Source organism: Vibrio sp. 16 (assembly GCF_963681195.1).
Classification (GTDB): domain Bacteria; phylum Pseudomonadota; class Gammaproteobacteria; order Enterobacterales; family Vibrionaceae; genus Vibrio; species Vibrio sinaloensis_D.
The window spans coordinates 2,650,556-2,708,226 of record NZ_OY808997.1 but is presented as its reverse complement, the minus strand read 5'-3'; the positions used below and the strand labels follow the sequence as shown (position 1 = coordinate 2,708,226).

Annotated in this window: 53 protein-coding genes (2 of these 53 running past the window's edge); 16 read left to right on the top strand and 37 right to left on the bottom strand. The window is 42.3% G+C overall.

Going from position 1 to position 57,671, the window contains the following annotated elements:
* The 3 genes from U9J37_RS12440 to U9J37_RS12430 form a co-directional block, all read right to left on the bottom strand.
* Nucleotides 1-515, bottom strand: partial view of a DUF1481 domain-containing protein gene (locus U9J37_RS12440; protein ID WP_005471172.1) — the 5' portion only. The gene continues 181 nt to the left of window position 1, outside the view; the window shows 515 of its 696 coding nt (coding positions 1-515); the start codon lies at nt 513-515; its stop codon lies beyond the left edge, outside the window.
* A gap of 82 nt (nt 516-597) precedes the next feature.
* Nucleotides 598-870, bottom strand: a complete 273-nt coding sequence (gene hupA, locus U9J37_RS12435) for a nucleoid-associated protein HU-alpha (RefSeq protein WP_005470906.1) — start codon at nt 868-870, stop codon at nt 598-600.
* 229 nt (nt 871-1,099) lie between these two features.
* Nucleotides 1,100-1,243: a hypothetical protein gene (locus tag U9J37_RS12430; RefSeq protein ID WP_005471052.1), complete on the bottom strand. Its 144-nt coding sequence runs from the start codon at nt 1,241-1,243 to the stop codon at nt 1,100-1,102.
* Between the two features lie 23 nt (nt 1,244-1,266).
* On the opposite strand from U9J37_RS12430, the gene U9J37_RS12425 reads away from it, so the two are divergent.
* Entirely contained in the window at nt 1,267-2,364 is a 1,098-nt protein-coding gene (locus tag U9J37_RS12425) for a CNNM domain-containing protein (protein ID WP_005471128.1), read from the top strand.
* 70 nt (nt 2,365-2,434) lie between these two features.
* On the opposite strand, the gene U9J37_RS12420 is transcribed toward U9J37_RS12425, so the two are convergent.
* Nucleotides 2,435-3,022, bottom strand: a complete 588-nt coding sequence (locus U9J37_RS12420) for a YjaG family protein (RefSeq protein WP_005471016.1) — start codon at nt 3,020-3,022, stop codon at nt 2,435-2,437.
* Between the two features lie 72 nt (nt 3,023-3,094).
* Between U9J37_RS12420 and U9J37_RS12415 the strand changes: the two genes are divergently transcribed.
* Both U9J37_RS12415 and U9J37_RS12410 read left to right on the top strand, forming a co-directional pair.
* Nucleotides 3,095-4,021: a D-2-hydroxyacid dehydrogenase gene (locus tag U9J37_RS12415; RefSeq protein ID WP_005470897.1), complete on the top strand. Its 927-nt coding sequence runs from the start codon at nt 3,095-3,097 to the stop codon at nt 4,019-4,021.
* A gap of 10 nt (nt 4,022-4,031) precedes the next feature.
* Nucleotides 4,032-4,616, top strand: coding sequence for a uracil-DNA glycosylase family protein (locus U9J37_RS12410; RefSeq protein WP_043886760.1), 585 nt, complete (start codon nt 4,032-4,034; stop codon nt 4,614-4,616).
* Between the two features lie 37 nt (nt 4,617-4,653).
* On the opposite strand, the gene U9J37_RS12405 is transcribed toward U9J37_RS12410, so the two are convergent.
* From U9J37_RS12405 to U9J37_RS12390, 4 genes are all read right to left on the bottom strand, one after another.
* Nucleotides 4,654-5,820 carry a nucleotide sugar dehydrogenase gene (locus U9J37_RS12405; RefSeq protein ID WP_005471107.1) on the bottom strand — a complete coding sequence of 389 codons (1,167 nt, stop codon included), beginning with the start codon at nt 5,818-5,820 and terminating at the stop codon, nt 4,654-4,656.
* Nucleotides 5,821-6,081: 261 nt separating this feature from the next.
* Complete coding sequence (groL, locus tag U9J37_RS12400) at nt 6,082-7,728, bottom strand: chaperonin GroEL (RefSeq protein ID WP_005471093.1); 1,647 nt, start codon at nt 7,726-7,728, stop codon at nt 6,082-6,084.
* Between the two features lie 75 nt (nt 7,729-7,803).
* Complete coding sequence (locus U9J37_RS12395; RefSeq protein ID WP_005471099.1) at nt 7,804-8,094, bottom strand: co-chaperone GroES; 291 nt, start codon at nt 8,092-8,094, stop codon at nt 7,804-7,806.
* Between the two features lie 249 nt (nt 8,095-8,343).
* Nucleotides 8,344-8,676 (bottom strand): DUF3135 domain-containing protein, encoded by a 333-nt coding sequence (locus U9J37_RS12390; protein WP_005471095.1) that lies wholly within the window; start codon nt 8,674-8,676, stop codon nt 8,344-8,346.
* A 398-nt stretch (nt 8,677-9,074) separates the two neighbouring features.
* Between U9J37_RS12390 and U9J37_RS12385 the strand changes: the two genes are divergently transcribed.
* The 8 genes from U9J37_RS12385 (at nt 9,075) to U9J37_RS12350 (ending at nt 18,696) form a co-directional block, all read left to right on the top strand.
* Nucleotides 9,075-10,208 carry a polysaccharide export protein gene (locus tag U9J37_RS12385; protein ID WP_005471162.1) on the top strand — a complete coding sequence of 378 codons (1,134 nt, stop codon included), beginning with the start codon at nt 9,075-9,077 and terminating at the stop codon, nt 10,206-10,208.
* 59 nt (nt 10,209-10,267) lie between these two features.
* On the top strand, nt 10,268-10,708 hold the full coding sequence (locus tag U9J37_RS12380; protein ID WP_005471015.1) for an arsenate reductase/protein-tyrosine-phosphatase family protein: 441 nt from the start codon (nt 10,268-10,270) through the stop codon (nt 10,706-10,708).
* Nucleotides 10,709-10,745: 37 nt separating this feature from the next.
* Entirely contained in the window at nt 10,746-12,908 is a 2,163-nt protein-coding gene (locus U9J37_RS12375; RefSeq protein ID WP_005471116.1) for a polysaccharide biosynthesis tyrosine autokinase, read from the top strand.
* A gap of 154 nt (nt 12,909-13,062) precedes the next feature.
* Nucleotides 13,063-13,323, top strand: coding sequence for a hypothetical protein (locus U9J37_RS12370; RefSeq protein WP_005471058.1), 261 nt, complete (start codon nt 13,063-13,065; stop codon nt 13,321-13,323).
* A 91-nt stretch (nt 13,324-13,414) separates the two neighbouring features.
* Complete coding sequence (locus U9J37_RS12365; protein WP_043886761.1) at nt 13,415-14,083, top strand: YjbF family lipoprotein; 669 nt, start codon at nt 13,415-13,417, stop codon at nt 14,081-14,083.
* Nucleotides 14,080-14,853 carry a capsule biosynthesis GfcC family protein gene (locus U9J37_RS12360; protein ID WP_157607811.1) on the top strand — a complete coding sequence of 258 codons (774 nt, stop codon included), beginning with the start codon at nt 14,080-14,082 and terminating at the stop codon, nt 14,851-14,853. Before U9J37_RS12365 ends, U9J37_RS12360 begins: the two co-directional genes overlap by 4 nt.
* Entirely contained in the window at nt 14,850-17,048 is a 2,199-nt protein-coding gene (locus U9J37_RS12355) for a YjbH domain-containing protein (protein ID WP_005471170.1), read from the top strand. Before U9J37_RS12360 ends, U9J37_RS12355 begins: the two co-directional genes overlap by 4 nt.
* Before the next feature lie 169 nt (nt 17,049-17,217).
* Nucleotides 17,218-18,696 carry a hypothetical protein gene (locus U9J37_RS12350; protein ID WP_005471159.1) on the top strand — a complete coding sequence of 493 codons (1,479 nt, stop codon included), beginning with the start codon at nt 17,218-17,220 and terminating at the stop codon, nt 18,694-18,696.
* A gap of 64 nt (nt 18,697-18,760) precedes the next feature.
* Here U9J37_RS12350 and pssA read toward each other — a convergent pair whose 3' ends face one another.
* Together pssA and U9J37_RS12340 are read right to left on the bottom strand one after the other, a co-directional pair.
* The gene (pssA, locus tag U9J37_RS12345; protein ID WP_005471100.1) at nt 18,761-20,101 is read right to left on the bottom strand and encodes a CDP-diacylglycerol--serine O-phosphatidyltransferase; all 1,341 of its coding nucleotides are present in this window, start codon (nt 20,099-20,101) and stop codon (nt 18,761-18,763) included.
* A gap of 176 nt (nt 20,102-20,277) precedes the next feature.
* On the bottom strand, nt 20,278-20,706 hold the full coding sequence (locus U9J37_RS12340; RefSeq protein WP_005470870.1) for a GNAT family N-acetyltransferase: 429 nt from the start codon (nt 20,704-20,706) through the stop codon (nt 20,278-20,280).
* Nucleotides 20,707-20,765: 59 nt separating this feature from the next.
* Between U9J37_RS12340 and murB the strand changes: the two genes are divergently transcribed.
* Both murB and birA read left to right on the top strand, forming a co-directional pair.
* Complete coding sequence (murB, locus tag U9J37_RS12335) at nt 20,766-21,806, top strand: UDP-N-acetylmuramate dehydrogenase (protein WP_005471029.1); 1,041 nt, start codon at nt 20,766-20,768, stop codon at nt 21,804-21,806.
* A 1-nt stretch (nt 21,807) separates the two neighbouring features.
* Complete coding sequence (gene birA / locus U9J37_RS12330; protein ID WP_005470978.1) at nt 21,808-22,770, top strand: bifunctional biotin--[acetyl-CoA-carboxylase] ligase/biotin operon repressor BirA; 963 nt, start codon at nt 21,808-21,810, stop codon at nt 22,768-22,770.
* A gap of 38 nt (nt 22,771-22,808) precedes the next feature.
* Here birA and U9J37_RS12325 read toward each other — a convergent pair whose 3' ends face one another.
* The 22 genes from U9J37_RS12325 to wecB form a co-directional block, all read right to left on the bottom strand.
* Nucleotides 22,809-24,770 carry a polysaccharide biosynthesis protein gene (locus tag U9J37_RS12325; protein WP_005471113.1) on the bottom strand — a complete coding sequence of 654 codons (1,962 nt, stop codon included), beginning with the start codon at nt 24,768-24,770 and terminating at the stop codon, nt 22,809-22,811.
* A gap of 45 nt (nt 24,771-24,815) precedes the next feature.
* Entirely contained in the window at nt 24,816-25,376 is a 561-nt protein-coding gene (locus tag U9J37_RS12320; RefSeq protein ID WP_005470899.1) for a sugar transferase, read from the bottom strand.
* The gene (locus U9J37_RS12315) at nt 25,373-26,335 is read right to left on the bottom strand and encodes a UDP-glucose 4-epimerase family protein (RefSeq protein ID WP_005470925.1); all 963 of its coding nucleotides are present in this window, start codon (nt 26,333-26,335) and stop codon (nt 25,373-25,375) included. Before U9J37_RS12315 ends, U9J37_RS12320 begins: the two co-directional genes overlap by 4 nt.
* On the bottom strand, nt 26,332-27,501 hold the full coding sequence (locus tag U9J37_RS12310) for a glycosyltransferase family 4 protein (RefSeq protein WP_005471031.1): 1,170 nt from the start codon (nt 27,499-27,501) through the stop codon (nt 26,332-26,334). The genes U9J37_RS12315 and U9J37_RS12310 overlap by 4 nt, the downstream gene beginning before the upstream one ends.
* Nucleotides 27,498-29,138: a heparinase II/III family protein gene (locus U9J37_RS12305; RefSeq protein ID WP_005470942.1), complete on the bottom strand. Its 1,641-nt coding sequence runs from the start codon at nt 29,136-29,138 to the stop codon at nt 27,498-27,500. Before U9J37_RS12305 ends, U9J37_RS12310 begins: the two co-directional genes overlap by 4 nt.
* Nucleotides 29,125-30,333, bottom strand: coding sequence for a hypothetical protein (locus U9J37_RS12300; RefSeq protein WP_043886762.1), 1,209 nt, complete (start codon nt 30,331-30,333; stop codon nt 29,125-29,127). The genes U9J37_RS12305 and U9J37_RS12300 overlap by 14 nt, the downstream gene beginning before the upstream one ends.
* A 43-nt stretch (nt 30,334-30,376) precedes the next feature.
* Entirely contained in the window at nt 30,377-32,086 is a 1,710-nt protein-coding gene (locus U9J37_RS12295) for a hypothetical protein (protein ID WP_005471023.1), read from the bottom strand.
* Nucleotides 32,083-33,354, bottom strand: a complete 1,272-nt coding sequence (locus U9J37_RS12290; protein WP_005470949.1) for an oligosaccharide flippase family protein — start codon at nt 33,352-33,354, stop codon at nt 32,083-32,085. The genes U9J37_RS12295 and U9J37_RS12290 overlap by 4 nt, the downstream gene beginning before the upstream one ends.
* Nucleotides 33,351-34,010, bottom strand: a complete 660-nt coding sequence (locus tag U9J37_RS12285; RefSeq protein ID WP_005470871.1) for a hypothetical protein — start codon at nt 34,008-34,010, stop codon at nt 33,351-33,353. Before U9J37_RS12285 ends, U9J37_RS12290 begins: the two co-directional genes overlap by 4 nt.
* Nucleotides 34,011-34,393: 383 nt before the next feature.
* On the bottom strand, nt 34,394-35,344 hold the full coding sequence (locus U9J37_RS12280; protein ID WP_322413825.1) for a Gfo/Idh/MocA family oxidoreductase: 951 nt from the start codon (nt 35,342-35,344) through the stop codon (nt 34,394-34,396).
* A 9-nt stretch (nt 35,345-35,353) separates the two neighbouring features.
* A complete protein-coding gene (locus U9J37_RS12275) occupies nt 35,354-36,334 on the bottom strand; it encodes a Gfo/Idh/MocA family oxidoreductase (RefSeq protein WP_005470992.1) in 981 nt (326 codons plus the stop codon).
* Nucleotides 36,335-36,375: 41 nt separating this feature from the next.
* Nucleotides 36,376-37,149, bottom strand: a complete 774-nt coding sequence (locus U9J37_RS12270) for an oxidoreductase (RefSeq protein ID WP_005471158.1) — start codon at nt 37,147-37,149, stop codon at nt 36,376-36,378.
* A complete protein-coding gene (locus U9J37_RS12265; RefSeq protein ID WP_043886767.1) occupies nt 37,150-37,839 on the bottom strand; it encodes an acylneuraminate cytidylyltransferase family protein in 690 nt (229 codons plus the stop codon). It lies immediately after the preceding gene.
* A gap of 24 nt (nt 37,840-37,863) precedes the next feature.
* Complete coding sequence (locus U9J37_RS12260) at nt 37,864-38,826, bottom strand: Gfo/Idh/MocA family protein (protein ID WP_005471014.1); 963 nt, start codon at nt 38,824-38,826, stop codon at nt 37,864-37,866.
* A 3-nt stretch (nt 38,827-38,829) separates the two neighbouring features.
* Nucleotides 38,830-39,891, bottom strand: a complete 1,062-nt coding sequence (locus tag U9J37_RS12255) for a nucleotidyltransferase family protein (protein WP_043886768.1) — start codon at nt 39,889-39,891, stop codon at nt 38,830-38,832.
* On the bottom strand, nt 39,881-40,516 hold the full coding sequence (locus U9J37_RS12250; RefSeq protein ID WP_005471125.1) for an acetyltransferase: 636 nt from the start codon (nt 40,514-40,516) through the stop codon (nt 39,881-39,883). The genes U9J37_RS12255 and U9J37_RS12250 overlap by 11 nt, the downstream gene beginning before the upstream one ends.
* Nucleotides 40,517-40,538: 22 nt before the next feature.
* Complete coding sequence (gene neuB, locus U9J37_RS12245) at nt 40,539-41,612, bottom strand: N-acetylneuraminate synthase (RefSeq protein ID WP_005471080.1); 1,074 nt, start codon at nt 41,610-41,612, stop codon at nt 40,539-40,541.
* 7 nt (nt 41,613-41,619) lie between these two features.
* Nucleotides 41,620-42,813: a UDP-N-acetylglucosamine 2-epimerase gene (gene neuC / locus U9J37_RS12240; RefSeq protein ID WP_005470934.1), complete on the bottom strand. Its 1,194-nt coding sequence runs from the start codon at nt 42,811-42,813 to the stop codon at nt 41,620-41,622.
* Nucleotides 42,814-42,830: 17 nt separating this feature from the next.
* Nucleotides 42,831-43,982: a LegC family aminotransferase gene (locus tag U9J37_RS12235; RefSeq protein WP_005470932.1), complete on the bottom strand. Its 1,152-nt coding sequence runs from the start codon at nt 43,980-43,982 to the stop codon at nt 42,831-42,833.
* Between the two features lie 12 nt (nt 43,983-43,994).
* Nucleotides 43,995-45,185, bottom strand: coding sequence for a UDP-N-acetylglucosamine 4,6-dehydratase (locus tag U9J37_RS12230; RefSeq protein ID WP_005471061.1), 1,191 nt, complete (start codon nt 45,183-45,185; stop codon nt 43,995-43,997).
* A complete protein-coding gene (gene wecC, locus U9J37_RS12225) occupies nt 45,185-46,450 on the bottom strand; it encodes a UDP-N-acetyl-D-mannosamine dehydrogenase (RefSeq protein ID WP_043886769.1) in 1,266 nt (421 codons plus the stop codon). The genes U9J37_RS12230 and wecC (U9J37_RS12225) overlap by 1 nt, the downstream gene beginning before the upstream one ends.
* 19 nt (nt 46,451-46,469) lie before the next feature.
* Nucleotides 46,470-47,594 (bottom strand): non-hydrolyzing UDP-N-acetylglucosamine 2-epimerase, encoded by a 1,125-nt coding sequence (gene wecB / locus U9J37_RS12220; RefSeq protein ID WP_005470979.1) that lies wholly within the window; start codon nt 47,592-47,594, stop codon nt 46,470-46,472.
* 439 nt (nt 47,595-48,033) lie between these two features.
* Between wecB and U9J37_RS12215 the strand changes: the two genes are divergently transcribed.
* The 3 genes from U9J37_RS12215 to U9J37_RS12205 all read left to right on the top strand — a co-directional run bounded on the left by U9J37_RS12215 (nt 48,034) and on the right by U9J37_RS12205 (nt 51,686).
* Nucleotides 48,034-49,266, top strand: a complete 1,233-nt coding sequence (locus U9J37_RS12215; RefSeq protein WP_043886770.1) for an exopolysaccharide biosynthesis polyprenyl glycosylphosphotransferase — start codon at nt 48,034-48,036, stop codon at nt 49,264-49,266.
* A 77-nt stretch (nt 49,267-49,343) separates the two neighbouring features.
* On the top strand, nt 49,344-50,603 hold the full coding sequence (gene wecC, locus U9J37_RS12210) for a UDP-N-acetyl-D-mannosamine dehydrogenase (RefSeq protein ID WP_005471089.1): 1,260 nt from the start codon (nt 49,344-49,346) through the stop codon (nt 50,601-50,603).
* A gap of 9 nt (nt 50,604-50,612) precedes the next feature.
* Complete coding sequence (locus tag U9J37_RS12205) at nt 50,613-51,686, top strand: glycosyltransferase (RefSeq protein ID WP_005471161.1); 1,074 nt, start codon at nt 50,613-50,615, stop codon at nt 51,684-51,686.
* Between the two features lie 25 nt (nt 51,687-51,711).
* On the opposite strand, the gene U9J37_RS12200 is transcribed toward U9J37_RS12205, so the two are convergent.
* The 5 genes in view from U9J37_RS12200 to U9J37_RS12180 are tightly spaced (at most 35 nt apart) and all read right to left on the bottom strand, a layout consistent with a single transcriptional unit that may run on beyond the window.
* Complete coding sequence (locus tag U9J37_RS12200; protein ID WP_005471111.1) at nt 51,712-53,001, bottom strand: capsular polysaccharide export protein, LipB/KpsS family; 1,290 nt, start codon at nt 52,999-53,001, stop codon at nt 51,712-51,714.
* Nucleotides 52,998-54,068, bottom strand: coding sequence for a glycosyltransferase family 4 protein (locus U9J37_RS12195; protein WP_157607815.1), 1,071 nt, complete (start codon nt 54,066-54,068; stop codon nt 52,998-53,000). Before U9J37_RS12195 ends, U9J37_RS12200 begins: the two co-directional genes overlap by 4 nt.
* Nucleotide 54,069: 1 nt before the next feature.
* Nucleotides 54,070-54,759, bottom strand: coding sequence for a class I SAM-dependent methyltransferase (locus U9J37_RS12190; protein ID WP_043886771.1), 690 nt, complete (start codon nt 54,757-54,759; stop codon nt 54,070-54,072).
* Nucleotides 54,760-54,794: 35 nt separating this feature from the next.
* Nucleotides 54,795-56,537, bottom strand: a complete 1,743-nt coding sequence (locus tag U9J37_RS12185; protein WP_005470990.1) for an asparagine synthase-related protein — start codon at nt 56,535-56,537, stop codon at nt 54,795-54,797.
* A 5-nt stretch (nt 56,538-56,542) separates the two neighbouring features.
* Nucleotides 56,543-57,671, bottom strand: partial view of an MOP flippase family protein gene (locus tag U9J37_RS12180; RefSeq protein WP_232280807.1) — the 3' portion only. The gene runs 314 nt beyond the window's last position; 1,129 of the gene's 1,443 nt are visible here — the last part of the coding sequence; its start codon lies off the right edge, out of view — the gene reads right to left on this strand; it ends in the stop codon at nt 56,543-56,545.

Genomic DNA, 57,671 nt, shown 5'->3' with positions numbered 1-57,671 from the left:
TAGTTATTCTCTGAACAGGTTTCAAAAGTACTGCCATCCCAATACCCTTGGATAAGCTCAAGGCCATCTTTTTCCTGCTGCTTACTAATGGTTGCGATATCAAGCGCTTCTTGTTTCAGCCATGCCAACTTATCACGACTGACGGGCAATACTCGTCCATCTAATCGATACTGCTGATAAACCGCCTCACCATTTTTGTTAAAACGCACATGAATTCGGTACGACACCAACTCTTGGTCATCGTTACGTTGCTCACCTTCACGCACCAGTTCGCGCAACTGCACTTCTGACCAACGGTAACTGGTTTTATACCAGCCATAATCGCCTGCCGTAACATAGTCTGCTGCAGTAAATGGATTAGAAAGCCGCTCTGTGTACCAATATAGGCTAGTGGCGTCGCCCATAGAGCGCCCACCGGTATATTCAGAGAACTGTTCAAGGTTTGCCGTTGACGGACCGGATGAACAACCAGTCACAAGAACGCCAACCAGTGATGACAATAAAATTTTCTTCATAATAAAAATATACGCCAAGATAGAGGCTACCTTGGCGTATTTTAAACAATTCCAGCAAAAAACTCTGGAGTCGTTGTATTAATTATTTTACGGCGTCTTTCAGCGCTTTACCTGATACAAACGCAGGAACGTTTGCTGCAGCGATTTGGATCTCTTCACCAGTCTTTGGGTTACGACCAGTACGAGCTGCACGGTGGTTAACTTTGAATGTACCAAAACCAATTAGTTGAACTTGGTCACCCTCTTTAAGTGCATCAGTCACACCATCAAGAGTTGCTTCAAGAGCAGCTTTAGCTTGCGCTTTAGATAGGTCTGCTTTCTCTGCGATAAAGTCGATTAATTGGGTCTTGTTCATTAGGTTTCCCTTCTCATATGTTATCGAATTCAACTCACTCTAAAGCATAAATGCCCCATCTGGCAAAGGTTTGTAAGCAATCTTTCGCTCTCATGACGTACTTTTAACCATAATCTGAGTATTAACTCACAATTTGTTACCAGCCAGAGCGAATTGATCCCTTGTTTTTAACCATTTTCGACCTTATTTATAGCTTACTCAAAGCCTGAGAAGCTTGATTTTACAGGCATTAGAGCGGATAAAAACCAATCAGACCAGGCTTGTAAAGCGTGAAAATCCCGTTGGCTTGAATACCAATTTCGGTCGTGATACTGGCACCGTTTTCGGGTATAACAAGAATACCAAGCCCGACTCGCTGAGAAGTGTCGGTCATACATTAATCTTCATAGGAAAGTTATGTTTCTGCTAGCTCTATACGTCTCTGTTGCCATTGGCGTATCGTTTGTTTGCTCTGTGTTAGAGGCGGTGCTTCTAAGTATTTCACCTAGCTATATTGCTCAATTGCGCCAGCAAGGGCACCCTGCGGCAGACGCTTTAACCAAGCTCAAAACCGACATCGACCGACCACTGGCCTCAATCTTAACCCTGAATACTATTGCTCATACCATTGGTGCAGCGATTGCTGGTGCACAGGCAGCAGCTGTATTTGGTAGCCAGTGGTTAGGGGTTTTCTCTGCGGTCCTGACGTTTGCTGTCTTACTCCTGTCTGAAATCGTGCCAAAAACGATAGGTGCAACGTACTGGCGTCAACTCGCGCCTACAGCCGCGACCACATTGCGTTGGATGGTATGGGCGCTGACTCCCTTTGTCTGGTTTTCCGAACAAATCACCAAACGCTTGGCTAGCGGTCATGAAGCGCCAAAAATGCGCGACGAGCTGTCTGCGATGGCAATTCTAGCCAAGGAGAGCGGTGAGTTTGCAGAGGGTGAAACCAAAATCCTAAACAATCTATTGGGCATCCAAGATGTCCCTGTGACACAAGTAATGACACCTCGCCCTGTCGTTTTCCGAGTTGACGCAGAGATGAGTATCAACCAATTCTTGAGCGAGTATCGCGATACACCATTCTCACGACCTTTGGTTTACAGTCAGTCAACAGACAACATCATTGGCTTTGTACACCGTTTGGAACTGTTCAAGCTACAACAAAGCGGCTGTGGTGAAAAACAACTTGGTTCGGTGATGCGTCCAGTGCATGTGCTACTGAATACGATTGTGCTACCGAAAGCGTTCGAACAGATGATGGCGAACCGTTTGCAGTTGGCGATGATTGTCGATGAATATGGTACGGTTCAAGGTATATTGACCCTAGAAGATATTTTCGAACACTTAGTCGGAGAAGAAATTGTCGACGAAGCCGATCGCACCACAGATATGCAAGAGCTGGCTTTTGAGCGTTGGGAAAAGTGGAAAGAGCGCCACGGGGTAATCGAGAATCGTGACGACGATGATGACGAGTCGGACGACCAAAACTCGAAGAAAGAAGACTACTAAAACAAACAAAAGGGTTGATGTCATGCATCAACCCTTTTGCTATCAAACATTAACAGAGCAAGAGAGCCCCCTACACCGCAATACCGATATTACTCACGCCTTCATCTTTAAGCTCAGCGCGCAGGTCTTTGATCAACTCAATATCACGCTCTTGCGCATCCTTCAACGGACGAAAGATGGCCCACTGCACGTCCCACTCAGCACAAACAGCTTCATTATCTTTTTGATTCTCGTTGGTAATTTCTTCGCCCGTTTGAGCTTCTTCTAGCTGTGCTACCGTCATCACCGATTGTTGACTGAGTTTTTGCATGTTTTCATACAAGTAATCGCGATCCAGCAAGCCATGAATAAGTGTCGACAAACCTACACACGCATCAATGGCCGGGTAAACACCGTAAAAATCAAAATCCTCAGAGCTAGGAATGATCTCTTCTAACTTTTCAAGCTGGCGCTCAAAATTCACTTTAGCGGTCTTCACCGTCAGTTGCTCCCAGATGCTATCTAGGATATCGCGGTAAATTCTTGCTTCAGCAAACTCTGTCGTTTGGCAAAACATGGCATAGTTTGGATACATGCGTTCACATAGACACGCCATAAAGGTAATCTGTTTCCAGGGTTCAAACTTCTCAAGGCGAAGTTGAAGAGGATTCTGTAGCATAACGACTCTTAGGGTCTGTTGAAATAAACAGCGAAAGTGTACTTGATAACCAGCAGGGAAAAAAGCAAGCCGATGAACAATTTCACTTATAAAGTGTATCTTCTGACCGAAGATGACTCGAAGTACCAAGCGTTACTCGAACAAGCCAATTTGCCAGACTTAGAGATCAGCACTTCTCGCGAAGAGGCGAATATACTATTGGCCTCTCCTCCACTCGCCTCATCGCAGATTGAACAGTTTCCCAATGTTGAGTGGATTCAATCCATATTCGCTGGCGTTGATGCACTGCTTCCGTCTTTAGATGAGTTTAGTGGTGAATTAACCAATGTGAAAGGCATCTTCGGCCAGCAAATATCGGAATACGTACTCGGCTATCTTATCCAGCATCAGCGTCACTTTAAGCACTACGCCGAGCAACAAGAGGCATCGACTTGGCACCCTTTGCCTTATCAATCATTGAATCATTTAAAAATGGTGGTTCTTGGCACAGGCTCGATTGGCAGCTATTTAGCCACTACCGCAAAAGCGTTCGGTATACATGTCTCAGGGGTAAATCGCAGCGGAATTCCCGCCAAAAACAGTCCATTTGATACCACCTACCATATCCAAGAATTGGCTACGGCGTTCAAAAACGCCGATGTCATTGTTAACACCCTGCCAAACACGTCAGAAACCCATCATATTTTCAATCGAGAAAGTCTGAGCTACTGCAGTCAAGCCTTGCTGTTTAATGTTGGGCGAGGGAGTGCAGTTGACGAATCAGCACTATCGGACGCATTAGATAACCAATGGCTTGCTCACGCTTACTTAGATGTGTTCGATACTGAGCCCCTACCTAATGAGCACCCTTTCTGGGCTCGCCGCGACATCACCATTACTCCGCACATTGCCGCCTTAAGTTTTCCTGAGCAGGTCGTTGATATCTTTGCTGAGAACTTCCAAAGATGGCGAGATGGGTTTGCGCTACTAAACCAAGTAAATATCGACAAAGGTTATTAAGCGGCCCAGCATGAGCAAACTAGAACAACTTTTATATCAAGTTAGACAATGCGATATCTGCGAGCCTCACTTAGAGCATGGCTGTAACCCCGTCGTCCAAGCAAGCCCATCAGCAAAGCTGCTAATTATAGGTCAGGCTCCAGGTCTGAAAGTGCATCAAACCTCCATTCCCTGGAATGACCCCAGCGGTGATAGACTAAGGGAGTGGTTACAGTTGGACAAAGCCCAGTTTTACGACGAGAAACAAATTGCGATTATGCCGATGGGGCTTTGCTACCCAGGGAAAGGAAAAAGCGGCGACCTCCCCCCAAGAAAAGAGTGCGCTCCAACTTGGCATAGTGCAGTCCTCGAGCAGTTACCAAACGTAGGCATGACGCTACTCATCGGGCAATATGCGCAAAATTACTATCTGAGAGACAAACCCAAAACGTTGACAGAAATTGTTAAAGACTGGCACCGATGGGCACCTCATTACCTGCCTTTACCTCATCCGTCACCGAGAAACACGCTGTGGCTAAAAAGAAACCCGTGGTTTGAGGAGGAAGTAGTTCCGTATATAAGGCAATATGTTCATCAGCATCTCAAAAACAAATAAAGCTCCATTTGGAGCTTTATTTGTTAAGGAGTTTTGTCTAGTCAGAACCAAATAAATCGCGGGTGTATACTTTGTCTGCCACGTCGGCCAACTCTTCAGCCATGCGATTGGAAACAATAACATCCGACTGCGCTTTAAACGCTTTCAAGTCGCGAATGACCTTGGAGTGGAAAAACTCGTCTTCTTCCAGCACAGGTTCATAAACCACAACGGTAGTCCCTTTCGCTTTCAGTCGCTTCATAATGCCTTGGATGGATGAGGCTCTGAAGTTATCTGACCCAGCTTTCATAATTAAGCGATAGATACCCACCACTTCAGGGTTGCGTTTAAGAATAGCGTCTGCGACAAAGTCTTTGCGCGTTCGGTTTGCTTCAACGATCGCACCAATAATGTTGTTTGGAACTTCTTGGTAATTCGCAAGTAGCTGCTTAGTGTCTTTCGGTAAGCAGTAGCCACCATAGCCAAATGAAGGATTATTATAGTGATTGCCAATACGCGGGTCTAAACCAACGCCTTCAATGATTTGACGGCTATCCAAGCCATGCGCTTCAGCGTAGGAGTCCAGTTCATTAAAGTAAGCAACTCGCATAGCAAGATAAGTATTGGAGAACAATTTAACTGCTTCAGCTTCAGTTGAGTTAGTCAGCAGAACTTCAATATCCTGCTTCTGTGCCCCTTCAACCAACAGATCGGCAAACTTTTGTGCGCGCTCACTTTGCTCGCCTACGATAATACGTGATGGATGTAAGTTGTCGTAAAGCGCCTTGCCTTCGCGAAGAAATTCCGGAGAGAAAATCAGATTGTCGCAGCCTAATTCTTGTTTAATACGTTCGGTATAACCAACTGGAACGGTTGACTTAATGATCATCACTGCATCAGGGTTGATTAACATGACATCTTTTATCACAGATTCCACTGACGAAGTATTGAAGTAGTTTGTCACCGGATCGTAATCAGTCGGTGTCGCAATCACCACAAAACGAGCATCTTGATAGGCGAGTTGCTTATCCGTGGTCGCAACAAAGTTTAGCGACCGATTGGTAAGAAAGTCCTCTATCTCTGCATCTACAATTGGTGACACTTTGTTATTCAATAACTCAATTTTCTTCTCTACAACATCTAGCGCCACAACGTGGTGGTTTTGTGCTAGTAACATCGCGTTAGAAAGACCAACGTAACCTGTACCTGCTACTGCAATTTTCACTGCTAACCTCTTCTTATATTTGGAGATGTCCAGTTATCTCTAACGATTAGAGCCGTCGGACATTCGTTCCAAAAATGATCCCTGATGAATATGAGGGATAGTGACGATATGTGCATATTACATCAAGCAAGCACGAAAGTAACTTTCGCACTTATTAGAAGTGAGACACTTATTTCACCCGAAGAAAAATTTCCTCTAGAAAAAACAAAAACGAAGACCGAAGTCTCCGTTTTCAATTTCACTATAAATAGCGAGGGGTGATTACATCATACCGCCCATGCCACCCATACCGCCCATACCGCCCATATCAGGCATTGCAGGCGCATCTTTAGCTGGTAGGTCAGTAACCATAGCTTCAGTTGTGATCATTAGACCCGCTACTGATGCTGCAAATTGAAGAGCGCTGCGAGTTACTTTAGTTGGATCTAGGATACCCATCTCGATCATGTCACCGTATTCGCCAGTTGCCGCATTGTAACCGTAGTTACCTTCGCCTGCGCGAACGTTGTTAGCAACAACAGACTCTTCATCACCTGCGTTCTTAGTGATTTGGCGGATTGGCGCTTCCATTGCACGCAGCGCTACACGGATACCAACGTTTTGCTCTTCGTTGTCACCTTCAAGGTTAGCCACTTTAGATGCTGCGCGAATCAGTGCTACACCACCACCAGCAACTACACCTTCTTCAACCGCTGCGCGAGTTGCATGAAGTGCGTCTTCTACGCGGTCTTTTTTCTCTTTCATTTCAACTTCAGTTGCTGCACCAACTTTGATTACTGCAACACCGCCAGCTAGCTTAGCTACACGCTCTTGTAGTTTCTCTTTGTCGTAATCTGACGTTGCTTCTTCGATTTGCTGACGGATTTGAGCCACACGACCTTGAATCATTGCTTCTTCACCCGCGCCATCGATGATGGTTGAGTTTTCTTTGGTGATAGTCACGCGCTTCGCTTGCCCTAGGTCTTCTAGAACAACCTTCTCTAGCTCAAGACCGACTTCTTCAGAAATCACTGTACCGCCAGTTAGAATAGCGATGTCTTGTAGCATTGCTTTGCGGCGATCACCAAAACCAGGCGCTTTAACAGCGGCAACTTTCACGATGCCACGCATGTTGTTTACTACTAGAGTCGCTAGCGCTTCGCCTTCGACATCTTCAGCAATGATTAGAAGTGGGCGAGATGCTTTGGCTACTGCTTCTAACGTTGGCAAAAGCTCACGGATGTTCGACACTTTCTTATCGATTAGTAGAATGAACGGGCTTTCTAGATCAACAGAACCTGCTTCTTGGTTGTTGATGAAGTAAGGAGATAGGTAACCGCGATCAAACTGCATACCTTCTACTACGTCTAGCTCATCTTGTAGAGCCTGACCTTCCTCAACAGTAATAACGCCATCACGACCTACTTTTTCCATCGCTTCAGCGATAATGTTACCGACTGTTGCGTCAGAGTTCGCAGAGATAGTACCCACCTGTGCGATCGCTTTAGTATCTGCACATGGAACTGATAGCGCTTTTAGCTCTTCAACCGCAGCAACTACTGCTTTGTCGATGCCGCGCTTTAGATCCATTGGGTTCATGCCCGCAGCAACTGCTTTTAGACCTTCGTTAACGATAGCTTGCGCTAAAACGGTTGCCGTTGTTGTGCCGTCACCCGCCGCGTCATTTGCTTGAGACGCGACTTCTTTGACCATTTGCGCGCCCATGTTTTGGAACTTGTCTTCAAGCTCGATTTCACGCGCGACAGACACACCATCTTTAGTGATCGTTGGTGCGCCAAATGATTTGTCTAGAACTACGTTACGGCCTTTAGGACCTAGCGTTACTTTTACTGCGTCCGCTAGAACGTTTACACCTTCTAGCATTTTAATACGTGCGTCGTTACCAAATTTAACGTCTTTAGCAGCCATCTTTAGTTTCCTTTTCTAAATTCTTAGTTTTGATTAGCAGTTGAATCTGAGCAAAAAATTACTCAATGATTGCTATTACTCAACGATCGCCATGATGTCGTTTTCAGACATTACCAGCACTTCTTTACCGTCGATTTTTTCAGTCTTAGTGCCGTAGCCCTCAGCGAAGATAACCATGTCGCCAACTTTAACGTCCAATGGCAGCACTGTGCCGTTTTCTAGAATGCGGCCTTTGCCTACAGCTAGAACTACGCCGCGAGTTGATTTCTCTGCAGCTGAACCAGTCAAAACAATGCCGCCTGCTGATTTAGATTCAACTTCTTGGCGTTCTACGATAACTCGGTCGTGTAATGGACGAATGTTCATCGGTCGTCTCTCCTGAAATGTCTATGTTTGATTTGATAAGCGGCTTTGAAAGCCTTGTGGTAACTATATGTGGGACGGTTTTAATAAACCCAAGGGCACAGGAGAGATTTTTTGTGATCAAGCTCAGATAAGAAAGAAGTAGGAAAGGAGAAAAGGAAGGTAAAACTAGCGCAGCAATTAATAAAATTAAGGCGTAGCTGACATAGCTTAACGCCCGTTCTTATCCATCAATTGCAAAGCGAATTAGGCTTATCGCCAAGAATCAAATGGAATGACTTCAGCGTCTGATTTAGGTTCATCGTAGCCGTCTTGCTCAATCACATCTTGGAACTTGATCATTTGGGAGACAAGCTCTCTCATGAGAAGAACGTTGGCCTGATTTGGATTTTTGCAATGGTTCACAACCCTATCGATATGGCTTTGCTGTGCCCAAAGCCGATCCTGCATTGCGTCGGACGCAGACAGAATCAGCTCTTCACACATATCCTGCTTAAATTGGCGAAACGCTTCTGGGTTTTGCTGCGCCAGCTCAACTAACTCATCAAACGGGGGGAGAGTTTGGTTTACTAGTGGTGAGCTCATACTGCCTCCTTAGTGTTGATTCTTCTATCAACAAGATACAATAATAATAGTCGATAACAGGCAATCGCCTAGTCACTTCACCGTTCGTCTTAATAATGAGACAAAAGTTCAAAGAGAAGGGGCTGCTCTCACCAAAGTAGACCTTCATACTGATAGTTCTCTATGCGTGCCCACTCAAATCCGGAACCTTTCTCCCACTATTTATGCGTTCATAATTGCAGCAGCGCTGATTGTATGGATAATTAGGTGATTAACCGTATGCATAGTACAATCGCCGCAAACACTTCTAGACAACAATTGTTTACAGAATATTGAAGTTTGGCATGTGCTTTTTATTTAAACTCTTCTATTACGACATGAAGGTTGTAATACATAATTAATTTAATGACTTAGCAAACATGGAATTTAAAAAAAAGCTTTTGCTTGCGATGGTAATCCCAGCGTTATTGGCAGGATGTACAACTCCAGGCTCACATCTCTCGACAGACAATAAAAACATCGTCGAAACAGAAACAAATCAAGAATCCACGGTTTCTGAACAAGTTAACCTCTATCCACTTACAGCTCAGACCATTAGCACGCTGCCTAGAGAGCGCAGCTTTGTATCCCAAGCCAACCCTGAATTAGATCAAATGATCGCCAACTACGAGTATCGAGTTGGCCCTGGCGATATCTTGAATGTTACCGTGTGGGATCACCCAGAACTTACGATTCCTGCCGGCTCATATCGCAGTGCTTCTGAGTCAGGTAACTGGGTTCATGCTGATGGCACAATTTTCTACCCGTACATAGGCACTGTAGAAGTTAAAGGCAAAACCGTTCGTGAAATAAGAACTGATATTGCAGAACGTTTGGCCAAGTATCTGGAGAGCCCACAAGTTGATGTAAGTGTAGCCTCATTTCGCTCGCAAAAAACTTACATTACTGGCGCAATATCTCAGCCAGGCCAGCAAGCGATTACTAACATTCCCCTTACGCTATTGGATGCTATCAATCACGCTGGTGGACTCGCAGAAGATGCCGATTGGCGCAATGTCACGCTTACGCGTAATGGGGTAGAAGAATCTCTTTCACTTTATGCTCTCATGCAGCGTGGTGACCTAAAACAAAATCGCCTATTGCAATCTGGCGACATCATCCACGTACCTCGTGACGACAATCAAAAAGTGTTTGTTATGGGTGAAGTGAATGACCCTAAACTGCTGAAAATGGATCGCGCCGGCATGAGCCTCACTGAGGCGCTCAGCAATGTGGGTGGTATTAATGAGCTATCAGCGGATGCAACAGGCGTATTTGTAATTCGCACAGCAGGTGACAAATCCGAACACCTTGCTGATATTTTCCAACTGAATATCAAAGATGCGTCCGCACTAGTGATTGGTACAGAGTTTGATCTTAAGCCTTATGACATTGTCTATGTCACTGCAGCCCCTATCACTCGTTGGAATCGTGTGGTCAGACAGCTCATGCCAACCATTACTGGCTTTAATGAGTTAACCGAAGGTGCACTACGTATCAAGACTTGGCCGTAATATCCAGTTGAATTAAATGGAGCTCCCGGCAAGCTAAACTCTTGCTGGGAAATGAAGATATGTTTAATAAAATTCTCGTCGTCTGTGTAGGCAACATTTGTCGCTCTCCAACTGGTGAGCGAGTTTTACAAAAGTTACTTCCTGAAAAACACATTGCTTCTGCCGGTATCGCCGCCGAAAAGAGTGGGCTTGTCGGCAAGTCTGCTGACAATATGGCAACGGAGCTTGCCGCAGAAAATGATGTTGACTTAACTGGGCACCAAGCTCAACAACTTACCTCTTCGCTGTGCGCGCAATACGACCTAATTTTGGTTATGGAAAAAGGGCATATGGAAGCCTTGACCTCAATAGCACCAGAAGCTCGTGGAAAAACCATGCTATTCGGCCAATGGATTGGGCAACAGGACATACCCGACCCTTTCCGTCAAAGTCGAGAAGCCTTTGAACACGCTTACCAACTTATTGAAAAATCTGCAGAGGCATGGGCTAAAAAGCTCTAACTCCACGTTGCCAGGAATTAAAGAACCTTAATACATTATGACAACACAACAATCTCGACAAACAACCGATAATTCCTCTGATGAAATCGATCTAGGGAAATTGCTTGGAATTTTATTGGACGCGAAGTGGCTAATTATCGTTGTGACAGCCATTTTTGCCGTTGCTGGGGTAGCCATTGCTCTGCTTTCAACTCCAATTTACAAAGCGGATGCTTTGATTCAGATAGAGCAAAAGAGCTCTGGTGGTATTTCCGCTATGGTCGGCGATATGGGGGAACTCTTTTCACAAGAATCTTCCGCTACTACCGAAATTGAAATTATTAAATCTCGCATGATCCTGGGGGATACAGTTGACAAGTTTAATCTTACGACCGTTGCCTCACCATCATACTTACCGCTTGTGGGTAAAGGCATTGCTCGTCTAAGTGGAGATCTCAATCGGATCACCATTAGCCGCTATGAACTACCTGACTACGCACTGGGGATGGAGCACAAACTCATCGTTCTTGATGCAGAGAAAAAACAGTATCAACTGGTGCGTGAAGATGAGCGCGTGGTTCTTGAAGGTACAACAGGTAAACTCGCACAAAACGAAGACTACACTCTGTTTGTTACGGATCTTCAATCAAGCACTGGATTTGAATTTAGCATTGGCAAACGCTCTCGTTTAGAAGCGATTGAATGGTTAAAGCGCAATCTTTCTATTAGCGAGCGCGGTAAGCAAACGGGTATTTTAAACCTTAGCTTTGAAGGTGAAGACCGCACACTAATCAGCGACATTCTGAACCATATTAGCCAAACCTATTTCTTACAAAATGTTGAGCGTAACTCTGCTGAAGCAGAAAAAAGCTTAACGTTTTTAAAACAACATTTGCCAGAAATAAAAACGAACTTAACCTCTTCAGAAGATACCCTTAATCAATATCGTCAAGAGAATGAGTCGGTAGATTTAGGTCTTGAAGCGCAATCGACACTGAAAGTAATGGTGGAACTTGAAGCGCAGTTAAATGAGTTGACCTTTAAAGAAAGCGATATTAGCCAGCGCTTTACTAAAGATCACCCAGCGTACCGTTCACTGCTAGACAAACGTCAAACACTACTTAATGAAAAAGAGCGCCTCAATCAACAAGTACAAAAACTACCTAAGACTCAGCGCGAAATTCTTCGTATGACGCGTGATGTGGAAGTCAACCAACAGATTTACATCCAACTTCTTAACAAGGTTCAAGAGCTAAGCATTATCAAGGCGGGAACTGTGGGTAACGTGCGTATCCTCGATACAGCTCAAACTTACATGGCACCAGTTAAACCTAAGAAGCCATTGATTGCAGTACTTGCTACTCTATTGGGCGGTATGTTGAGCGTTGCCTTTGTGTTGGTAAAAGCTGTGTTTCATCGTGGTGTCGAGAATCCAGATGAAATTGAACAGATTGGCCTATCGGTGTATGCAAGTGTGCCACGTTCAGAGATGCAAGAGAGCCTCTTTAGTAAGGTGAAGAAGAAACACCGAGACGGTCAAATGGCACTGCTCGCCGAAGCTAACCCGGCAGATCTTTCTGTAGAAGCCCTGCGTGGTCTACGTACTAGCTTGCACTTTGCCATGATGGAAGCAGACAATAATGTGTTGATGATTTCCGGTCCCGCACCTGGTATTGGTAAGTCTTTTGTTTCAACTAACTTTGCCGCAGTCGCTGCTAAAACCGGTCAACGCGTATTATTGATTGATGCGGATATGCGTAAAGGCTACCTACAGAAACCTTTTGGTTTAAAGTGGGACAATGGTTTGTCGGATCTACTAAGCGGAAAAATCGATACAGCACAATCAATAAAGGCTACTTCGATAGAAAATCTGGATATCATTGCTCGCGGGCAAGTTCCGCCGAACCCGTCTGAGCTGCTAATGCATCGACGTTTCAAAGAGCTATTAGATTGGGCGAGCAGTGAGTATGACCTAGTTATTGTCGATACCCCACCAGTACTAGCGGTCACTGACCCAAGTATTGTTGGCGCACTTGCTGGCACTACATTAATGGTGGCGCGATTTGGCCAAAATACAGTCAAAGAGATCGATGTTGCACGAGACCGATTTGAAAAAGCGGGTATCGAAGTGAAAGGCGTGATCTTGAATGCTGTCGAGAAGAAGGCGTCTAGCTCTTATGGCTACGGTTACTATAACTATGCTTATAAGAGTGACAACTAAACTGTGATTCGATAGCTTTCAGTTGCTCAAGTGATATGTAAAACAAGTTGTTAATTATTTTACACTTTACGGAATGTCGCATAGAATAAGCAACGGAGTGATTAAAATTCCTCCAACATCGATGTTAAAACTGTAAATTTACAAGGATAATTTTATGAAGAATATTGCTCTAGCAATGTTAGTTGCACTTGGCATGTCTGCTGGTGCCTTCGCAAATACAGGCGCTGAAGCTGGTGCTGCGGGTGCAGGCGGTGCTGGTGGCGGTGCTGCAGGCGGTGCAGCTGCAGCTGGTGCTGCGGGCGGTGCTGCGGCAACAACAGCAGCGGTAACAGTAGCTGCTGCTGTTGGTGTTGGCGTTGTTGCTATTGCTTCATCAGACAACGATGGTACTGATGGTACTGACGGCACTAACTAATCTGTAGTGCAAATCTCCAAACACCCTTAGCTACACTAAGGGTGTTTTTTTAGTTTTTTGTAATCACCTCTGTCATTGTCAGGACGAACAAATGACTCACCTTCGTAGTGCTCTCCTAATCCTATTTGTTTTTTTGTTGTCAGGTTGCTCCCAACGGTTTCAAGATGTTAATTCGACACTTGATGAAGCTTTGTTTGGCTTTGACGATTTCACCCATAATCAAGAACATGTCGAAGATCTGCCTTATGCCAGTATGTACGTGCGCATTAATCAAGGGCCGCAGCTATTTATGGTGCTTGCCTACGCAGAAACAAACCCTGTGACGGGTAATACCCAGCTAAAATGGTTTTCTAGCGACAAAGCAATGATCACCACAGAGAACGGCCGTATTGTCAAAACCAATCGCCTTCCTGGTGCCAATCTCGTTGGACTCTCTTCTTCTACCCAACTTGCTGTACCGACAAGCGACACAATAGCTTGGCAAGCAGAATATGATTGGCAACCGAATTACCATTTTGCTCAGCGTGCTCAAGTAGCAAGCTACCCTGTTGGTACAGGGGTGACGAAGTCCCTATTGTGGGAAAAACAGACCCGTCATATTAAAGAAGTTGTCACCTTCAATCACAGCCAACAAGTGATGGAAAACAATTACTGGATTGATGAGCGAGGTAGCGTAGTAAAAAGCCATCAACAGTTAATTCCTCACCTTTTAGAAGTTGAGTTTGAAGTATTAAAGCCTTACGTTGAGTCATTACTATGAATCGATTATTGAACAAGTGTGTCAAATCTATACTGGGTAGAGTGTTGCTTGGCTGTCTACTTATTCCGGCTCCAGTTTATGCCACAGAGCTAAGCATATCACTCCCTGGTGATCAGCTAGCCCTAGAGTACCCTCACCCCGTTCGTATTGAGCAAGTGTTTACTGATGTCATTGCTCTGCAAGGGGCAACACAACCGACTGTTTACCCTCTTGCCAATCAATTATTTAATCTAGACAAACAATTTCAAGCCGATATAGAGAAACAAGATGTGCTTGAGAAACTGCAAGCTCTAGTCGATGGTCAGGTTATTTCAGAGGAAGTCGCAGGTGTATTCAAACAACAGATTCAAAGTTGGACTGTCGCTTATCGAGAAAAAATTGATCTCGACTTTGACCAAATACGGACTGATGCTGCCGACAACCCGATGCTTCAAGGCAATTACGAGTTGATTACTCCTAAGCGCACTCGGACGCTCTCATTTGAAGGTGCTTTGTATACACCGCAAGACGTAGAGTTTGACGAGTCATTCCCGCTCTCTGGTTACCTTAGCCGACTAAATCTACTCAAAAGCGCTCATCCAAGTTATGCGTGGGTTATTTACCCTGATGGGAACGTTGTGCGTCGCGGATATGCTTATTGGAACAGTCAAAACACATCACTCACTCCAGGAAGTGTTATTTTTATTGGTTTCAATTCTAGCAACAAAGAAGTACAGCAACTGGAGCAGCAAATTGTTCAGCTAATCACAATGAGAAGAAGTGCAAAATGAAAAACAACAAATCCACTTTAATCCTCTCCACGCTGACTCTTCTTTCTGTACCGACCTTTGCAAGTGATGCGACTTGGAAAGTCTCGCAAACTGACTTCGGCGGCACAGGCCTTATGCAAACGCCAACCGCCCGGATGGCAGCTGAAGGCGAATTCAATATGGGGGCGAGCTTCAATGACGATTACTATTACTATACCGTATCCCTACAATTAATGAGCTGGTTGGAAACCACCATCCGCTACACTCGCATTCCAGATACATTGTACAACCCGAATCCAGACTATAGCGGCGATAACATTAATACTGATAAAGGTATTGATTTTAAAATTCGCTTGCTTGAAGAAAGCTATTGGCTTCCTGAAACCTCTATCGGGGTTCGCGACTTCGGCGGTACAGGGTTGTTTGATGGTGAGTTTATCGCCGCTACAAAGCGCTTTAACAACTTAGATTTTACTTTGGGCATAGGTTGGGGATATTTAGGCCAAAGCGGCACTTTAAGCAATCCATTTTGTAAGGCCAGTGAGAAGTATTGCACTAGGCCAACGGAAACAAAAGGCACAGGAGGCAGTGTAGACTTTGAAAGGTGGTTCAAGGGTCCAGCCTCTTTATTTGGTGGAGTTGAGTATCAAACCCCTTTTGAGCCCTTGCGCCTAAAAGTTGAGTATGAAGGTAACGATTACAGCCAAGACTACCCTGTAAGAGTTGGAGCCAAATCGATGACTCAGCATACTCCTTGGAACTTTGGGGTGAACTACCGCTTAACCGATTGGGCAGATGCGAAACTCAGCTATCAACGTGGGGATACTCTGACGCTAGGCTTTAACATCGACACCAACTTCAATGAAATGAAGGCTATTTGGCGTGATGAGCCAAAACCACAGGCTCAACTCAGACCAACAGAAGCTGACACTGATTGGCAGATCGTTGCTAAGCAAATCGAGCGCAACGCAGGGTACAAGCAAAACACTCTAACGAAAGAGGGCGATACGCTTACCGTAAAAGGTGAACAGAGAAAATACCGTGACAGAAACGAAGCGTTGGATCGCGCCGCATCCATTTTGTCCAACAGCAGCGATGATTCAATCAAGACATTTAAAGTCATCGAAACCCAAGATGGAATGGCTCTAACAGAAACAACCATCGATCGTAGGCAGTACCTCGAAGCAGCCAATCATATGGCAATCGATGCAAACGTTGAAGATAGCTTTTCAACGTCTGAACCTACTAAGGAAGCCGTAACAAATACACTCGCTTCAACCAAACAACGATGGGATTACGGCATCGATCCTGTGCTCAAACAAAGCATTGGTGCACCTGAAGATTTTTACTTGTACAGCATCGGCCTTAACGCGAAGTCTAACTTTTGGCTTACGGATAATCTCGAGTTAGCTGGCTCTGTTTATTTCAACTTAACCGACAACTACGACAAGTTTAACTACGTTGAGTACTCACCGCACGTGCGCAACTATGCTACGCCTCGTGTGCGTACTATGTTCCGAGCCTATGTGCACGACAACCCAATCCGTTTGAACAGATTGCAACTCACTTGGTTTGAGCAACCAACCAAGTCGATTTACACCCAAATGTATGGCGGCTACTTGGAATCGATGTTTGCTGGAGTTGGTGGTGAAGTACTCTATCGACCACTTAACGCCAATTGGGCAATCGGTGTGGATGCCAACTTAGTAAGCCAGCGAGATCCTGATTCCTGGTTTGGTACTTTTAGCGAAGACTACTTCTTTTACGATGAAGCCGCATGTAACGACCCTATCCCGCAATGCCAAGCCTATGTATTGAGCCAAGGTACAACTGGTCACGTGACTGGCTACTATATGCCGCAGTGGCAATTCTTAGACAGCACCTTGTTGAAAGTTAGTGCGGGCAAATTCCTTGGTGGCGATATGGGAGCTCGCATCGACTTTTCGAAACAGTTTAAGTCAGGAGTTATTGTTGGTGCGTACGCCACCTTTACCGATTTAACAGCAGAAGAATATGGTGAAGGCAGTTACAACAAAGGCTTCTACATCTCAATTCCGATGGACATCATGACCATCAAGCCGAGCACGAGTCGAGCACAAATTGCATGGGAACCGATCACTCGTGACGGTGGCCAAATGCTTCGCAAGCAGTACTACTTATTTGATAAGACTGATGCGAGATCGCAATGGGGCCAAAGACCTAGTAGCGTTGAATAACGATATTGTGAGCTAGTTTAAGGGCTGATGTGAGAACATCAGCCCTTTTTAGCTCTAGAGGCTAAGTGAAGTGTGATGAAGTTCTACAATGCCCAAAGACTGAGCGTTAAAGGCACATTTATTGCTAGAAAGTTAGCAGACTAGAATGACTTAGGATAAAAAATTGACGATGAAAGCAGCAAAGAGTGCTCTATTACTGACCTTACCTGCCCTAATGGTAGGCTGTGGTGGCGGAAGCGGTGGAAGCAGTGGTGGCGGTTCAACACCTTCTACACCTAAGTACACCATTGACTTCGTAGCGTTAAAATCTGTCACTTTCGGAACAGAAGGAAATTGCGCTATATATGGAACGAATAGTGGCAATACTAAGTCGTACATAGCTCAAAAAGCACAGGGAGCAAACATCAAGCTTCACGTCCACTCGTCAAATGGCACTTGGAAAAGCTCTTATCAGCCCACAAGTGGAACGATAAACATCAACCAAAGCTTGGTGCAAGACGGAGACTACATCAGCATCGTGTCGACTTCTCGAGGTGGTATATATGACATACTAACCATCGAAAAAGACTTTATCCCAACCCGCTTTACCGTCAATACCTTTAACGACTGGGATAGCCGAGTCTCATGCAATACAGAAATTAAACCATCCACAACAGATTACAATGGTTATATTGATGATGAGGGAGATGGCAATGGCTTCTTCGTCTTCCGATCTACAACTGACGATCAAGAAAGCACTTCGCCGAACAATATTGTTTACAATAGTGTAACCAATAAAGAAGTATTAGCGGCTCGACTTTGTCGCTCAACGAGTGGTTGCAGTGATAAAGATTTGATGCAGTACCGTTTTATCGCAGCTTCAGCGACACAAGACAGTAACAACCCTGTCGATTTAGTAAATGTAACAAATCATACCACCCCTTGGTATACACTAGATGGTACAGATACAACCCTGAATTCTGCGAAACTCAACATATACCGTCAAAACACCGGGGCGATTCTGTGGCAATCACTCCCTCTCACCGATGGTACCTATAGCTATGCGGCTGAACTGACCGAAGACTACTATGTGCATGTTAAGGCGACGCACAAAACGTGGAATACAGAGTACACCAAACACATCGAAAATCCTGACAACGGTATCAATGAGTTAAACAGCCTCACAGATCTTAATATGCCGACACCAACCTCCTCTCTTAGTTTAGTTTCAAGCTGTGGGCTATCTGTAACCTCGTTTTGTTTAAATGGCTATGATAGTGCCGCTCCAACGACAATGGATTTGCAGCGCTCGACACTATATGCCGTAGAGAATAATGGGAATAAGATTCATCAAACGATTTACGGGAAACCAAACTTAAATCAACCATTGATGGCCTTTGAAGATAGTAACATCGACGCTGTTTGGGCGAATGCCGCTCTTAATAAAAAGGAAGTATCTCTCTTTGAAACTAGCGACGATCAAGACGTTGAACTAACGTTTATCTCATCGAATTTCAATGCCGAGGCTGTCGAAAACAATGGTTATCAAACCACATCAGATGTGGACACGATTTCTATCATCCGGAGTCAGCAAGAAAACAGTCAGCGTCAAGCTGCATTGACTCACCAGGACAACATGGTATTTAGCCAAGCATTCATTGCACCTTAAACAAAAAGGGCAGCGCTAACACGCTGCCCTTACTTTATCTACTAAGTCTTATAGTGTTCTTTCACTAAAGAATCTGCTTTAACACTCGATCTGCTTTTACACGCGTAATCTTACGCATCAGCTTTTGCACGGGTTCTGGGTAATTCTCAAACTTCTCCAACTGCTTATACGTGCAAATCAAATGCGTATGTTGAAGAATATTCACCACTTCTTGCTCAAACTGTTCCGTTAAATGATGGTAGTTATCTTGAATCAGAATCGCGTTTTCTAGATCTAGCTTCCACGCACGCGGGTTCAGGTTATTACCGGTAATCAGCATATATCGCTTATCAACCCAGATGCCTTTCAAGTGGTAGCTGTTTTCATCATGCTTCCAAAGATGGATAGAGAGTTTGCGGCTCGCAATATTGGCCTCGTTCGCTTTTGCAAACTGACGCAAGTTACGCTCGTACAAGTACGGCAAACCACCGATGGTTTTAAACTCTTGGTCAGGGGCAATATAAAAGTCATTAGCGGTTTTATCACCGACGACAATCGTCACCTTCACGCCGCGCTTAATCGCTTTTTTGACTTCTTTGGCGACACTGCGCGGAAAGTTAAAGTATGGCGTACAAATGAAGATCTCATCCTTTGCCAAGGCGAGCAATTGGTTAATGCCTTGATTGAGTTTATTGCGCTTTTTCCCCACTCCCACGATAGGAGTCACTGCAACCTGATCAGCAGACACCGACTCAGGTGTAAATTGGTAGCTCGCCTTCGCCAAAGAACCACGAAGCTGACGAATTTGCGCTTTGATCTCTTTCGTCTCTGGCTTGGTGGGACAAGCAAGATCATTAACCGCAGGGTGGGCGATCATCTCTTTCTGCACTAAATCGACCATGCTGTCAGCCAGCGCTTTATTACCTAGCACGTGGTAACGGTCGAAGCGGTAACGTTCTTTGTAGTTTAAGTAAATGTTATTTAAGCTAGCGCCGCTGTAGATAACTTGGTCATCGATGATAAACCCTTTTAGATGAAGCACGCCAAACACTTCTCTACCACGAACAGGGACACCATAAACAGGCACTTTGTGCGGGTACTTATCAGCGAATGCTTTGTACATAGAGGCATTGGTTTCACCAGGCGCCGCGCCAATCAATCCACGCTGAGCTCGATGCCAGTCAACACACACCGCAATATCCAAGCCTGGATTGCGCTGTTTCGCTTCATAAAGCTCCGTTAAGATTTCTCGGCCAGCTTCGTCATCCTCAAGATAGAGCGCGACAAGGTAGATTCGCTTACTTGCCTTTTGAATCGCCTCAATAAGACGAGTTCTAAAGTCTCTCGCCGCGTAGAGCGTCTCAAACTGAGCCGGATCTTGCGCCAGAGTGGGCAGTTTTTCGAATATATTCCTATTGGTCATCATGTTGGATGTAATACCTTTACTTAAAGTGGAGAGCGATATTAGCAAAATATGGTAGAAAATACCTAGATTTGCCGCCCCAGATTGTACCTTGACTGAGTAAGAATTGTCCTTAGCTCACAGCATCATGAAACACCCTTTGGCAAATTAGCCTGCATTGATAAACATCAAAGCCTTATTCATGACGTTTGATAATGCATCGCCACCAATTTTTTGCCACTGCCTGAGTAACGAATAAAGAGCTGTCTAAGCGAGTTGGGTAATGCGCTTTCCTCGACCATAACAAACCCATGTTGCGCGTAGAACGATTCCAGATGCTGGTAAGCAAAGCAGTAATCAAAACCTGTGAGCACCTTGTCTTGACAATAAGCCATTAGTTGATGACCAAGCCCTTTCTCTCTTTGGTCCGGCACCACCAACATCCCCGTCAGTAAGCGATACTGCTCAATGGAACGAAAGCGAACAACAGCAGCAAGTTGCTGCTCCCAATACCCCACTATTGTCAGTTCATCTTTTTTTGCTTTGCCAGAAGGGTAATACTGCTTGTATAACCTCGCCACAAGTGGCAGTTTTATCGGGTCTAACACATCGATGGTTAAGCTGCTCATTATCGCCTAATCCGTTTTTAAGGTAGAATGTGCGCAGTTTAGTTGACTCGATAATAGTGATGCAAATTCAGACTCAAGCCGACCTCTCGGCGTACCATACTTTTTCTATCTCTCAGACCTGCGACTATTTGGTCGAAGCCCACTCTATCGAGGATATCATCGAGGCGTATCAGACACCTGAATGGCAAGACCTACCGAAACTAATGCTTGGGAAAGGCAGCAATATGCTTTTCACTCAGCCGTTTCATGGTGTTGTGGTGGTGAACCGCTTGATGGGCAAAAAGGTCAACGAAAGCGAACATCACTGGCACTTGCACGTAAGCGCCGGCGAAGATTGGCCAGCACTGGTCGAATGGTCAGTCGAGCAAGGCTACAATGGGTTAGAAAACCTAGCACTGATTCCAGGATGCGCGGGCAGTGCTCCTATCCAAAATATTGGCGCCTATGGCGTTGAGCTAAAAGACATCTGTGAATATGTCGATATTCTTTGCTTAGAGACATTTAAGGTACATCGAATGACGGCTGAGCAATGTCAATTTGGCTATCGAGACTCGATTTTCAAGCATCAGCTTTATCAAAAAGCGATCATTATTGCTGTTGGCCTCAAACTCGCTAAAGATTGGCAGCCAAATATCAGCTATGGCCCGTTGCAAGAATTTGATGCAGAGGCTGTGACAGCTCAACAGATTTACTCGACCGTTTGTCAGGTAAGGATGGAAAAGCTGCCTGACCCAACTGTGACGGGAAACGCAGGTAGCTTCTTCAAAAACCCTATCGTATCGCATGAGCAGTACTCAGCGCTTAAACTTCGATTCCCTAATCTCGTCGCCTACCCGGCAGAAAGCGGTATGAAACTCGCGGCCGGTTGGTTGATAGATCAATGCCACTTAAAAGGCACCAAAGTCGGCGGAGCACAAGTCCACCCCAACCAAGCACTTGTGTTAGTCAACCGAGGTTCAGCAAGCGCCACCGACGTCGTCAACCTTGCAGAAAAGGTACGCGCCTGTGTGTCAGCCAAATTTGACGTCGAACTAGAGCATGAAGTTCGCTTTATGGATCACACCAGCGAAACGTACTTACACAGGATCATAGAGGCCTGACATGAAAGAACATTCCATCAAACTGGCCATATTACGCGCACTTGCTCAAGGCGGATTTCATTCAGGGGAAGAGCTCGGCACTATGCTTGGTGTGTCTCGCGCAGCAATCAGTAAACACATTAAAGGCATTCAGGCGTGGGGCGTAGACGTTTATCGAGTGCAGGGAAAAGGCTATCAACTTGCCGAACCCATGCAACTGTTAGATGAACAAACACTTCAAGCGCAGTTTGGGGATTTGGTCGAGCTTATCCCCGTCATTGACTCTACCAATCAGTATATCTTAGATAGGGCAGACAGCTTGCAGTCGGGCGCGGTTTGCCTTGCGGAGTACCAAGCTAAAGGGAGAGGACGTCGCGGCCGCGAGTGGGTATCTCCTTTTGGAGCTAACTTATATATGTCGATGTACTGGCGGCTAGATGCTGGAATGGCGGCGGCTATGGGGCTTAGTTTGGTTGTCGGAGTGGCAATAGTCGAGGCGCTGGAAAAACTAGGCCTAGAGGGAGTGAAACTCAAATGGCCGAACGACCTCTATTACCAAGACAAGAAGCTAGCTGGCATTTTGGTAGAAATGTCGGGCCAAGCGGGGGCGGCCGCTAACTTAGTGATAGGTATGGGCATGAACCTGATGATGCCTGAGAAAACCGAAGGCATCACCCAACCTTGGGCTAGCCTAAAGGATGTTGAAAACACGGGAATACTTGACCGAAACGAGCTCGCGATAACACTGATCAACACGCTACACCAAGCCCTCACTGACTATGAACTAAAAGGGATGCAGGGTTTCGTAACCCGCTGGAATCGCCTCGACAATTTCTTAGACCGCCCAATCAAGCTTGTTATGGGCCCCCGTGAAATCACTGGTATTTGCCGTGGTATCAACGAGCAAGGTGCCGTGCTATTAGAAACGAATAATGGGGTTGAGAGTTTTATTGGCGGGGAGATTTCTTTGAGAGCTCAGCCCTGATACAAGAAAGCGAGCCCTTTCGGCTCGCTCTAATCAACTTAATGAACCAATGCTTTCAACTCTGCATTGAGCTCCACCATTTGACCTGATTGATTTTCACTTAACTGCTTCCAGACCAAATCCCCTATTTCATCCGATGGGTTAAAGCCCGTCGGCGCCTCAAGGAGTAACCGCCTAATTTCTTCATGATTGAAATTGTGACAAGCGTGGTCGAGCTTTTCTAACAACTCTAAATAGTCATCAATCGGCAGATAGGTTTCTTGCGCGGTCATGATTCTAGGGTGTGCGGTTTCTTGTACGTTATCACCGATAAGCAGCTCTTCATACAGCTTTTCACCAGGTCTTAGGCCAGAAAACTCTATAGCAATATCACCATACGGATTATCACTATCTTTGACCTCCAAGCCAGAAAGCTGAATAAGATTTCGCGCAAGATCAGCAATCCGTACTGGCTCTCCCATATCAAGGACAAAGACATCACCACCTTTGCCCATTGCTCCCGCTTGAATGACCAATTGAGCGGCTTCAGGAATGGTCATAAAGTAGCGAATAATATCCTCATGTGTAACAGTAACTGGACCACCCGCGGCAATTTGCTTTTTGAATAAAGGGATAACCGAGCCAGACGAGCCCAACACATTACCGAAACGCACCATACAGAAGCGAGTACCATTCTCAAGCGCGTTTTGTTGCGTTGCCAAAGCTTGAAGGCCAAGTTCTGATACACGCTTAGTTGTACCCATGACGTTGGTAGGGCGAACCGCTTTATCAGTTGAGATAAGGACGAATGATTCCACTCCAGCCTCTATCGCGGCTTTGGCTGCATAGTAAGTACCGAAAACATTGTTACGGACCCCTTCAACCACATTGTACTCAACGAGTGGGACATGTTTATAGGCTGCAGCGTGGTAAACAGTTTGTACATTGAAGCTTTTCATGGTTGTCGCTAAGCGATTGATTCTTTGAACAGAACCCAACAATGGAATCACCTGTAGAGATAGGCCGTCCGTTTCTACTAGGTTATTTAGCTCTCTGTCTATTTTGTACAAGCCAAACTCAGACAACTCAAACAGAACAAGGGCTTTGGGTTTCTGCCTAATAATTTGTCGGCAAAGCTCTGAACCTATCGATCCTCCAGCGCCTGTCACCATTACAACTTTACCTTTAATGTTTGCTTCCATTAACGACTGTTGCGGTGACACAGGGTCTCGGCCAAGAAGGTCTTCTACTTCAACATCTTTAAGCTCATCAATTTTAGCTCGCCCTTCAACGATATCTTCCATATTCGGAATGGTTAATACCTCTGCAGACAAATGCATCAAAGAACCGAGTATTTGCTTGCGTTTAACTCTTGATGCGCTTGGAATCGCGAGCAAAACTTGGCCAACATTATACTTTTCCACGATATTGTCGGTTATGAGGGCATCGTAAACATTGAGCCCCATAATCATGGTACCCACAATAGTTTTATCCTGATCAATAAAACCAACAACGTGGTGTGACTCTGATGAACGCAACGCTAATGCGAGCTGACGCCCCGCGGATCCAGCTCCATATATCAGCACTTTCTTCTTGCTCTTGTTATTCGCCTGGGCAACCAAAGATCGAATGATCATTCGAGCGCCGCCACAAAGTAAGCAAAGAAAAGCGCCATATATAATCGGAACAGAGCGAGGAATTGGAGCATCTAGATAAAATGAGAAGACAGCAACTGACAGCGCTGAAATAACACTGCACACCCCAACCACAGCCAAAGCATGGAACGTTAGATAGCGTAGTACCGCTCTGTAAAGCCCTAAGCGAGTGAAAGCAATGATCGAAACAATCGTCGTACCAGCTAACACATAATAGGTTAACTGGTCTTGAGCGGCCGTGATTGTTCCTAACCGAGTCCAGTAAGCGATATAGAATGAAGTAACAATAAAGATACTGTCAATGAGTACGCTGATCAGCCGCTTGCTGAAACGCGGCAAATTCCAAATGTATTCAAGCCTAGCCATAATTTTCTCTTAACGTGGAACAACGCTAAAGTTATTCGATAATTTTTATGTGTCTTTAGGATTTATGGCATCACCTGAACCGCTGCCAGTTACCGTCATGATTATGTACTTAAAGTAGCCTTTAAGTGTCAGGCTATCAATCATTTGTTTATCAGTTTTAGCCAGCAGCTCCGGAGTTGACATATCAATGTTCTGAACTTGAGCTAGGCCTGTAATACCGGGTAAAACATCATACACACCATACGCATCACGTTCTTTGATCAACTCTTTTTGGTTAAACAAATTTGGACGAGGGCCAACCAAGCTCATTTCACCTTTGACTACATTGATAAGTTGGGGCAACTCGTCAATCTTAGTTTTACGCAAAAATACACCAAGTTTGGTGATAGAAGCATTGCTCGCTAAGTGACTAGCTACTGACTGTGTATCTACCGACATGGTGCGAAACTTGATAAGTTTAAACGGCTTTTTATTGCGCCCTACTCGCTCTTGCACAAAAATCGGAGAGCCCGTATCAAATAAGCCAACAATGGATACGATGAGTAATACTGGCCACAAAAAAAGCAAGCCGAACAAGGCTGCTAGGAAATCAATTAAACGAATCATGCTTTACCACTACTTTTCTTTGATTGTAGAAAGGCTTCGGCGGTTTGCTTAAAACCCTCTTGTAGAGATTGAGGCGGTACCCAACCTAACGTTTCTTTCGTATGAGAGATATCGACTTGTAAAGAGCCAGTTAATCTATCTACAACATCCGACTTATTGAATACTTTACCAGCTAACTTGTAACACCAAACAGGAACAGGCAACTGCCAAGTTGGTTTACCTAGCACTTGAGCCATATGACGCACCATCGAAGAAGTGGACAGATCGTGATCATCTGACACAAGAAAGACCTGATTAGCTGCGTTTGGATGGTCAATACAGGTGACGATTAAATCAACTAAATTATCTACTGAAACCAAGCTGCGCTTGTTATTCTTGAAACATCCAAAAGGAAGTGGGATACCTTTTGATACCAGGTTCATTAACGAAGCAAAATTGGCTTTAACTCCTGGTCCGTAAACAAGCGTTGGCCTAATAACAACAATCTCCATCCCTGTTTCTTTGCCAATCTCAAAAAGTTGCTGCTCAGCCTCTGACTTCGATAGCCCATAGTCATCTTCTGGTGCGTGCAAATCGGCTGAAGTGAATGGCTTATCTTTAGACGTGCCCTCACCATTTACCTTAATACTACTGACAAAGACGAAGCGCTTTACACCCGCAGCTGCAGCTTGTCTCGCTAGATTTATCGTACCGCGAGTATTAACCTCTCTGTACTCTTCTAGCGGATCACTTACTGAGTCATTCATGACATGAACACGAGCAGCGATATGAATAACAACCTCGACACTCTTTAGTAATGATGAGTAATCTGAAGATGGATCGATATTTGCTGACAGGTGATCATTACATATTGGAGCAATAGAACGGCCTAACAGACTTACATTGTCCAAAGAGCCAAGTGCATTTAGTAAGTTACGTCCAACAAAACCAGAATAGCCCGTAACTAATAGTTTACTCATGATTGCATCCCCAACTCAACAATTGATTGACTCATTCCCATCATTATGTTTTCTCTGGTGTATTCTTTAATGAATGCACTTCTATCAGTATGAGTAAGATCTAATTTACTCAATGCCTCCATCGCCCCATTGTGATCTCCAGGATAAAAAACTTCAGCATTAGAAACTTCTGACTTTATAAACTCCGCAGCATACCCAGAAACTCCCGCTAAAATTGGCTTACCCGTTGCGGCATACTCAAATATTTTGGATGGCAGCACTTTTTCAAAAGCAGGGTAATCATTTAAATGTAAAAATAAAATATCAGCACCTAAATACTTTTCAATCAAATCATGCCTATTTACCGGCGGCAATAATTCTAAGTTATTCAATCCTGAGATACTATCCACTAATTGTTGTTTTCGGCCACCATCTCCAATAACACTAATATGAATGTCTTTTTTTGCCAAACGGGATAACTCAGGAAGAATAGTATGTAACCCTTGCCCCTCACCAATATTACCGGCGTAAACAAGATGCCTCTTACCCTTTTCACGCTCCGCTTCTACATCAGTCGTAGGTAAATTCAAAAACTCACCGTCAATGCCATTTGTAAACCAAGAATAATTAATCTCCGAATAGCGAGACTTAAAATACCCCTCGAAACCTTTAGAGACAAGATTAATATGTTGCGCCGAGCAAAAGGTGTAATTTTCTATTTCAGAAAGGATTGGTTTGAGAACCAGTGCAATCTTGGGAGACAAGACGTCTTTTATCGTATCGACAAAAATATCTCGTATATCTAGATATAACGGTACCTTTTTTCTCTTTGCAACTCGCGCTCCCAAAAATGCAGTAAACAGTCTTGAACTCGTTGCAAAAACCACATCATAATCTTCATTCATTACCAGTTTTTGTACCTGATGATAAAAAGTGATAAAAGATTTAATCTGATCTAGCATGCCACTTTCATGTGACGGAAGATTAATACGTCGAATCCTAATGTTACCGTCGACTTCTTCCATTTTTGCGTTTTCACTGAAACTGGCATAACGATTAGGCATTGTGGTAATAACATCAAGCTCTATACCGGAGTGCTGCTTCAATTGTTCAACCAAAGCGGTTGTTCTGAACGAACCTGCACACAAATCGGGCTTGAAGTAAAATGATAAAACCAATATTCTCATGGTTCCCTCTTGATTTTTTTTATTTCTGTTCTTAAATGCCCACTAGAAAAAGGAATTTCTATTTTCTTATTTGCTATACTTTTTCCAAATTCAGGATGCCAAGTGCAATCTTTAATCACTAAGGGCTCAGTACTAACAAAAACACAAAGTAACTCACCAACGTGCCATATTTCAATTTCATTCTCTGAAAGCTTTATGGCATCCACATCTGGATGAAGATGCAAATGAAAGCAAGCAGGAACCACTTTTGTCAAGGTATCGTAAATAATCACACGATCTGGCGTACAATCTAATGATCTTGTATGCGTGACTTTAGGTTTTTGCTGCATATAACCATTATGACTGGCAACAATCTGCACCCTCTGCCCTACATTGTTTACTTTGTCTAGTTTCGCATAGGCTCGCTTTGCGACTCGAAATCCAGACCAAACCTGTGATGAATCCATCCCTGCAACTGAAACTGTGTTGTGAGCTGCTGTTTGTCGCTGCCTGATACGTTCAGGGCAGGTACCATACAGAGAAGTACCTGAGTTAACAATAACCCTCTGCTTACCAATTGATAACTCAAAACTCAAGGTATCCGCATGAGCATGACCAGGTAAGTAGTCAGGCCCAACATTTGCGTGGTCAAAAATAACAACATAATGTTCATATGAAACTCGACTATAGCCACTGCTCATATTGGTAATCAATTGACTATCTACCTGAGCACAATTCAATCCCAAGGACTTTGCATAAGCAAATATTTGCTCAGGAGCCTTTGCGATTCCAATAGCAGCGTCATTGAAAAAGCTCACCTCTCCATCTTCATGAACCATAGATGACAGCCAAAACAAGGCTTTCTCGGCGATTTGTATCCATGTAGGTAGGCATTCAATTAACTCTGTCCGTTGACTTGTATTAGCCAGGTCAATCAACTCAAGTAAATCCCACAATAATATCTCATGATACATAGGGGATAGCTCAAAATGAGCGCCATCCTCCAAGAATTGTTCTATCAACTCTTCATTGAGCAGTTTTATACCAAGATTAAGGAGATTCTCAGAATTTTCACCTTTCAAGTATGCACCAACAAATGTTAACGCTTTTGCGTTTGCAAACAAGTGATTCCCAAGAATATGGTATTCCAACTGCTGAGTTAGCACATTTGCTTGCTCCAGCATGCTCTTTAGATACCTTTTTGGTACTTGCTCTTGAACGCTACACCACTTAACCCAATTCACCAATCTCAGTGAAATCGGGTATGGCTCCCAACCATTTCCATAGCAAGGTGGATTGTCCTCAATCCATCTTTTAATAAACTGATGATGCAAATCATGCCTAAAAAAACTATTGCTAGAGCTCAAATCATCAAAATAGTGTAGATTATATATCCATAACTTTGTCTTACTTTCACAATTCCAATCCGAAGAGGAACTAACATTGCCTTTTTGATTTAAAAATTCAACCTCAGTCTCACTGAAAAAACTTTGAGTGTTTAATAGCGGTCCTGACCAACACCATAATGCTTTTTTAGGATAATCGACTTCAAAACAAACGGGCTTGCGGAATATATAATATATTCTGTAATACACTTGCTTTATTTTCAGATACTTAACAGTATTAAATACAAAAATAATTTTTTTAAACAGTTTCACCCTTACTCCGCCGAAATGAAAGCATAAAAAATGTAAAAATCAAAAGAAAAATTGGTAATGGTTTAGCAGGTGCACCATCTTGAAAAAGCACCAAAAAAAGGGCGCAAAATAACCACAAGCCCAATTTCTTAACCCTACCATTAATAGAAACTTTAAATTTAAATGATGAAAACATAAAATAAATGACACAGCCCACTACTGGCAAAGAAAAAACACCAAATTTTAGTAAGTATTCTAATACGCCACCATACAGCCGTCCAAAAACATTATATCGCAACTCACCCAATGGTGTTTGAAATGAGGCATAAGTAGAAAAACCACTATCCCCAGCGCCAAACGGTCCAAAATAGCTTAAATTATAGAATGTTAGAGGTATATTCATCACTCTTCTGAATGCTCCAAATTCCAAAAGACGCTGAGGCTCATACAGCATATATTTAAGAATATTAAGCAATCTAACATCACTTTCATAAATGAATATTGAAGCACCTAAATACAAGCCTACGAATAGTAAGCACAATAAAATCCCAAAAGCTAACCGTGGTTTAAGAAATAAAGTTAGAAAAAACCAGACAAGAAAATGATTAAAAGCTGAATAAAATGATCTTGGAACTAACAAATTAGCCACAAATAAAAGAAAAGAAATCCACATTATGTAATTAACATCATGCCTGGAAAATATAAAGTTCTTCTCAACCGCGTACACCAACACAAAAAAAACATTGATAATTATTAGAATTTTCCCAAAGTGTGCTGGTTCACCAGTTAAAGACCGAACCCCTCTACCAGACTCTGAAAATGATAATGCAGCATCAACACTTCTAGTCACCAAAAATGAAAGGAAATCTGGTTTGACAAATTGTCCAATACCAGCTAACAAGTACACAATCACCACAAAAATCAAAAACTTTGATGACAACGTAAAGTAACCAGAAGACATTAAAGTAAAAATAGCAAAAGCAATAGCTATTGGAGCAAGGTATGTCAAAGCTGTTTTTAGTGTTATATTATCAGCATGAAAAAAAAATGCCAAAAGTAATATGCAAACTAACACACAAACAACCAACAAAGACCTTACTGATATTATCAAATGGTTGCACATAAGTGGTAAAAATACTAAAAACAACAAAATGAAATTTGGTTGGGTATCAATACCTGGGATAAAACCCACCGCCTGAAAAAAGACACTGAGCAAAAGAATCCTATTAATATATATGTTAATCATACTTTAAATAAAATTATAGAAGGTAGCTAGAGAGAGAATCAATGCCTTTGTTGTCAAACATAGAATATCTAATTTCATTAGTTTGCCTTACGAGTTTTTTATAATCATTAATTTTAAGAGAAAGGTGAGTTAAATCCTCAACGTTTAGACCATTATTTCTAAAGCAATCAAGAACAGGAAAAACAAGAGATCTATCATAGTCAGATATAGTGATAGTTAACGTAGGGACTCCACTTGCAATACATTCAACGGCGATTGCTGATGTTTTAGTAACGCACACATCAACCATTTCTAAAATGGTATCGTTAGATAATCCATCTAAAAAATTCAACTTATCCCTTAGTGAAGCTGTATAATTAACCATGCTATCTCTCGGATGTAATTTAACCGACAAGTCAATATTTTCATCCTGGCAATATTTATATAAAGCCATTAGAATTAATTCTGTAGTTTCAAACTCATATGGCTGAGTAAAAAAGACAATGTTCCTCACTTTGTTAATGTTGCTTTTTACAGTTTTTAATTCAAAAGCCACACCTTCGAACAGTAAATCTCCTGTCGACTTATATCCGCCTTTAAAATCCAAGCAAGATAATTTACTGTCACAAAGTAAATTTGACACTGGGAAATCGTATGTTAATTCCGAAACAACATTTACTGTCTGTATTGTATTTATACTACATCTGAGTCTATCAGCTATACCTTTATCGAGGTGAGCAAAACGACCTTTAATAGCAAAGCTATATAGTTTGACGACATTTTTATTATATAGAGAACTAATTGCGCACTTTTTATATATATCATCCGTTTTAAACAAATATACCTCTTTAAGTAACTTAGTTAAGTCTATTCTTATCCTATTCGCAGTGATTATTGTAGGCTTTGAACCACTTCTCTTATCTGTTAGTCTAAATCTAATTACATCAAATAATGATGGAAATATAATAGCAACATGATCATTATCTTTCATCAACTTCAGAATACTATTTATTCCAAAGCTTCTTACCTGAGGAAAAAAATATATTGCACCACTTCGGCAAGTTTTTTTGTTAATGATCTTTAGCGCGTAATCAAGTTGACTTTTTGTTCTACAGATAAAAAAATGATTTGCATGAGGTAACGTACACCTTTGACTTCTTTTATTGAGAACATGATTCAATTTAAAAACAAAAAGCTTGACAACTAGATTTATAAAGCTGATGAACTCAATAATTTTAACAATGATGTTTCTAGTAACTTCATGACAAAAAAGATCGCCTTTGACATTTATTACCCTAATACGATCTTGAAAATTATCAACCAAAACATTAGCTACTATGGCTCCTATCAACTTACTAGAACCGAAATACACCTCATGGCTTTTATATCCAATGAGAGGGAGTTGATTTTTCTGAGTTTCGGATGCAAATACGTCTATACAAAACCCACTCTCCAACCATTGATCACATAGTTTCAGACATTGATACACATTTACTAAAACACCACTTGATAATGAATCAAAGTGGCCAAACACAGTAGTATCGCCTAAGTATTTAGTCTCGAAGTCAGAAAAAAAATTGAATATCTCGTTTATCGGTAATGGTTCAATCTTAGAGATAAGTGATGCTTTATCTACTATACTCTGAATATTGCAAAAATCCAAACACACGATCTCGTCATACTTATCCCAACAAACATCATACTGTTTTGAATCTGATAGCACTAAAGCTACTTTTTTAGTCATAAGCTATAAACACCCATTAATGCGATACATACTATAATAATCAGTGTAAAGTATTTTGATAACGATAAAATTTTACAGCCAATACCATTTTGATGAAGATAATATAAAGAAACACAAATTATAAGAATATGCGAGAATAGAATAACTGACAAAGCACCTACTACACCATAAGAACTTATAAATATGTAGTTAAGTAACGTGGTTAGCATAGCAATCGAAACATATATATACATTTGCTGCTTTGTCTTTTCTAAGAAGTTCATAGTTAGTCCAACACCAAGAGTAGTGGCAGCGGAAATAAAAGATACCAATAGAGATACAATTAGTATATATTTAAAATCCTCTGCGGGAATACCTAACCACAAATCCAAATATAGCTTAATAATTTGATAAACAGGAAAAACAAATACAAAGCTACAAACAATCATTATTGACTGCTCGAAAAATGCATCATCCAACATCTTTCTTTTACTTAATGTATTGTAATACCTTGGTGTAAAATAAATAGACAACCCTTGAAACAACAGAAAATACACAGAAGCATACTTGACCACCAAAGAGTAAACACCTAGTTCATATTCAGTAGCGTATTTTTCAAGAAAAATTCGGTTTGACCATGTTAAAACCCATGCCGACAATACTGTTGGAACAAATGGAATAGAGTATCTAATCACTCTTGATATATCATGGTTAGATATTTTTATTAAAGGCTTGGAATATGAATTGGCAATATAAACAATTATAATACAAGCCGATATAAGCAAGCCATATATATATGACATATAACCGATAGATAAATAGCGTACAAATAATAAAACCGAGCAGAATAAAGGTACTGTTTTCAATAATGACGCAAGCAGGTATTTAATTGGTTGTGATTGATATTGATTCCTAACTTGGCAAATAGTAAGCATAGAAAAGCTAATTGATGATATATATATCACAACATAGTTCAGGTATTCAAAATTCCAAAACTTGAAAAAATAGGGAATGAATGTTAGTGGTATAAACAAGGCTAGAGCAATTTTAACTGAAACTATAAGAGCCATTTCAACTATACCCTTGCCAATTTCGTTATAGTATCTTGTTACGCCTTTCTCAATAGAAACAGACACTACTGCCTGAATCAACATTTGATATGTCTCGAATAATGAAATCTTTCCATAATCACTTACGGAAAGGTTTTCTGATAATAGGAAAACTGTTAGAAAAGTAAATATCTGCGGTATCAGCACCGCTAAACCAAATGTAATTACAGAAAGATTCACACTAAAACACCAAGTACTCTTTCATACGTATAATCATGTCCATAGGAACTAAAATGATGATTATCAGAAACATAAGCTAATTCTTTATTTAATTCATCAAAGATATTCACAACACAATTATCACCCATTACTTTATGTAGAATATTATTGTATTTCACAATATTATCTTTTACTAAGGGATTCGCTCTGCAATATGCATTATTTGCCGGTGCAATTGGTATTACTATTAGCTTTGTGTTGGCGAAAAAATCTCTAATTTTAATTATATTTTCCTCAAAGGTAACTTCATCGACATAACTAATATTTCTTAATCTTACTATACCGCCGTAATACTTACTTACTAAGAATTTTGAAACCTTGTTGATTACAGGGAGTCTTGATAGTATTTGAAGTTCGGACTTTCTTAATGCTCTAGGATAACAATCCACTATACCAACTTGTATAATCACAATATCTGCATCATAGGCACCAAAATGAATCGACAGATTTTTTACAATCTCACTGGTTGTTCTGCCTGTCTTTATATCAAAGTAAAAATTGTATTTTTCTTTTAACTTTCTTGCTAGCTTATATGTCCACGTATTACTTGCCAGGGGGGAATCTTCAGCTATTCTAGGATAGCCTAAAGAATCCGTTAGTAATAAAACACTTTTCATTAGTATTTCTCTTGTGATATCCACATTAATCTTGATATTATATTTTGGATTTTTGATTACTTAAATTATTTTTCTACCACTTTAACAATGCAAATATACGCCTAGACTTTTATTAATATTAGTTTTGTTAGTTTAAACACTAAGTAAAAGACCAATCCCTTGCTGCCTATACTTTTCGCTTCAATCACTTAAATCTAGCAAACATATATAAAACTCATTTCGAGGCTGAACTGCAACGCGATTATTCTATTTGAGTAGTTTCCAAAAAATCTCATGCTATTAAAGCTATTCGTTTTTTCATGGTTTTGATATGACTTTAAATCGTTAATTAACCTTACCTTAGAGTAAAGCATGAGATTGTATTTATATTACATATGCCATCTTTAATTAATGACTGTATACCCTGCCATTTTTTCATATACAGGGAGCATAGAAAACTGTTCACTTAAACTACAAAGCTCGTCGGTTTGACCTTGTAAAAAAGCTTCTGTTTGTTTATACAATCCAGGCTTATATTGAATATCCAGAGCATCATCTACTTCTAATTCTTCAATCAACACGCTGCCCAATTTCTGAATTTGTAGCTTTTCCATCGGTCTAAAAATCAAACGATGTGCACCAGTCAGTACTTCGACACTCCAACGACCTGGAGCTCCCCAATTACCATGATAAGCAAACAAAGCACCTGACTCTGAAACTCCAGCACCAGAGAAATTATATGAACGCGGATGCCAGTCTTCACTACCGCTAACGAAGCAACTTAGTTTCTTTGGGAATCCTCCAAGAAAAAATGCCATATCCGCAACATGAGTCGTATTTGCTAAGAACCAGTTTTCTTTTACACCTTCAGCTTTATTCAACTTCGAGATAACATGTCCCCATTCAGTCAATTCAAAATTAAAGCTCTGCACGCCGCCATCGAGTTTAATAATTTCTTTCGCAGCAAGTAGGGATGAGAAGAATCTACGATTGTATGCTACATAAACCTCAGCACTCTTGCATTCAGCGTACTTTGCGAGCTTTTCAATCTCTTTTGCGTCTAGCCCACCTGGTTTTTCCACCAAAATTTTTTTAACACCATTATCAATCAATTTGATCGTTGTTGGTGCCAGTTGCTCAACTCCTGTTGTAACAATACCAAACTTGAATTGTTGAACATCTTCAGCCTCACAAAACTTATCTAATCCACCAATATATGGGCTAATACCAGTCGCATCTTGAAACTTTACTGCCGAAGCCTCGCTACGTCCTACGACAACAAAGTCACGCTTTAGGCCATTAAGCACTTTTACGTATTCTTGTGCCATAGCTCCGGCACCGATCATTAATATCATTTTTAAACCTTATGTAATTGGAACTAACTGTTCTTGTTCAATGCTTGGACTGGAGTTGAAAATTGGTGCGGCTTTGCGTAAGAACTCTGAATGTAGTATGCTTGATTCTGTTAACGTCGTCAGGTCACAGTCTTGATTGTTGATTAAATCCAATACTACTTTGTTTGATAATTGGCTTTGGAATAAAATCTGCAGTGGCGACTCTTGTACTGTATCACCATTTTGATTAAACCAACGCACTGCACCTTCACGTTCAGAGAGCTCAATTCGCTCACCGTCAGCGATCAAAGTTATATCTAGCATGACTTGACCGCTTTCTGTTTGCTCACAATATAGTGCTAGCCTATGTTGGTCTGATTTAGCTGAAAGCCCACCAATGAGCTCTTTGTAGCCAGGGCGCTTGCTATCAATAACACTGACGTTGGCTTGAAAATCCAACTCATAACTCGAGAAGCCCACGAAATAGTTCCACAAATCAATAAAGTGGATAGCATTGCAGCCCAGTCCCCAGTTGCTTCCTTTCACTTCTAGAGTAACCGATTGAGCGCCTTGACAATATTTCGCTAACTCTTGATATGCAGGGAATTGCCTTCTTGGGCAGTTAACCCAAGTCTTCACGCCAGCGTTTGCCAATAAAGTTTCCGCTTCTACAAGTTGTGCAGCAGATTGAAAAATAACTTTCTCCAAAACTAGGTAGTCAACCTTTAGCTTTTCAATCAACTGCTTAACGACACCTAGGCGCACGGCTGCGTTTGTCGCCACAATCGCGACTGCTACGTTCAGTCCAGCGATCGCTTCCATGTCCGTAACGTATATCACCTCAGGAGAAGTTTCCTGAGCAACCTCTTGGTAACGCTGTTTAGCAACGTCGAGTGATTGCTCGGATGGGTCTAGAACATAGATGCTGAACTTGTCATCCAATTGCGCGAGTGCTTGAAGGTGTCGGCTGCCCAACTGACCTGCACCAATAATAAGTAAATTGTCTTTCATGTAACTAATGCCAATCTAAGTTTTGAATTCTGTGTTGCCGTTTATAGGCTAAAGCCATCATCAACCACGATGTTCTGACCGGTGATGTACTTTGATTGCTCTGATAGTAGGAACAATACCGCACCAATTACGTCATCAACATCTAGCATGCCTGCGCCATGAGTTTTCTTTTTATAGGCTTGTAAGAAGGCTTCAGGTTGATGATCGAAAATGCCACCAGGGCTAACGCTGTTGATGCGGAACTGACTGTCGTTCACATAAGCAACCACATACTTGTTAAGATGTTGAATCGCCGCTTTAATTGCCGCGTACTCCACAGGCATGGTCATCGGAGTGTTGTCATAGATATCGAACTTTGGTGCAACCACACCATAGATAGAAGAGATATTAACGAGTGAGAATTCTCTGGTATTACGCTGAAAATAAGACGCGGCTTGTTGAGAGAATAAAAAAGCACTGCCTAAGTGCAGTGATAGGTTGTCATTAAAGCTTTCAAGGCTCACATCGAAGAAGTGTTTTCCGTAAGTTGCGTTTCTTGGGTAGGTCGCGTTGACTGCGCCATCAACAGACTCATCCAACTGGGCGAAAAACTGCTTAACATCGCTTTCATTCGTCACATCAAGCGTATGAAATGAAACGGCTTCAGCGTTAATATCACAGCCTAGGTTTTCAATACGCGCTTTCATGCTGTCGACATTAATATCCGCAGCAACCACTCGTGCGCCTTGTGCAAGCACTTTGGTTACGAGCTTAGAGCCCAATAAACCACCAGCACCAGCGATAAAAATCACTTTATCTTTTAATAAATTATCCACTTAAAGACCGCCTTCTACGATGGCTTCTGCCAATTTAAAATCATAAATATCGTCGATATCGACTGATCGCTCTTTTGGCACTTCGATGCTTGTTACTCGTCCTGCGAACAGGCTTTGGTTTTGTAGGATATAACTTGGTGAGGTGACATAAACAACCGTAGTGATGTCAAAGGCAATAGGAGCATCTTGGCGACGAGCAACGCCACCTTCAATCAGATTCATCAGCTGCACGTCTCCGGCTTCACCTCTCCGAACCATGTTGAAGTATGGGCTGCGATTTGCAGGTGTGATACCTATACAAACATCCGCGTTACTATCGGCAATCTGCTTGATTGCACCTTCTACATCATCAACGCTACGCAGAGGGCTGGTTGCCGGCAGGCTGACAAAGCGGTCAAACGAGCCATAGTTATCAGTAACCCATTCAACCGCGTGCATCCACGAAAGCCATTCAGGGCTGGTATCTGACGCAAGCTCAGCGGGTCTTTCAATCAAGATCGCATCATTTTCCAAAGCAACCTCAGCGATCGCCGCATCATCTGTTGATACAAAAACTTTGTCTATCGATGAACATGCTTTCGCAACATCTATGGAGTATTGCAGCAGGGGTTTACCGGCTAAATGTTTAATGTTCTTACCAGGCAACCCTTTTGAGCCGCCTCTGGCAAAAATAAAAGCATGGTTTTTCATTGTGACGCCTTTAATAACAATATTTTAGTGACTGGCTGCTCTGATTTGCTGGATAAGCTCAACACTCTGCTTAGCCTCTTCGACATCAATGCAGGAATGATCTCGCCTTTCAATTTTAGAGATAAAATCGGTCACCATATTCAAATACATTTGGTTCTTATCCCAATCCGGTTCACTGTAAAGCACTTCATCACCTTTAGCGCTAGCAAGGGTAATTTCGTTTCTTATAAGATCCCATTCTAAGGTACCTAAGCTACCGATAACTCGACATTTTCGGTATGGTTTTCTCTGTAAGAAGTCTAAGTGGATATTAAAAACTGCACTTTGACATATAGCAACTATATCAGCGCAATCTTCGACATCGAGCGACAATTCATCACCAGAGCGTAAGATCACATGTTTCACATTAAGTGAACCAAATAGCCATTGTACATAATCGAGCTCGTGACTCAGCTCTAGGAGTGCACCACCGCCTAGTTCTGCATTTGCAGAAACGCTACTGCGATAGTCCTTGTTAGGGCGCCAGTCTGGCAAATACTGCCCAACCTCAACATTTACGTTATATATGTGCCCTACTGCTTGTTGAATTAATAGCTCCTTAAACACGATAGCCGATGATAAGTAACGCAAGCAGTAGCCAATCGCTACAGGTGTATCAAACCTATCTGCAGCGTGAAGCAAAAGCTCACTATCAGAAACACTTACAGAAAGTGGCTTTTCAATTAGAACCGGAATATTCGCTTCAATCAAAGGAATTGCATGCTTGGCATGAAATGGCGCAGGAGATGCAACAATGGCGAGCTCTACGTTATGGTTGATAAGTTCATTAATCTCATCAACTATAACGTCACAATCGGAGACTGCTTGCTTGGGAGCTCTTCCACTAGCAGACATCGCAACAAGCTTGCTATTAGGAAAAAGCTTCTTGAGGTTTTTGCGATGACGAGTTGCAATATTCCCTAAACCAATAACGGCAACACATTTCATCTGTTAGTCCATTCCTAGTGTGTGTATATCCGCTTTTGCACGGTTGAAATCATCCATACGACCTATATCTAGCCAGTATTCATGGATAGGGAACATCAGAACGTTATCGCGTTCTTCCATGTGACGCTCAAGCAGCGTTGGCATATCGATACGGAAGTTCTTTGGTACCGAGTTGATAACTCTTGGTGACACAACATAAATGCCCGCATTTACGAAGAATCGCTGAATCGGCTTCTCCACCATGCTGGTGACTTTGTTGCCTTCGCCATTAATTACACCATAAGGGATCTGATAGTCGTACTCACGCACACACATTGTCGCGTCCGCCTGGTTCTCCTGATGGAAATCAAGCAAGCGCTGGAAATCAACCTTGGTTAACACATCACCGTTCATCAGAATCAGTGGTAAATCTGCAGGTAAAGACTCAGGTAAAAGCCCCAAAGCACCACCAGTACCTAAAGGTTCATCTTCATGCACATAATTGATTTTAATACCTAAATCAGAACCATCACCGAAGTAATTGATGATCTGTTCTGGCATGTAGTGTGTCGATATATAAAAATTCACAAAGCCGGCTTTCACAAAATTGCGGATCACCGTTTCAAGAATAGGTTTGTTGCCAATCTTGAGCATTGGCTTCGGGCAAGAGTCTGTCAGTGGTCTTAATCGTGTACCAAAGCCCCCCGCCATAATAAACACAGGGTTTTCATAGCTTGGTTTGTCCACTAGCGCGCCGTGAAGCGTTTCTAAACCGGTAAGTTTGCCATCGTCAATCAGTGGGATAAATAGGATATCGAGCTTGTTCATCAACTCAATCAGCTCTTCTCGAGAACTCGAAGCCTTGGCAGTAATCGGGTTAGAGTTCATCACCTCTGACACCGGGCTATCTAGCCCCTTACCCGCTAATAAACCTCGACGTATATCACCATCGGTCACCACACCTAATAGGCGGTTATCATCAGCAACCACTAGCGCTACGCGCAGGGCTTCAGAATCGATAATCTCTAACGCGGTTTTTATGGCTTGCGATGGCGATAATACCGCTTTTTTCCAACTATTCATCATATTCGAACAACTTGTTTTTTTGCTTTAATTTAGAAAAAGTTATCGTGTTTGGCTGTACATCCGATAAGACGGTGGATCCCGCCCCAACAATACAACCAGCAGCTAACGTGATGCCTTGAATAACCGTAGCACCTGCACCAACGTAAGCCGACTCGCCAACATTGACTTGACCACAGAGCGTCGCACGGGGTGCGATATGGCAATAATCGCCAATACTAGCGTCATGTTCAATAAGCGCTGTACTGTTAATCACACTGTGGTCACCCAACGTCGTACCTGCTTGAATGATTGCTGAGTGTAAAATCTGACAACCTGCACCTATTTTGGCAAACGGCGAGACCGATGCGCTGGTCGCGATAACCGTCTCAAACTGATAACCCAAAGAGAGAAAGTGTTGATTCACTTTTTGCTTAAGTTTGGACTTCGGCATCACACCAATACCGTTCACCAAGCGCACTTGATTTGGAGAAAAGCGAAGGACATCGTCATCACTCTTTAAATGAGATATACCATCAAATACCACTCTTTGACTGATATCTACAGGGCTAACGACAGCTATGATATCTCTTCCTTGACCAAGCAATATTTCAGCAAGAACTGAGGCATGACCGCCTCCACCAATCATTACAATAGGAAGATTCACCTCATCACTCAATGATCAGCTCTCCTGCTTTGTATCCTTTGGTTGCTTTAGTGCCAAGAAGTTCCCAATAACGATAAGGGGACAAACCAATTCCTGGACGCTTAATTGTGAAGTTATATTCTGTTAACTCTTCCCCCTCTTCAATATCCATTGCTGCTACTAAGCTTTTTCGCGCTACGGATTTGTTTTTCACTTCAGAAACTGTAGGAGTTTTTACGCTAGAGCCTAATGCAATCTCAATCTGACGGATGGCTTTTACCATTGCCTCTAGCTCTTGTGGCTCTAGAGAAGCTTGATGGTCTGGACCTTCCATGTTTTTATCTAACGTAAAATGCTTCTCTATCAAAACAGCACCACGAGCAACAGCCGCAATAGGAATCGTTATTCCTTCACTGTGATCCGAATAACCTGCTGCCAAATCGAATGCTCGCCCTAGCGTATCCATTGCTCGTAGGTTGATTTCTTCCATTGGAGCAGGATATTCCGTCGTACAATGAAGAATTGTTACTTTCTCTTTTAGCGCTTTTTGACCAGCTTCTGATGCATAAGCCTCTTGAAAACCTAGCATCGAAGGTTCTGCTTTTTCATCTGCTGTATAACCGAAAGCAATAACTCCAAGAGCTGTCTCAATTTCGGAAAGTGTTGCCATACCTGTTGATACAATAAGATCACAACCGGTACGAGCATGAGCCAATACAAGAGGAGCGTTCGTTAACTCACCGGAAGGCAACTTCAAGCGCGTTAACCCAAGCTCCTTGACCAAGAAGTCTAAACTTTCTACATCAAAGGCTGTTGACAGAAACTCAATACCAAGGGATTCGCAGTATTTTACGAGCTCATGGTGAGTTTCGTAAGACAGCTCTAAACGGCTTAACATCGCTAACTGGGACTCTTGCTTTTGAGTATTTGTTACTTGATATTCGGCTTGTTTAGCCTCTTCTGTAACTAGGTTTTTTGCTTTAAAAGTTTGAAACTTTACAATATCCGCTCCTGCCTTGTGAGCAGCATTGACCAAAGCAAATGCTAATTCTTCTTGACCGTTATGGTTTACACCCGCTTCGGCAATAATCAAAGTCATGATTGTCTCACTCTACTTTCTTGTTTAAGTCAGGTTCAATTTTGACATCATAAAAAGACTTACAAGGTTCGAAATCCAGCCCTTTAATCATCTCTATGACTTGCTTGCTACTATCCCCCTGTCCGTAGGGGTTAGCAATATTCTCATCTTCAGCTTTATACTTTCTACTCACAGCAAGGCTAATCGCGTTACTGATAGATTCTTTTGTAGCATCTGCGTTTAGAACACTTTTGGCAGCCAAACGCCCTTTTTGTCTAGAGCCTATATTCACTGTAGGAACATCAAAGGCTGGCACTTCTATAATACCACTAGATGAGTTGCCGATAACGGCAGCAGCATGTTTGACTGCACTTAGATAACGTACCTGCCCTAACGATGGTATTGCTAATACACGCTCAGGGTTACTTCTAGCATATTCTTCAAGTATTGGGATAATTCGTCGCCCACCATCATCCGCATTGGGATACGTCAAAATTACTTGATGGTCGGGAAACGTATCTAAAGCATCGAGTAGCGCTTGAAAACTTTCTTCAGGAGCTTCTTCACCTAAGGTCACTGGATGATACGTGACAAGAAAGTAAGGCTTATCAATTGAGAAATTAAGAGATTCACTTAATTCCTGTGTATCCATAAAAGAAGCTCGTTTTAGATGATCAAGCCCAATAGCCCCAATATTTTTAACGCGCTCAGGAGATTCTCCTAACTGGATAACTCGCTGACGATACTCTTCTGTCGACGTACCATGCAGGTAACTCAACTTTGTAATAGCATGACGAATCGCATCATCGTAAGCACCTTCCGTTATCTCTCCACCATGAAGATGAACAATTGGAATACGAAGTATCATGGCAGTTTGCGCTGCAGCAAGCGCTTCAAAGCGATCCCCAAGAATGACAAGAACATCTGGTGCTAGTCGCGACAAGGCATCGGCAAACCCTAAGACCCCCAGCCCCATACTTTTCGCTGTACCTACAGCGGAATCAGAAGACAACAAAATCTCTATTTTCTCATCGATATTGAAGCCATCTTTTTCAATTTGTTTGTAAGTATCACCGAATTCCGGTGATAGGTGCATACCAGAAACAAGCAATTGAAGTGTTAGGTCAGGATCGCTTTGTATGTCCTTTAAAAGCCAAAAGAGCAGACCATACTCTGCTCTTGTACCAGTAAAGACCGCAACCTTTTTATGTGTCTGCGTCATGTATGTATTAAACCTACTTAGCCTTTGATTTCCACTGGGGTACTTGGAAGATTGATTAGGTGCGCCTCAATAAACTCTGAGTAAGTTAGGTCACCACGTATTGAATTCTCAAACATAGGTAATCTGTGCATGAGCTGCCAAATAGGTCGAGTCATCACGCCTGAACCATTTGTGCCTTTAAGTACCTCTTCGCGACTTTCTTTATCCGGACAAATGATTGCATTTAACCAATAGTTTGACTTCGCATACTCTGGCTCAGTGACAAATTTAAAATCTGTACCTTTGAAGAAGTTTTTATAGCGTTCTGCAAGCAATCTCTTTTGCTTCAAATACTGCTCGATAACTTCCATCTGTGCACATCCCAGAGCAGCATTCAGGTTAGGCATGCGGTAGTTAAAGCCAGGTTCATCATGGAAGAACTCATACGGATGAGGAACTTTTGCTGTCGTCGTGACATGCTTAGTACGCGCACCTAATTCTTGAGTCTTACATAACACCATGCCACCACCGCCTGTGGTGATGATCTTATTGCCATTGAAGCTGACAGCACCAAAATCACCCATAGTACCGGTGTGTTTGCCCTTATAGAACGAGCCTAGGCTTTCTGCGGCATCTTCAACCAACGTGATGTTCCATTTCAAGCAAACGGCAACCAGTTCATCAAGCTCTACAGGGTGACCAAACGTGTGCATTGGTACAACGGCTTTGATCCTTCTACCTGTTTTTTTATGGATACACCCAGCGTCTGTGACTTCAGCATTCTCTTCTAAAAATGCATCCACAGCCTTAGGGCACAACCCTAAACTCACTGGAGATACATCCAGAAAAATAGGCTCAGCGCCCATATGATAAAGAGCATTGCAGGTTGCAACAAAAGTCAAAGCTTGCGTGACAACCAAGTCGCCTCTTTGAACATCAGCCATGTACAATGCAGCATGCAATGCTGCTGTACCATTCACTGTCGCTACAGCTTTAGCCGTACCAGTGTAAGTTTCAATTTTTCTTTCAAAATCATCAACAAACTTACCGACGCTAGAAACAAATGTACTTTCAATCGTTTCCATTACGTACGCTTTTTCGTTGCCATCGAAAGTCGGTGCATGTAAGGGAATAAATTCGTCTGTTTTGTAAGTATCTCTCACAAATTCAACAATAGATGTCGCTTTCATTGAATGCTCCACTTACATCTTGCTATCGAGGTATTTACCCGTTTCTTTGTGCCCAAAATCAGGGATCATGGTAAAGAACAGTTTCACAATCTGCTCTTTAGTCCAAGCTCGCTCACCTTTCATCTCAGAGATGCTGCTTTCAAACAAAGTAAGAAGCTCTTGCTCATAAAGAGGTTCATTTTTGATGATGCCCAGATTTTCGAATCGAGACATATCCAGCTCTTCTTTATCTGTAAAAAACTCTTCGAAGTCTTTTTCACCTGTTGTATCACTTGCAGTAAATAAACATGGCCACTTACCTTGCTCTGGCAGCGTATGTGCAAGTTGGCGTGCTTCTTCTTCTGTGTCACATAGGTGAGGTTCAAAACCAAGTTGCTCTAGGTATTTCACCGCAATATCTGCAAACGAAATAAGATGCAGAGCTTCGCTCAGTTTCGGGAAGAAAATGTCACGGTTTTCACCAAAAATACAAGACATTAAGCATAGTTCACCCGACTCTTGAGGAGTAACAAAATAACGCTTGATGTCGTTTGGGGCTACGATAGGTTGACGCTTTTGGATACGTTGGTTAAATCCGTGTAGCAGCGAGCCATCAGAGAATGCCACATTTGCAAAGCGAGCAGTTGAGATTGCCATTTGCTCACTTTTACGCATAAGGAACATTTCCATAATGCGCTTTGACGCCCCCATCATGTTAACAGGGTTTGCAGCTTTATCTGTTGAAACACAGAAGTACTTTTTCGCACCAGCATTAATAGACTGCTGAATTGTTTTGTCGGTATTAAAAACGTTTACATCGATCATGCGCATCAATGTATAAGGATCTTTTTCACTTCTAACATGCTTAAGCGCAGATAGGTTCAATACATAATCGAACTTACCATCAGCTTTAATGAATGCGTCGTACTCTAGAGAACCAATGTCCAAAGCAAATGTTTGGAAGTCACCATCAATGTAACCAAATGAACTACGGATATCTCGAACAAGCTCTACCATATTGTTTTCACTAATGTCGACAACATGTAGCTTCTTAGGGTTACGTTTGAAAATCTCTTTAGTTACGGCTTGTCCGATTGAGCCAGCGCCGCCCAGAACAAGGAAACTTGACGCAGAAACAATACGTGATAGCTCTGCTTCATAATTTTCAATATCTTGCGTAAATAGGGCTTCGGTACGACCGATTAAAGGCAAAATAGCATTCATTACCAAATCCCCTTGGTATCTACTAAGTATGGTGAGTTTATTGACTCAGCTTTAAATTCTTTGTGGTCAACAAGCATAACGTGGATATCAGCGGTTGATTTTGCAACGTCAAGGCTCTGAAGCTCAACGTGCTCTAATGAACTTGGTAGTTGGTGAATATTAGGCTCAACCGCAATCACGTTTCCTGTGTGGAAAGAAGCAATTTCTTTTACAATCTGCATTGCAGGGCTTTCACGTAAGTCATCGATATCAGGCTTAAAAGCTAGACCGTAGCAAGCAATTGTAACTTCTTTGACAGTTTTATTAGCATTCTCTTGCAAGAAGTCTGCAATAGCCATTTTAGTCTTATCGACAACCCATCCTGGCTTACTGTCATTAACCTTACGTGCAGTGTGAATGATCTTAGATTCTTCTGGTGTTTTTGAAACTATAAACCATGGATCAACAGCAATACAGTGGCCGCCTACGCCCGGGCCTGGTTGAAGGATGTTCACACGAGGGTGACGGTTTGCTAGTGCGATCAGTTCCCATACATTTATGCCTAACTTGTCACAGATGATGGATAGCTCGTTAGCAAAGGCAATTTGTACATCGCGAGAGCTGTTTTCTGTTAGCTTCGCCATTTCTGCCGTGCGAGCATTGGTCACCACACACTCACCTAAAACAAAGGTTTTGTACAACTCAACCGAACGCTCTGAACAGCGAGCAGACATACCACCAATAACGCGGTCGTTTTCTACTAGCTCACGAACAACATGGCCAGGAAGCACGCGCTCAGGGCAGTGCGCCACGTTAACATCCGCATTATCACCATGTGTTTGCGGGAAGGTAAGATCCGAACGAGCTTCAGCAAGCCAAGCCGCCATTTGCTCTGTCGCACCGACAGGAGAGGTGGATTCTAGAATCACCAAGTCGCCTTTTTTTAGCACAGGAGCAATCGCTTTGCTTGCTGCTTTTATGTAAGACAAATCTGGAGCAGGCACTTCGCCCTCTTCACAAGGTAAGAACGGGGTTGGTACGGCAATCAAAAACGCTTCCGCTGGTTCTGGGGTAGTGCTAGCTTTTAAGTAACCCTCTGATACCGCCGCACTTACGATCATATCCAGATCGGGTTCTACAATATGGATTTTACCTTGGTTGATGGTATCCACTGCGTGCTGGCTAACATCCACACCAATTACTTTTTTCTTACGTGATGCAAACATCGCGGCGGTAGGTAAACCAATGTAACCTAGGCCAATAACTGAAACTGTTTCAAAAGACATTTTCATTTCCTGAGATTTTTTATTTTGCTAATTCATCTAAAATTCGTTGGCATGAGAGGCCGTCACCGTAAGGATTGTGTGCGAAACTCATTGCTTTATAAGCCTCTTCATCTTTTAACAACACTTCTAAGCCTGAGACGATCTTGTCAACATCGGTTCCCACTAGTTTCACGGTGCCTGCTGCAACGGCTTCTGGCCTTTCTGTGGTGTCACGCATTACCAATACTGGCTTGCCTAATGAAGGCGCCTCTTCCTGAATACCGCCGGAATCGGTAAGGATGATGTGCGCACGGCTCATCAAGTAAATAAAAGGAAGGTATTGCTGAGGCTCGATAAGGTGCACGTTATCCACGTTGGATAGAATGCGATTTACTGGCTCTCTTACGTTTGGGTTCAAGTGAACTGGGTATAGGATTTGCGCATCAGGGTTGTCTTTTGCTGTGCGTGCTAGCGCTTCACAAATACGCTCGAATCCACCGCCAAAGCTTTCGCGGCGATGTCCAGTGACCAAAATCAACTTTTTATCTTCTTTTAGCATTGGGAACTGAGCCGCTAGTTGCTCGTTCAGTGCTGTATCATTGTCGATTTTGTCTTTCACCATAAGTAATGCATCGATAACTGTGTTACCGGTGATACAAATATCCGCTGGATTAGTGTTTTCTTTAAGTAGGTTGTTTTGGGAGGTTTCGGTTGGCGCAAAATGGTATTTGGTCAGCGCCCCAGTAAGCTTACGGTTTGCCTCTTCCGGCCAAGGCGAATAGATGTTGCCAGTGCGTAACCCCGCTTCTACATGGCCAACTTCAATTTGCTCGTAGTAAGCGGCAAGGCTGGCGGCAAAAGTAGTGGCCGTATCACCATGAACAAGCACCACATCAGGCTTATATTCTTGCAGCACAGGTTTGAGCTCTAACAAGATACGTGCGGTCACGTCATTGAGTGATTGTCCTGCCTTCATCAAGTCCAAATCATAATCTGGTTTGATCTCAAACAGTTCAAGCACTTGGTCAAGCATTTCACGGTGCTGAGCAGTCACACAGCACTTTGCTTCAAATCGCTCATCGTTTGCAAACGCATGGACAAGCGGTGCCATTTTGATGGCTTCTGGGCGCGTACCAAAAACCGTGAGGACTTTTTTTCTAGACATAATCTTAATTTACGTTGGAAGTAGAATAAGTGAGTAGTAATTAAGATTCCGAGTTACCTTGCAATACCATGTACCGCTAGAGAAAATAATTCAGACTAAGACACGCTACCGCCCTTAGGTTTAGCTCCCAAAGGCAAATAGGTAGACATCCAAACTGTCGGGGGAATCCCATAATTGGCGGTGAGTATATCGAAAAATACGACTTAAATAAAAGTTATCTTGGAAAGTAAAATAAATAATTAATAAGTAGTATAAAGATACTGCCCCCATGTGACTTATTGCTCAATTCCCACCCGACTAATCATTATTTCACTCACTAAAATGATGCTCCTTTTACTTCTTAGAGCCACTAAGAGTGTCGTTGCAACCATGTCGACTCTACACGTATCAATACCTCTTGTGGTAGCATACAGGCACTGACAGCCCTAGGTGATGAAACGTGAGAAAACTGCTAAAAAATTCAATTGTATGCCACGGTATCGGTGTGTTTGGTACCCTATTACTCCTTCATATTATCACGGGCTTCAGGGCTAACCTTCCCATCACGGTTATCAATAGTTTTTGGCTCGTCAGCTGCGCCTATGTTGCTACCTCTGTCACTATTCCCAAGATTACTAACTACTTGCTGGTTGATCGGAAGTACTACATTTTGCCGGTTCTGGCTTCCATCTATGCCGCCGCTATGGCTTTTATTTTGTTGTTTAGGGTTGAGTACTCACGTGAGATTCTTATTTACGCTTTTAGTATTCATTTGTTTTGGATGTACTTTTCTGCCGTATACCGCAAAGAAAATGCCAAACTCAATTTAAGTGCAATCAATAATTTTGATGTTGGCAGCCTTGATAGTAGACATGCACGTATCCATCTATCACTTTTACGTGAGCCTCTCTCAATGTCTGAGATAAAAGATGGCTTAGTGGTTGATTTACATAACAAACTCACACCAGAACAAGAGAAGTTTGTTGCCGATTGCAGTATCAATAACATTCCGGTTTTCCATTCGGAAAGCATTCGAGAAATGATTGAAGGCAAGGTAAAAACAAGTCACTTGTCTGAGAATGCTATTGGTTCGCTTGTTCCTAACCCTGTTTATCACAACCTAAAACGTGCTTGGGAATCAGCCTTAATCATTCTGAGCTTTCCAATCACGCTGCCTATCATGGCTGTCACTGCTTTACTAATTAAACTGGAAAACCCTGGGCCTGCAATGTTTATTCAAGAGCGAGTGGGGCAAGGTGGCAAAACATTTCGCATCTATAAGTTTCGAAGCATGACGGTAAAAAAAGCTGGAGCTGAGGATAAATTTGCCACCGAAGAGCAAGCACGAGTGACCAAAGTCGGCAAATTCATCAGAAAGGTTCGAATTGATGAACTTCCTCAGTTTTTCAATGTACTAAAGGGAGAAATGTCACTTATTGGACCTCGACCAGAGCAAGAAAGCTTCGTAAAACAGTTTGAAAAAGAGATTCCTTTTTACGGCTACCGCCATATGGTCAAACCCGGTATTACCGGTTGGGCACAAACCGTTCAAGGATACGCCGATGACACGGATTCAACACGTGAAAAGCTGGCCCATGATCTTTATTACATCAAACACTTATCTTTCTGGCTAGACATGAATATTGTGTTGAAAACATTAAAGACTATGATGACCGGTTTTGGCGCTAAGTAATAGTTATAGCTACTCAAAGTGAGCATCATACTGAGTGTGGATAATCCAAGAATTAAAGAAATAATAGTAGGTTAACAATGTCATTTGAAAGAGTTTCTGTTATTGGACTAGGCTACATTGGCTTACCAACAGCGGCAATGTTCGCTTCAAGAAAAAAGAAAGTCATCGGCATAGATGTAAACAAAGATGCGGTAGATACAATAAACAATGGTAAAATTCATATTGTAGAGCCGGATCTAGACATGCTCGTACAAGCTGCTGTTACTGAAGGATACCTGTCCGCATCAACAACTCCGGAACCAGCCGATGCTTTTCTAATCGCCGTTCCAACTCCATTTAAAGACTCATCTAACAACGGTATTCCTGAACCTGACCTAAGCTACATAAAAGCGGCAAGCCTCGCGATTGCACCTGTACTAAAAAAAGGGGATTTGGTTATCCTTGAGTCGACCTCGCCTGTTGGCGCTACAGAGCAAATGGCAGAATGGCTAGCAGAAGTTCGTCACGATTTGAGCTTCCCACAGCAAAATGGGGAAGAGGCTGATATCAACATAGCTCATTGCCCTGAGCGAGTATTGCCAGGAAAAGTGGTACGCGAGTTGGTAGAGAATGATCGCGTTATTGGTGGTATGACTCAGAAATGTTCTCAGAGAAGTATTGAACTGTACAAAACATTTGTGCAGGGTGAATGCGTTACAACAAATTCAAGAACGGCGGAAATGGCTAAGCTGACCGAAAACGGTAGCCGAGACGTTCAAATAGCCTTTGCTAATGAACTTTCAGTGATTTGTGACAAACTTGATATCAACGTCTGGGAGCTAATAGCTCTTGCGAATCGCCATCCTCGAGTTAATATTTTACAACCAGGCCCAGGTGTGGGTGGACACTGTATTGCCGTAGACCCTTGGTTTATAGTAGCAAAAACACCAGAACAAGCTCAGCTCATTCATACAGCACGACAAGTTAATGACAGCAAACCACAATGGGTGATCGATAAGGTTAAAATTACATTAGCCGACTTTCTGCAAGCGAACCCGGAAAAAAGCATAAGCGATATTACTGTTGCTTGTTATGGATTAGCCTTTAAGCCAGACATTGATGACCTTCGAGAAAGTCCTGCGCTACAAATTACTAAAAACATTGCCCAGAGCCATACAGGAAGAGTGATTGCAGTAGAACCAAACATTAAACAACTGTCATTAGAAGACGTAAGCTTGGTTACCATTGAAGAAGCGCTCGATAAAGCGGATATACATGTCCTCCTTGTTGATCACAAGGAATTTAAGTCTATAACTGTGCCCTCTCTCTACTCGATAGACACTAAAGGAATTTGGTGAGACAACTGAATGAAAAAACTACTATACGTTTCAGATAGTTTTAGGAGCTTATCCGTTTTCGAAAGCCAAGTGCATACGCTCTGCAACAAACACGCTGAACGCTATGATGTGACGTTGCTTGCTTTATGTAAGGCAAGCGAGATGTCTTTACCTAGCTTACCAGGCGCGAAATACAAGCTAGAAAAGTTTAAAAAGCTGCCAAAGTTTTTTAGCATGTTCTCACAGAAGATCGCTCTGCTTACCTTTAAACAAGCATCGCTATTTGAGCAAGCGGACATAATCCACTGCCGTGGCCATATTGGTACTTTGTTTGCGCTATTAGTCTGTCGAAAACATGGTATTAACAAGCCAATTATTAGTGATATTCGTGGTGTGGTTCCAGAGGAGTTTCTATCGCTAGATATTCCGTTATCTAGTCTGTATTCCAAACTCGCTAATCATGTAGAGTCATATCTATTTAAAAACATAGACCAGTTTTTTTTCGTAAGTAGCAATATGGAAGCTCACTACCGACAAAAGTATGGTAAATACTCGTTTTCTTCAGAAATATATCCAACTATTGTCAACGATGAACTATTTTTCCAAGACGATGAAAAAAGAAAAAAGAAAAGAGAAGAGTTAGGTTACTCAAAAGAGAATAAAGTCTACTGTTATGTGGGTAATACCGCATCATGGCAAAAGCTAGATAGTATTTTGACAGCGTTTGATAATAAATCGCGGAAAGATGATGAGCTTAGATTGCTGGTGGTGACGACGGAGCCAGGTGCAGTAAAAGAGATGCTTCAAAACCTCGGTATAGTAAACCCACATATTACTGTTACTTCGAGTGAGTATAAAAACGTGCCACAGTTCTTAAACGCAGCTGATTACGGCCTACTTATTCGAGATGATAACGTCGTAAACCGAGTTGCATCTCCAACAAAACGAAATGAGTATGCGGCATGCGGGCTGCCGATCGTTACGCGCTTGGCTGATATTGGCGAGCTCAAGAAGCATGAGAGTCTTTCAGATTATAAGAGCTTAGATACGATTGCTTACGGCCAGAGTAACTGCTACGAAAACCTCTTAACACAATCGTCCTAGTTGATAAGCTAGCGATGCTAGCTTATCAATCACTCCTATAAATACATGATCTAATTTGATCCGCAGCTCGATTTATCTGCCTTTCTGTATAACTGAAACCAGCGCCGTGAATGCTGTATTCGTACTTTAAGTAATTAAGAAAACCGCGACGAGCCTCCACCGATACGGGTTTGGGATGAGACAATACTCTCGATAGCTCATTCAAAGAGGTCGGCTGACAAATATCTTCGCGGGCAAAAAAAGCCCTTCCTAATACAAACAGTGGCTTATCTGTTTCAAGCGCTTCCATACAAACCGTTGAGTTCACGGAGACAATAGAATCGGCATTACCGACTAGTTTAGTTGTATTCGCTTTGGTAAAAACTGTTTCGTCTCGAGCTTCATAACATCCCAAGTCATTAGGATGAAGTTTCACAACAAGTTGATGGCTCGCCGCCAAATCTGACTTATAAAACTCCTGCTCTACTCTAGCTAGCAATTCCTGGTTCGAGTTAAAATCACTATGGATAAGGAACTGCGTATCGTTTTCTAGCTGCATTGGAAAAAAGACATATGGCTTCTCTGGCAAAGTATCTAAGGCGTTACTAGCCGTATGAACTCTACTTTTAACACTTTGCTGCCAAAAACGCTTTAAGTACGGTCGAATTCGAAATGCGTTATGTAAAATTGGAGAGTTTTTTCCTAGTACCCCACCTAACTTACTCAGAATCAAAAAGTAGCCAAAGTTTAATTTAGATGTTTTGCTCTCATGACCATGATAGCGCGTGGCTACATCAAATTTTGCTTCTTCGACGTCAGCATATTGAGAAAAATCCATATCCAAAGTGGTAATACTAGAGTTTGCGTTGACACCATGGAAGTCCAATGTCGTCGTAAAAGGGCGAAATAGCCCTAATTCGCTGACACAGAAAGGGACACCTTCTTCTAGGCATATCTCGCGAGCAATAGCGTGCTGCCATCTTAAATCGTTGTGCATCATCACAAAGTCAATTTGATGCTCCCGGAGATAATGTCGAAAGTAGTTTGCAAACGACGCAAACCAAGCTAACTCTTGTTGGGTCAGCTCTCGATGCTCAAACTTTCTCACATACGCTGAATAGTGATTATTAGACCTAGATGCTAATTCCAGATCTCTTTCCGTATAATTCTTATGCTTCTTAAGTATCCTTCCAATATACTCGCAACGGCCCCCTTTGAAATAATGCTTATAACCAGATTTAGAAAATATGGCTGTGAAACTATTTACCTCAGGAAGATGTTCTACAATAAGAGAGAAAAAGGGAGAGCATGCGGTATCTAAAGACAATATATTCATAGTTGCGTACGAAATTGTTCTTTCCAAAGTTCAATAATGGCGGTTTTGCTAAATCTTTGGCGATTTTTGAAAGCATTTTGAGAGAGCTTCCTTCTTTGTTCGCTGTCATTCGCTAGCGCTATCAACTTATCCGCAAACTCTTTTGTATCAAAGGTTGAAACTAAATAGCCATCTTTGCCATTTTGAATAATTTCAGATGGTCCGGTCTCGCAGTCAAAGCTCACGATAGGTAAACCATGAGCTTGAGCTTCAAGTAAAACCATAGGAAAACCTTCGTTACGTGAGGTTAGGATGTATATACCAGATTGTTGGTACTCTTTACTGATGTCGTCTGTAGGTTCATTAATGTGAACGACATGATTCAAGTTCATTTTTTCTACTTTTTCGAGCAGCCAGCTCTTTTTTTCACCCTCGCCATAAAGAGTAAACACCCAATCAGAGCATTGTTCATGTACTAACTTGATAATGTCGACTAAATAGTCAATACCTTTCATTTCGTTGTAACGGCCAACAAAGAGAAATTTTTGGTTATTGCTGTACTCTACATTTACGCTAGAGAAATTGGTGAAGTTCGGGATAACAGCGACATTCTTAAGGTATTTGTCATAATAACGATGCTTGTCCGCATGAGTCAGGCATATTAAGCGTTCTAACTTAGGGTATCTCCACCTTTTAATCACTTTCCTCAACACGCCATAGTGGTTATGCGCTAAGTGCTCAGCCCCCCACAAGCGAGCTTTATGGAAGCGACAAAAACTAGCAAACAAAGTCATCGCTGTACCAACCGCAATCACAATTTGGTAATCATGCTCATTGACATAAGTCTCTACTTCATCACGAAGAGATGAGTACCAGCTTAGCTTGCCTACGGCATTTAACCCATGCAATGCGGGCATATCGAGGTAGTCAATATTCGAATGTTCAACCTTATCAAATTTCGCAGCAGCTGACAGAGCATGAACTTGGTATTCACCATGCAGTGATGCAAATTCATCAACTAAATTCATGGTTACTCGCGACAACCCTCCGGGCATAGTAATGTCGTTGATAAGATATAAGATTTTCACGCTATTTTCTCGCAATCACAGTATAACCATAACATTCTAATTCTGGGCGTCTATCGAGCTTATCTAAGTAAGGTGCCGATTTTTGTCCTAACCACCAAAAAACACTCAGGAACAACTCTATTACTTTTCTTATCACCTTAGGACCTTTAATGAAACGCAAAGAAAAGTAGTTCCATTTCATTACTTGAGTGGTAAAAAAGCCGGAAGACGCTTTTACTTCAATCTGCTTGAACCCTGCCTTTTCTAGCATGTATTTTAAGCCATAAGGCGTATAACGGAAAAAATCGTAAGGAGCTTCGTGAATCCACCACTGCCAAGGCACTTGTAAGACTAACGAGCCTTCAGGCTTTAGCACACGATGGGCTTCATTAAGCATGGTCTGAGGCTCACACAAGTGCTCTAGCACTGAAATAGATACGATGGTATCTGCAAGACCATCATCAATTGGTAGGGTTTTGTTAAGATCCGCCAATATTTCTGGTGCACTGTCATGACTACAATTACCCCAATCAACACCGACATAACTCTCGGCATTTTGGAGAACAAACTCTTTTAGTGGTGACTCCCCACAACCAAAATCGTAAACCACCCCCTTGAACTCATTGGAGTGAGCGCTGAAGAACTCTTCCATAATGTCATATATCAGCCAGTTATGTTTCTTTCGGTTACTAACCTTATATGCAGTAATCAAAACTACCTCATTAATTTAGGTGGAAAACAGTGCTATCACTTAGTGTCTAGTACCTTTGATAAGAAAATCTCGAGTGTTGCTAATCTCAAAATAATACTTGAGTTATCGACTTTCTCATCTGCTAAGTGCTCTTTCAACTGAACACCCAATGTTTCATCCGCAAACTCTCGCCACAACACAGAAGTATCTTTAGAGGCGAGTTTGGTGAAAAACTCCCTACTACTGTCACTCCGAAGCCAATTTGGGTAATCCGTAAACTCTTTCCCTTGCTTTCGGGTAAAGCCCGGACCGAACAAAAGCCTAATGATACGATGATACACTTTCATATATAGCGGTTTTGGATGTAATAAGCCGACAACTTTTCCTGTTTTCTGCCAAGGTATCTCAAGGAAAAAATCAGGGAAAAAACGTTTGAGCATCTCTGAATAAATTCTGTTGTTTGCTCTAAATGCGTCCGGTAGTGAAAAAACAAACTCGACTAACTGATTATCGAAAAATGGCTTTCGCTGCTCTAGGTAGTTGAGACCGCAAACACTTCCCATAGCGGTAAACCGTCGAACACGGTTCATGTAAAGTACAGGTTCAACTGAGTCAATATTGTAGAACTCATTGTCTACATCAACCATATAAGAGAAGCGCCCAAAAAACGAGCGCACATTCTGCAGGTTTGCTCTCGTATCCCATGGGATTTTACCAAGGAAGCCGCCTCCCAATATTGCATCCCCGGCATAACCATTTAGATTGACGTCAATACGCTGAGAGATGTTCGGCAAAAACTCACACCCGTGCATATGCTGCATATCAAGTAACCCACTGGTTACGTCGATATATGGTAAACGACTTTCCAGCCAATTGTCTTGAGTAAAAATATATGTTTCATGATGCCATTGAGCTTTATCCAATACTTGACTGGCAAACTTAATATCATCACAACCAGTTATTCCAAACGTGTAGCCGACACATATTTCGGAGGGATAAAGCCTAGAAAGGGCTGCCACTATAGCTCTAGAATCCAAACCACCGCTTACTGCAACACCAATCTTTTCATTAGCACTGTAACGTCGCTTAACTGCTGAAAGAAAAAGTTCTCCGAGTTGTTCAACGGCATCTTCAAACCCTATACTCCGTTTTGATATGTTGCTCCAACTCCAATAACGACTGACCTTTGTAGTGTTTGACTCTATATCAAAAGTAATAACAGTGGCGGGACTAATGAGTTTTATGCTTTTAAATAGCGTTCTGTCTTCTAATATGTAACCTAGCTCTTTAAAACAGGCAAGGCTATCTACATCTAACTCCTTAGATACATCACCAACTGCTAGTAGATCAGAAATACTCGTTGACCAAACAAATTTTGACCCGGCATGGCATAAATACAGCATACGCATACCGTATCGATCAGATATGAGTTTTACCCGTTTAAGCTCATGATCATACAAAACGGCACAAAAGTACCCATCAACTCGTTCAAGCAAAGATTCTAAACAACCAACTTCTATTGCTTTTACTAGTGAAAAAGCAAATGATTGTTCATCTATAAAAGGAAAAATGTCTTTTAGTTCTGCGAGATTGTACGCTTCTCCATCCACCCAAGCTGAGGTCCTATCTGATGATGAATGGCTCATCTTTCTGCGTTGTTCGAGAGAAGTTCCATGAGCAAATTCCGAAGAAACGAATGACTCTACTTTGACTTTTCCACAAGAGTACATCTCGTGAAAACGGCTTTCCATTGCTTGAAAATCTCTCTTCTTAAACTGGGAAGACGCTATACCAAACATGTAATCTATACCTCTCTTCTACGGGAGCTCAACAATGGGCGGATTTCATATAGGAGTAGATAAGGAACGTAAGTAAACATAAACACCGAGGCTGAAATAATCACCTTGTTCAAAGGACTTAGAACCCCAAAAAAAATAACGATGACTGTTGCGAGTGTGCATATAACAACACTGTACAAGACGATAAAAGCAAATTTACTCAAGATTGGTCGATAGTTCACACCGGTCAACTTATAAACTAAACAATGCCATACGACACCAAAAAGAGACGTTAGCACCAATAAAACGTATGGCGTTGTCTCTAATTGAGGCGACAGCATTAGGGCGAAATACAGGCAACATAACACTGCACTTGCCCATATTACATTCCACCAAAAGCCCAGCTTTGCATTACCTAGAGCAACGACTAATGCCCCCCCAGGATTACCTATAGCCTTTACAAGCCCGACGACACCTAACAATGACACAACCATTGAAGCGTCAATCCACTGAGGACCAAAAACAACTGAGACTACTGGCATTGAAAAAAACAGAAGATAAATTGAGAATGGAATAACAATAAGGCCTATTGCTTTCATTGCCAAACTATAATAATCATCGATCGCTTGCGGATTTTTTTGTATTTTCCCGTAAACCGGAAGGGCTACCTTATTGATAACTGGGTTCAGCTTACTTAATGGAAAAATTATTAGTTGCCATGCAACATTGTACAAACCAACTGAGTGAACACCTAGAAACTTACCTATTAATATTTTGTCAACATTCGCACTAAAATAATTTATAGTTCTTTCGCCCATTTGATACGCGCCAAAGCCAACATAACCTCGAGCTTCATACCAACGAAAGTGAAATTTAGGCACATATATCGATCGTGCACCAAGTATAAAAAACAACATACTCGATACTAACGTCATGGTGATATTTGCAAACACTAAGGCATATACACCAAAATTCAGTGCTGCCATACTTATTGCAACTATAAATGCACAACAAACCGAACAAAGCTCAACTATAGCGATGACTTTGAACTGCAATTCTTTTTGAAAAAGTACTTTGTGTTGATTTCCCAGTGCACTAATAACAAAAGCCAGCGATACCAACTGAATCAGAGGCTTCAATTCTGGTGATTCATAG

Excerpts from the sequence above, each read along its gene's own strand:
- U9J37_RS12420 (WP_005471016.1), bottom strand. The coding sequence starts at position 3,022 with ATGCTACAGAATCCTCTTCAACTTCGCCTTGAGAAGTTTGAACCCTGG.
- U9J37_RS12380 (WP_005471015.1), top strand. The coding sequence starts at position 10,268 with ATGTTTAATAAAATTCTCGTCGTCTGTGTAGGCAACATTTGTCGCTCT.
- U9J37_RS12415 (WP_005470897.1), top strand. The coding sequence starts at position 3,095 with ATGAACAATTTCACTTATAAAGTGTATCTTCTGACCGAAGATGACTCG.
- pssA (WP_005471100.1), bottom strand. The coding sequence starts at position 20,101 with ATGATGACCAATAGGAATATATTCGAAAAACTGCCCACTCTGGCGCAA.
- U9J37_RS12395 (WP_005471099.1), bottom strand. The coding sequence starts at position 8,094 with ATGAACATTCGTCCATTACACGACCGAGTTATCGTAGAACGCCAAGAA.
- U9J37_RS12320 (WP_005470899.1), bottom strand. The coding sequence starts at position 25,376 with ATGATTCGTTTAATTGATTTCCTAGCAGCCTTGTTCGGCTTGCTTTTT.
- U9J37_RS12205 (WP_005471161.1), top strand. The coding sequence starts at position 50,613 with ATGAAAAAACTACTATACGTTTCAGATAGTTTTAGGAGCTTATCCGTT.
- U9J37_RS12365 (WP_043886761.1), top strand. The coding sequence starts at position 13,415 with ATGACTCACCTTCGTAGTGCTCTCCTAATCCTATTTGTTTTTTTGTTG.
- groL (WP_005471093.1), bottom strand. The coding sequence starts at position 7,728 with ATGGCTGCTAAAGACGTTAAATTTGGTAACGACGCACGTATTAAAATG.
- U9J37_RS12285 (WP_005470871.1), bottom strand. The coding sequence starts at position 34,010 with ATGAAAAGTGTTTTATTACTAACGGATTCTTTAGGCTATCCTAGAATA.
- U9J37_RS12315 (WP_005470925.1), bottom strand. The coding sequence starts at position 26,335 with ATGAGTAAACTATTAGTTACGGGCTATTCTGGTTTTGTTGGACGTAAC.
- U9J37_RS12235 (WP_005470932.1), bottom strand. The coding sequence starts at position 43,982 with ATGAAAGCGACATCTATTGTTGAATTTGTGAGAGATACTTACAAAACA.
- U9J37_RS12375 (WP_005471116.1), top strand. The coding sequence starts at position 10,746 with ATGACAACACAACAATCTCGACAAACAACCGATAATTCCTCTGATGAA.
- U9J37_RS12355 (WP_005471170.1), top strand. The coding sequence starts at position 14,850 with ATGAAAAACAACAAATCCACTTTAATCCTCTCCACGCTGACTCTTCTT.
- hupA (WP_005470906.1), bottom strand. The coding sequence starts at position 870 with ATGAACAAGACCCAATTAATCGACTTTATCGCAGAGAAAGCAGACCTA.
- U9J37_RS12255 (WP_043886768.1), bottom strand. The coding sequence starts at position 39,891 with ATGATGAATAGTTGGAAAAAAGCGGTATTATCGCCATCGCAAGCCATA.
- U9J37_RS12310 (WP_005471031.1), bottom strand. The coding sequence starts at position 27,501 with ATGAGAATATTGGTTTTATCATTTTACTTCAAGCCCGATTTGTGTGCA.
- U9J37_RS12260 (WP_005471014.1), bottom strand. The coding sequence starts at position 38,826 with ATGAAATGTGTTGCCGTTATTGGTTTAGGGAATATTGCAACTCGTCAT.
- birA (WP_005470978.1), top strand. The coding sequence starts at position 21,808 with ATGAAAGAACATTCCATCAAACTGGCCATATTACGCGCACTTGCTCAA.
- U9J37_RS12280 (WP_322413825.1), bottom strand. The coding sequence starts at position 35,344 with ATGATATTAATGATCGGTGCCGGAGCTATGGCACAAGAATACGTAAAA.
- U9J37_RS12340 (WP_005470870.1), bottom strand. The coding sequence starts at position 20,706 with ATGAGCAGCTTAACCATCGATGTGTTAGACCCGATAAAACTGCCACTT.
- U9J37_RS12250 (WP_005471125.1), bottom strand. The coding sequence starts at position 40,516 with ATGATTGGTGGAGGCGGTCATGCCTCAGTTCTTGCTGAAATATTGCTT.
- U9J37_RS12325 (WP_005471113.1), bottom strand. The coding sequence starts at position 24,770 with ATGGCTAGGCTTGAATACATTTGGAATTTGCCGCGTTTCAGCAAGCGG.
- U9J37_RS12370 (WP_005471058.1), top strand. The coding sequence starts at position 13,063 with ATGAAGAATATTGCTCTAGCAATGTTAGTTGCACTTGGCATGTCTGCT.
- U9J37_RS12265 (WP_043886767.1), bottom strand. The coding sequence starts at position 37,839 with ATGAAAAACCATGCTTTTATTTTTGCCAGAGGCGGCTCAAAAGGGTTG.
- U9J37_RS12430 (WP_005471052.1), bottom strand. The coding sequence starts at position 1,243 with ATGACCGACACTTCTCAGCGAGTCGGGCTTGGTATTCTTGTTATACCC.
- wecB (WP_005470979.1), bottom strand. The coding sequence starts at position 47,594 with ATGTCTAGAAAAAAAGTCCTCACGGTTTTTGGTACGCGCCCAGAAGCC.
- neuC (WP_005470934.1), bottom strand. The coding sequence starts at position 42,813 with ATGACGCAGACACATAAAAAGGTTGCGGTCTTTACTGGTACAAGAGCA.
- U9J37_RS12295 (WP_005471023.1), bottom strand. The coding sequence starts at position 32,086 with ATGACTAAAAAAGTAGCTTTAGTGCTATCAGATTCAAAACAGTATGAT.
- murB (WP_005471029.1), top strand. The coding sequence starts at position 20,766 with ATGCAAATTCAGACTCAAGCCGACCTCTCGGCGTACCATACTTTTTCT.
- wecC (WP_043886769.1), bottom strand. The coding sequence starts at position 46,450 with ATGTCTTTTGAAACAGTTTCAGTTATTGGCCTAGGTTACATTGGTTTA.
- U9J37_RS12390 (WP_005471095.1), bottom strand. The coding sequence starts at position 8,676 with ATGAGCTCACCACTAGTAAACCAAACTCTCCCCCCGTTTGATGAGTTA.
- U9J37_RS12410 (WP_043886760.1), top strand. The coding sequence starts at position 4,032 with ATGAGCAAACTAGAACAACTTTTATATCAAGTTAGACAATGCGATATC.
- U9J37_RS12350 (WP_005471159.1), top strand. The coding sequence starts at position 17,218 with ATGAAAGCAGCAAAGAGTGCTCTATTACTGACCTTACCTGCCCTAATG.
- U9J37_RS12185 (WP_005470990.1), bottom strand. The coding sequence starts at position 56,537 with ATGTTTGGTATAGCGTCTTCCCAGTTTAAGAAGAGAGATTTTCAAGCA.
- wecC (WP_005471089.1), top strand. The coding sequence starts at position 49,344 with ATGTCATTTGAAAGAGTTTCTGTTATTGGACTAGGCTACATTGGCTTA.
- U9J37_RS12200 (WP_005471111.1), bottom strand. The coding sequence starts at position 53,001 with ATGAATATATTGTCTTTAGATACCGCATGCTCTCCCTTTTTCTCTCTT.
- U9J37_RS12385 (WP_005471162.1), top strand. The coding sequence starts at position 9,075 with ATGGAATTTAAAAAAAAGCTTTTGCTTGCGATGGTAATCCCAGCGTTA.
- neuB (WP_005471080.1), bottom strand. The coding sequence starts at position 41,612 with ATGACTTTGATTATTGCCGAAGCGGGTGTAAACCATAACGGTCAAGAA.
- U9J37_RS12360 (WP_157607811.1), top strand. The coding sequence starts at position 14,080 with ATGAATCGATTATTGAACAAGTGTGTCAAATCTATACTGGGTAGAGTG.
- U9J37_RS12230 (WP_005471061.1), bottom strand. The coding sequence starts at position 45,185 with ATGAATGCTATTTTGCCTTTAATCGGTCGTACCGAAGCCCTATTTACG.
- U9J37_RS12425 (WP_005471128.1), top strand. The coding sequence starts at position 1,267 with ATGTTTCTGCTAGCTCTATACGTCTCTGTTGCCATTGGCGTATCGTTT.
- U9J37_RS12275 (WP_005470992.1), bottom strand. The coding sequence starts at position 36,334 with ATGAAAGACAATTTACTTATTATTGGTGCAGGTCAGTTGGGCAGCCGA.